The 52,687-nt window shown below is 61.6% G+C and carries 44 protein-coding genes and 1 pseudogene; 24 read left to right on the top strand and 21 right to left on the bottom strand.

Annotation, left to right across the window (positions count from 1 at the left end):
* Positions 1-183 (top strand): hypothetical protein (locus CWO89_RS46810; protein WP_207234397.1); only part of this gene is annotated, 183 nt, incomplete at its 5' end.
* Between the two features lie 260 nt (positions 184-443).
* On the opposite strand, the gene CWO89_RS05150 is transcribed toward CWO89_RS46810, so the two are convergent.
* The 4 genes from CWO89_RS05150 to glsA all read right to left on the bottom strand — a co-directional run bounded on the left by CWO89_RS05150 (position 444) and on the right by glsA (position 5,262).
* Complete coding sequence (locus CWO89_RS05150; protein WP_130577564.1) at positions 444-1,754, bottom strand: metal-dependent hydrolase family protein; 1,311 nt, start codon at positions 1,752-1,754, stop codon at positions 444-446.
* A 185-nt stretch (positions 1,755-1,939) separates the two neighbouring features.
* Entirely contained in the window at positions 1,940-2,503 is a 564-nt protein-coding gene (locus tag CWO89_RS05155) for an HdeD family acid-resistance protein (RefSeq protein ID WP_130577565.1), read from the bottom strand.
* Between the two features lie 42 nt (positions 2,504-2,545).
* Entirely contained in the window at positions 2,546-4,195 is a 1,650-nt protein-coding gene (locus CWO89_RS05160; RefSeq protein ID WP_245475728.1) for an MFS transporter, read from the bottom strand.
* Positions 4,196-4,269: 74 nt separating this feature from the next.
* Complete coding sequence (glsA, locus tag CWO89_RS05165; protein ID WP_130577566.1) at positions 4,270-5,262, bottom strand: glutaminase A; 993 nt, start codon at positions 5,260-5,262, stop codon at positions 4,270-4,272.
* A 419-nt stretch (positions 5,263-5,681) separates the two neighbouring features.
* On the opposite strand from glsA, the gene CWO89_RS05170 reads away from it, so the two are divergent.
* From CWO89_RS05170 to CWO89_RS05180, 3 genes are all read left to right on the top strand, one after another.
* On the top strand, positions 5,682-5,891 hold the full coding sequence (locus CWO89_RS05170; RefSeq protein ID WP_130577567.1) for a hypothetical protein: 210 nt from the start codon (positions 5,682-5,684) through the stop codon (positions 5,889-5,891).
* 897 nt (positions 5,892-6,788) lie between these two features.
* Positions 6,789-8,180: an HlyD family secretion protein gene (locus tag CWO89_RS05175; protein WP_207234398.1), complete on the top strand. Its 1,392-nt coding sequence runs from the start codon at positions 6,789-6,791 to the stop codon at positions 8,178-8,180.
* Positions 8,177-9,784: a DHA2 family efflux MFS transporter permease subunit gene (locus CWO89_RS05180; RefSeq protein ID WP_130577569.1), complete on the top strand. Its 1,608-nt coding sequence runs from the start codon at positions 8,177-8,179 to the stop codon at positions 9,782-9,784. Before CWO89_RS05175 ends, CWO89_RS05180 begins: the two co-directional genes overlap by 4 nt.
* 288 nt (positions 9,785-10,072) lie before the next feature.
* Here the strand turns inward: CWO89_RS05180 and CWO89_RS05190 are convergent, their stop codons facing one another.
* Both CWO89_RS05190 and CWO89_RS05195 read right to left on the bottom strand, forming a co-directional pair.
* Positions 10,073-10,534, bottom strand: coding sequence for an ion channel (locus CWO89_RS05190; RefSeq protein WP_130577570.1), 462 nt, complete (start codon positions 10,532-10,534; stop codon positions 10,073-10,075).
* A gap of 447 nt (positions 10,535-10,981) precedes the next feature.
* Positions 10,982-11,347 (bottom strand): nuclear transport factor 2 family protein, encoded by a 366-nt coding sequence (locus CWO89_RS05195; RefSeq protein ID WP_130577571.1) that lies wholly within the window; start codon positions 11,345-11,347, stop codon positions 10,982-10,984.
* Positions 11,348-12,054: 707 nt separating this feature from the next.
* Here CWO89_RS05195 and CWO89_RS46815 point away from each other — a divergent pair.
* A complete protein-coding gene (locus CWO89_RS46815; RefSeq protein WP_207234399.1) occupies positions 12,055-12,267 on the top strand; it encodes an alpha/beta hydrolase in 213 nt (70 codons plus the stop codon).
* Between the two features lie 541 nt (positions 12,268-12,808).
* On the opposite strand, the gene CWO89_RS47595 is transcribed toward CWO89_RS46815, so the two are convergent.
* Both CWO89_RS47595 and CWO89_RS05210 read right to left on the bottom strand, forming a co-directional pair.
* On the bottom strand, positions 12,809-13,186 hold the full coding sequence (locus tag CWO89_RS47595; protein ID WP_245475729.1) for a hypothetical protein: 378 nt from the start codon (positions 13,184-13,186) through the stop codon (positions 12,809-12,811).
* Between the two features lie 151 nt (positions 13,187-13,337).
* On the bottom strand, positions 13,338-14,648 hold the full coding sequence (locus CWO89_RS05210) for a threonine/serine exporter family protein (RefSeq protein ID WP_245475731.1): 1,311 nt from the start codon (positions 14,646-14,648) through the stop codon (positions 13,338-13,340).
* Between the two features lie 346 nt (positions 14,649-14,994).
* Between CWO89_RS05210 and CWO89_RS05215 the strand changes: the two genes are divergently transcribed.
* Positions 14,995-15,429, top strand: coding sequence for a cupin domain-containing protein (locus CWO89_RS05215; protein WP_283813502.1), 435 nt, complete (start codon positions 14,995-14,997; stop codon positions 15,427-15,429).
* A gap of 72 nt (positions 15,430-15,501) precedes the next feature.
* On the opposite strand, the gene CWO89_RS05220 is transcribed toward CWO89_RS05215, so the two are convergent.
* Positions 15,502-15,939 (bottom strand): acyl-CoA thioesterase, encoded by a 438-nt coding sequence (locus CWO89_RS05220; RefSeq protein WP_130577572.1) that lies wholly within the window; start codon positions 15,937-15,939, stop codon positions 15,502-15,504.
* Positions 15,940-16,170: 231 nt separating this feature from the next.
* Between CWO89_RS05220 and CWO89_RS05225 the strand changes: the two genes are divergently transcribed.
* Both CWO89_RS05225 and CWO89_RS05230 read left to right on the top strand, forming a co-directional pair.
* Positions 16,171-16,566: a BlaI/MecI/CopY family transcriptional regulator gene (locus CWO89_RS05225; protein WP_245475732.1), complete on the top strand. Its 396-nt coding sequence runs from the start codon at positions 16,171-16,173 to the stop codon at positions 16,564-16,566.
* The gene (locus CWO89_RS05230) at positions 16,566-18,194 is read left to right on the top strand and encodes a M56 family metallopeptidase (protein WP_130577573.1); all 1,629 of its coding nucleotides are present in this window, start codon (positions 16,566-16,568) and stop codon (positions 18,192-18,194) included. Before CWO89_RS05225 ends, CWO89_RS05230 begins: the two co-directional genes overlap by 1 nt.
* A 90-nt stretch (positions 18,195-18,284) precedes the next feature.
* Here the strand turns inward: CWO89_RS05230 and CWO89_RS05235 are convergent, their stop codons facing one another.
* Positions 18,285-19,376 carry a class I adenylate-forming enzyme family protein gene (locus tag CWO89_RS05235; protein WP_283813503.1) on the bottom strand — a complete coding sequence of 364 codons (1,092 nt, stop codon included), beginning with the start codon at positions 19,374-19,376 and terminating at the stop codon, positions 18,285-18,287.
* Positions 19,377-19,541: 165 nt separating this feature from the next.
* Between CWO89_RS05235 and CWO89_RS05240 the strand changes: the two genes are divergently transcribed.
* Complete coding sequence (locus CWO89_RS05240; RefSeq protein ID WP_130577597.1) at positions 19,542-21,020, top strand: AMP nucleosidase; 1,479 nt, start codon at positions 19,542-19,544, stop codon at positions 21,018-21,020.
* Between the two features lie 39 nt (positions 21,021-21,059).
* Here the strand turns inward: CWO89_RS05240 and CWO89_RS05245 are convergent, their stop codons facing one another.
* Positions 21,060-22,064: an alpha/beta fold hydrolase gene (locus CWO89_RS05245; protein WP_245475734.1), complete on the bottom strand. Its 1,005-nt coding sequence runs from the start codon at positions 22,062-22,064 to the stop codon at positions 21,060-21,062.
* 57 nt (positions 22,065-22,121) lie between these two features.
* Here CWO89_RS05245 and CWO89_RS05250 point away from each other — a divergent pair, with 57 nt between their 5' ends.
* Together CWO89_RS05250 and CWO89_RS49070 are read left to right on the top strand one after the other, a co-directional pair.
* Positions 22,122-23,024: a LysR family transcriptional regulator gene (locus tag CWO89_RS05250; protein ID WP_130577575.1), complete on the top strand. Its 903-nt coding sequence runs from the start codon at positions 22,122-22,124 to the stop codon at positions 23,022-23,024.
* Between the two features lie 218 nt (positions 23,025-23,242).
* Complete coding sequence (locus tag CWO89_RS49070; protein WP_349644862.1) at positions 23,243-24,562, top strand: phosphoribosyltransferase family protein; 1,320 nt, start codon at positions 23,243-23,245, stop codon at positions 24,560-24,562.
* 43 nt (positions 24,563-24,605) lie between these two features.
* Here the strand turns inward: CWO89_RS49070 and CWO89_RS05265 are convergent, their stop codons facing one another.
* From CWO89_RS05265 to CWO89_RS46825, 8 genes and pseudogenes are all read right to left on the bottom strand, one after another.
* Positions 24,606-24,890, bottom strand: coding sequence for a BMC domain-containing protein (locus tag CWO89_RS05265; protein WP_130577576.1), 285 nt, complete (start codon positions 24,888-24,890; stop codon positions 24,606-24,608).
* Positions 24,891-24,893: 3 nt separating this feature from the next.
* Positions 24,894-27,389, bottom strand: coding sequence for a pyruvate, phosphate dikinase (locus CWO89_RS05270; protein WP_165421011.1), 2,496 nt, complete (start codon positions 27,387-27,389; stop codon positions 24,894-24,896).
* Positions 27,389-27,961: a hypothetical protein gene (locus tag CWO89_RS05275; RefSeq protein WP_130577578.1), complete on the bottom strand. Its 573-nt coding sequence runs from the start codon at positions 27,959-27,961 to the stop codon at positions 27,389-27,391. The genes CWO89_RS05270 and CWO89_RS05275 overlap by 1 nt, the downstream gene beginning before the upstream one ends.
* 69 nt (positions 27,962-28,030) lie before the next feature.
* Positions 28,031-29,440 (bottom strand): hypothetical protein, encoded by a 1,410-nt coding sequence (locus tag CWO89_RS05280; protein WP_130577579.1) that lies wholly within the window; start codon positions 29,438-29,440, stop codon positions 28,031-28,033.
* A 37-nt stretch (positions 29,441-29,477) separates the two neighbouring features.
* Entirely contained in the window at positions 29,478-29,894 is a 417-nt protein-coding gene (locus CWO89_RS05285) for a PEP-utilizing enzyme (protein ID WP_130577580.1), read from the bottom strand.
* Positions 29,895-29,931: 37 nt separating this feature from the next.
* Positions 29,932-30,909 carry an HAD family hydrolase gene (locus CWO89_RS05290; protein WP_207234400.1) on the bottom strand — a complete coding sequence of 326 codons (978 nt, stop codon included), beginning with the start codon at positions 30,907-30,909 and terminating at the stop codon, positions 29,932-29,934.
* Positions 30,906-31,400: pseudogene (locus CWO89_RS46820) on the bottom strand (DUF7064 domain-containing protein); the annotation flags it as partial. The pseudogene CWO89_RS46820 and the gene CWO89_RS05290, both read right to left, overlap by 4 nt.
* Positions 31,328-31,927: a hypothetical protein gene (locus CWO89_RS46825; RefSeq protein ID WP_207234402.1), complete on the bottom strand. Its 600-nt coding sequence runs from the start codon at positions 31,925-31,927 to the stop codon at positions 31,328-31,330. The pseudogene CWO89_RS46820 and the gene CWO89_RS46825, both read right to left, overlap by 73 nt.
* Positions 31,928-32,138: 211 nt before the next feature.
* Between CWO89_RS46825 and CWO89_RS05300 the strand changes: the two genes are divergently transcribed.
* The 9 genes from CWO89_RS05300 (at position 32,139) to CWO89_RS05340 (ending at position 43,588) form a co-directional block, all read left to right on the top strand.
* On the top strand, positions 32,139-32,450 hold the full coding sequence (locus tag CWO89_RS05300; RefSeq protein ID WP_130577582.1) for a EutN/CcmL family microcompartment protein: 312 nt from the start codon (positions 32,139-32,141) through the stop codon (positions 32,448-32,450).
* A 58-nt stretch (positions 32,451-32,508) separates the two neighbouring features.
* Positions 32,509-32,808 carry a BMC domain-containing protein gene (locus CWO89_RS05305; protein ID WP_130577583.1) on the top strand — a complete coding sequence of 100 codons (300 nt, stop codon included), beginning with the start codon at positions 32,509-32,511 and terminating at the stop codon, positions 32,806-32,808.
* A 35-nt stretch (positions 32,809-32,843) separates the two neighbouring features.
* On the top strand, positions 32,844-34,253 hold the full coding sequence (locus CWO89_RS05310; RefSeq protein WP_207234403.1) for an aldehyde dehydrogenase family protein: 1,410 nt from the start codon (positions 32,844-32,846) through the stop codon (positions 34,251-34,253).
* A gap of 2 nt (positions 34,254-34,255) precedes the next feature.
* Entirely contained in the window at positions 34,256-35,089 is an 834-nt protein-coding gene (gene eutJ, locus CWO89_RS05315; RefSeq protein ID WP_130577584.1) for an ethanolamine utilization protein EutJ, read from the top strand.
* 3 nt (positions 35,090-35,092) lie between these two features.
* The gene (locus CWO89_RS05320) at positions 35,093-35,710 is read left to right on the top strand and encodes a hypothetical protein (RefSeq protein WP_130577585.1); all 618 of its coding nucleotides are present in this window, start codon (positions 35,093-35,095) and stop codon (positions 35,708-35,710) included.
* A complete protein-coding gene (locus CWO89_RS05325) occupies positions 35,707-36,966 on the top strand; it encodes a malate dehydrogenase (RefSeq protein ID WP_130577586.1) in 1,260 nt (419 codons plus the stop codon). Before CWO89_RS05320 ends, CWO89_RS05325 begins: the two co-directional genes overlap by 4 nt.
* Before the next feature lies 1 nt (position 36,967).
* Positions 36,968-38,011 carry an alcohol dehydrogenase catalytic domain-containing protein gene (locus CWO89_RS05330; RefSeq protein ID WP_130577587.1) on the top strand — a complete coding sequence of 348 codons (1,044 nt, stop codon included), beginning with the start codon at positions 36,968-36,970 and terminating at the stop codon, positions 38,009-38,011.
* 148 nt (positions 38,012-38,159) lie between these two features.
* Entirely contained in the window at positions 38,160-40,376 is a 2,217-nt protein-coding gene (locus tag CWO89_RS05335) for a helix-turn-helix domain-containing protein (RefSeq protein WP_130577588.1), read from the top strand.
* 467 nt (positions 40,377-40,843) lie between these two features.
* Positions 40,844-43,588 carry an ATP-binding protein gene (locus CWO89_RS05340; protein WP_245475735.1) on the top strand — a complete coding sequence of 915 codons (2,745 nt, stop codon included), beginning with the start codon at positions 40,844-40,846 and terminating at the stop codon, positions 43,586-43,588.
* A gap of 515 nt (positions 43,589-44,103) precedes the next feature.
* Here the strand turns inward: CWO89_RS05340 and CWO89_RS05345 are convergent.
* On the bottom strand, positions 44,104-44,775 hold the full coding sequence (locus CWO89_RS05345; RefSeq protein WP_245475737.1) for a GntR family transcriptional regulator: 672 nt from the start codon (positions 44,773-44,775) through the stop codon (positions 44,104-44,106).
* A gap of 165 nt (positions 44,776-44,940) precedes the next feature.
* On the opposite strand from CWO89_RS05345, the gene CWO89_RS05350 reads away from it, so the two are divergent.
* The 3 genes from CWO89_RS05350 (at position 44,941) to lhpI (ending at position 51,026) form a co-directional block, all read left to right on the top strand.
* Entirely contained in the window at positions 44,941-48,345 is a 3,405-nt protein-coding gene (locus tag CWO89_RS05350) for a molybdopterin-dependent oxidoreductase (RefSeq protein ID WP_130577589.1), read from the top strand.
* Positions 48,346-48,394: 49 nt separating this feature from the next.
* Positions 48,395-49,849 (top strand): short-chain fatty acid transporter, encoded by a 1,455-nt coding sequence (locus tag CWO89_RS05355; RefSeq protein WP_130577590.1) that lies wholly within the window; start codon positions 48,395-48,397, stop codon positions 49,847-49,849.
* A 166-nt stretch (positions 49,850-50,015) separates the two neighbouring features.
* Positions 50,016-51,026 carry a bifunctional Delta(1)-pyrroline-2-carboxylate/Delta(1)-piperideine-2-carboxylate reductase gene (lhpI, locus tag CWO89_RS05360; protein WP_130577591.1) on the top strand — a complete coding sequence of 337 codons (1,011 nt, stop codon included), beginning with the start codon at positions 50,016-50,018 and terminating at the stop codon, positions 51,024-51,026.
* Positions 51,027-51,157: 131 nt separating this feature from the next.
* On the opposite strand, the gene CWO89_RS05365 is transcribed toward lhpI, so the two are convergent.
* Positions 51,158-52,324 carry an acyltransferase family protein gene (locus CWO89_RS05365; RefSeq protein ID WP_283813504.1) on the bottom strand — a complete coding sequence of 389 codons (1,167 nt, stop codon included), beginning with the start codon at positions 52,322-52,324 and terminating at the stop codon, positions 51,158-51,160.
* 57 nt (positions 52,325-52,381) lie between these two features.
* On the opposite strand from CWO89_RS05365, the gene CWO89_RS46830 reads away from it, so the two are divergent.
* Positions 52,382-52,687: hypothetical protein (locus CWO89_RS46830; RefSeq protein WP_207234404.1), on the top strand; the 306-nt coding region annotated here is incomplete at its 3' end.

Here is a 52,687-nt window from a genome sequence, read left to right on the forward strand (position 1 = left end):
GCCGCCTCGGCATGTGGCGCCGGAGCGGCCGGCTGGGCCGCAGCAACAGGCGCGGGCGCGGCGGCGGGCGCCTTCGGCTTCACCACCCGCTGCGGTGCCGCCGGGGGAGGATTTTGCGCGAAAGCGGGTTCGGCCCCGCCCAATCCGCCGGCCAGTCCGATGATCGCCAAAGCCACGAGGTGACGGCCGACACGATCGCGACGGTATCGCGGTGTTGGGCGTTCAAACGCAGGACGATAGGCAATCATAGTGACCTCAGGGTTCGATCTTCTGGTTCAGAATCCGGTCGCCGTAATCCTGCAACAGGTTCTGGATCTCGACGCGACGGAAACCGAGTAGCGGTTCGTTAGCCACTACTCACCAAATGTCACATTTTCATAACAGTCCATCAGTTGGCGACCGATCTTGGCCGGTTACTGGTATCTCTGTACGCGCATGGCGGATCAGCGCCGAGAAGGCTCTTGGGCGAGAAGGTTCTTGTAGACCTTTCCGCCTTTCATGATGACCAGGAAATTCTTCGCCGGATCTTCCACGAGTTTGATGTTGTCGATTGGATTGCCATCGACCAGCAGGAGGTCGGCCAGCGCGCCCTCCTCCACCACGCCCAGCTTGCCGGGATATGGATTTCGGGGTCCGGACAGGCTCAGCAATTCGGCATTCGTCGATGTCGCCATGGCCAGCGCTTCAGCCGGCGTGTACCAGCGCGTGAGGTCGGCCAGCATGGCGCCTTGCCGCTCAGCCAGCGCCTGCGAGAACAGGATGTCGGTGCCGAAGGCGGTCTTGATTCCGTATTTCTTTGCCAGCGCATAGACCCTGTCCGTGCCGGCAACCACTTGCCGCATCTTCGCCTGCTCCGAAGGTCCCAGGGCACTTGCGCCCGCCAGATCGAGGAAAGGTTGCGTGCTCAACCAGATTCCCTTCTCGGCCATGAGGCGCGCCGTGGCCTCGTCCATCAGATGGCCGTGCTCGACGCACTTTGCTCCCGCCGCAATCGAGCGCTGGATCGAAGCCGGCGTATAGGCGTGCACGGCCACATAGGTGCCCCAGTTCTCGGCAGCTTCGACGGCGGCACGCAGCTCGGGCTCGGTGAACGTGGACACATCGAGCGGGCTGAACGGCGAAGCGACGCCGCCGCCCGCGGTGAGCTTGACCTGCGATGCCCCCTGCATGAGCTGCTCGCGGGCGCGCACACGAACCTCATCCGGACTGTCCGCCACCATGCTGCCACCAATTCTTTCCATGCGGCTGAGCATGCCGCCGATCGTTCTTGGCAGATCGGTAAGCTGCCGGAAATCGCCATGGCCACCAGTGATGGTGATCACGGCGCCGGACGGATAGATGCGAGGGCCGGCGACGAGACCGTCGTCGATCGCGCGCTTGAGCCCAAAGCTCGGCCCGCCCATGTCGCGGACCGTGGTGAAGCCCCGCATGAGCGTGGCGGTGGCTTCCGCTGCCGCAAGAAGATTGTTGTAGCCGACGTCGTCAGCCAGGGTGGCCGCCGGCGTCGGGCGCACCAACATCGCATGCCAATGCGCGTCGATCAGCCCGGGCATCAGCACGCGTTCGCCGCCGGCGATCACCTGAGCGTCAGCCTGGATCGGCGACACCGAGATCTTCTCGATCTTGTTGTTGCGGATCAGGACATTGGACGGCGCGGAGAGCGCGGCATTCTTTCCGTCAAAGATGCGAACGTTCTGGAACAGCACAGCGGAAGCTTGTTGAGCCTGCGCCGTCGGCGAGGCCGCGAGGTTCATTCCGATTGAAGCCAGTAGCGCAGCAATGAAAGTTCGACCCGGCTTTCTCAAACCTGACATATCTGATCTCCGCCAATGGTGCGTGGCGCAAGGCTCGCATTGATCTTGCTGTGCGGGAGGGAACGCCCGACGTGATCGCGGGCGGTCAGCGAGTGTATTGCCAGTCCCCTGTCAATCGACGGCCGCTACCCAGTTCTTACGGCCGGCAGCCAGGCAAGGGTCAGCCAGCCGATGCCGTGAGACAAGAGGTCGATGCCCAGCAGCAATCCGAGCACCCACGTCCCGGTGGCCGGAAATCCCGTCAGGATGATGAGACCCGCCAGGACGCCGAACAGCCCGGACAGCAGTATGATCCAGCCGAACTGCTGCCAATGGCTGATGCCGACCAGGACACGGACGAACCCGGAGATCAGAAGCAGCAGACCGAGGACAAGGGTCAGGATCAGCGCACTGGTCAGCGGCTGGGTCACCAGCACGATGCCGAATGCAAGATAGAGCGCGCCGAGCAGCAGTTGCCACACGAACCCTCCCCAACCCTTGGTCCAGAAGGCGTGAATGATCTCGAATCCACCGGCGATGATGGCCATCCAGCCGATGAAGATGGTGCTGATCACGGTGAACAGCGCAAGATCTCCGAGGACCAGCAGGCCCGCGACGATCATCACGATTCCGAGCAGGATGCATATCCATAAAGGCGGAGTCGGCAGCCCGGTGAGACGCATCGCCGGACCGTTGTCATAGGTAGTCATGTCATTCTCCTCGATTCCAGAAGCCGTCGAACACGTTACGCATCAACTCGATTGTCCGCGTTCGCCCGCCGTCTCATCGCTCGGAATCTCTCCCGGTCGATAGTTCGGCAGCCGCCCGGCCGGAATGATCGCAAGCAGCGCAAGGCCTGCCATGATCAACAGCCCGATCTTCAGCGCACGCAGCCGCGCCTCGGTGTTCACCCGCACCGCCTCCTCGACCTGCTGCGGCGTGGCGCTCGTGCCTTCCAGCGCGGTCCGCAGCCGGTCGTTGCTGACGAAATTGATGTTGTCGAGATCGACCTGCGCCTGCAGTTCGGGTGTGAGCTTGGGGCTCGCGGCGATGCTGCTCAGCGCGATCGCACTCAGGAGACCGACAAGGAGTGCGCCAGCCACTGCCGTTCCGACGGCGGCGGCGAGGTTGTTAGTCGTGCCGCGCAGCGATCCGACGTCCCCTGCGAGCTCCTTGGGCGAAGCCGTGACCAGCACGTTGAACAGCAGCGTGACAAGCGCGCCTTGCCCGATACCAAAGACAACGAGCCCGAGCAGCACCGGCACCTCGCTCCAGTCGTTGCGCACGACGAATGCGAGCCACAACAGCGCGACGGTGCAAAGGAAGAAGCCTGCTCGCCCGATCTGCCGCGGCGTCAGCTTGTCATAGACGTGCACGATCAGCATCGCGGCAAAGAATACAGTAAGGTTGAACGGCATCATCGCCACCGCAGTGGCGATCGGGCTGCGCCCCTGCACGATCTGAATGTAGAGCGGGACGGAGAAGTTGAGCGCGGCCTCCAGCGCGACGACTGTGAACATCGCGTAGACGGCCGCTCGTTCCTCAGGTGAATCGATCACCTGAAGCGCGAGGAGAGGAGTCTTACCTGCCTCCTCGCGTTTGTGTGTCCACATCAGGAATGCCTGGCCACAGACGATGCCCGCCACGATCAGGATCGGCGCGGGAGACAGGCCGAGAAGGCTGAACGGCGCGTTTGGGCTCGCCAACACGAGCCCCCATCTGTTGAGATTATTGAAGCCGAAGCTGATGCAAATGATCGCGGCTGCTGCGAGTATGACACCAACGATATCGACCTCCACGTCCGGCCGGCCATGGTCGCGCCTGAGGCGGAAGCTCAGCAGGAAAACAATGGCGGCAACGGCGATGAGAATTCCGAACACCGGCCGCCAGCCGATATAGGTGCCCAGTACGCCGCCGATGACGAATGCAAGCACGCCGGCCGCCGCGCGTGCAGAACCGAGCGCGCCCACTGCGGTTGCCTGCTGGCGTCCGGTGTAGTTCTCGGCAATCAGGGCGACCAGCGAGGGCACGATCACTGCGCCGGCGGCGCCGCAGAGCGCCTGCGCCGTGATCATCACGACGGCCGTGGGGCTGAACGTCATCATGACCTGGGATATGAAGAACAGCACGACGGCCGCGCGGAACACCTGTAGCGCGCCGTATCGCTGCGCGAGCTTTGCGCCCAGCATGACGAAGCCGGCGACCAGCATGGAATAGGCCACGATGCCGGTTGCGACCGTGGTCGGAGGAACGCCAAAGCTCTTGACCATTCCCCCCATCGCCACCGGCAACGAAGCGACATTGAACGACATGATCATCTGGCCGAGCGCGATCGCGATCATGGGAATCCATGATGCGCGTTCCTCCTGGTGGATGCCGCCGATCGAGATTGTCTGTGTCACTATGACGTCCTCCGATTTGCTCGGGCTTTTCAGCATCGACCGGGTGGACGAGACGCCGATCCGGTCAACATTTGTCAGTCTTCCGGTTGCGAGACGAACAGATCCATGCCCAATCGCTGCGACAGGAATTTCGCGGCGAGTTGTCCTCTCACGCTGTTGCCGGCCGCATCCAGCGGCGGAGCGAAAGTGCCGAAGCCGCCTTTTCCGGGCGAGACCGCGACAATGCCGCCGCCGATCCCGCTCTTTCCGGGCAGGCCGATGTCGTAAAGCCAATCGCCTGACGTCTCATACAAGCCGGCCGTGATCATCACGGCCAAGGCGTAATGGCAAACCGCAGCATCGACCACGCGTTGCTTCGTGATAGGGTTCACCCCACCGTCCGCCAGCGTCGCACCCATCACGGCGAGGTCTTTGGCGGTCACGTTCAGCGAACACTGCCTCGTGTAGAGATCGGTCGCCTGCTTGGCGTCGCAATAGATCCGGTCGTAGCTCTCCAACAGCCGCGCGATGCTGCGATTGCGGAAATTTGTCTGCGACGCAGAGGCGTAGACCTCTTCGTTGAGCGGAAGTTTGCGGCCTGCGAAGCGCGACAGCCCATCGTGGATAAACTCCCACTGCGCCTCGGCGGACACTCCCGGCGCGAGGCTCGTCGTCGCGATCGCGCCAGCATTCACCATCGGATTGGTACGCCCGCTTCCATTCTCGATCGCCGCAAGCGAGTTGAACGGAAGTCCGGTGGCGTTGGCGCCGAGCTTCGTGCGCGCCTCTTCCGGGCCAAGGGTCTCGCAGATCAGCGCGAACACGAATGGCTTCGACACGCTCATGATGGAGAATTCGTAGCCTATGTCTCCCGCGCCGTAGACGTGCCCATCGGTTCCAACGACACAAACGCCGAACAGCTCGCTCGGGACTCGGGCGAGCGCCGGGTAGACCTGTGAATTATTGCCGTCAGCGTTCGATTTAAGGCGCCGGTGCGCGTCTTCCACCAGCGACTGCACCATCTCGGGATTAGGTAGATGACCGGTCGAAACGTAAGGCCGTTCATCGATCGCCGATCGTGACGCCATCGCACCACTCCGCCCGACGGGGGCTATGTTGTTGATCTAACGCCTACGTTTAAAACGAGTCAATCTGCAACCCGTGCAACAATTTGCTGACAGACCAGCAAATGTGCCGACTGCCATCGAGTTCTCTTCTTACGACGCGCAAGGTTCCAACGCTCGTTAGGTAAGGCAGGCTGTCGCAATCGCCGCACGCAATTGAATCAAAGAGCAGCCATTGACTGCAGAATCCGAACGCCGGGAAATTTGCAACGTGGCCGGTCGAGTGTACGATTGTGTTTGCTCACGCGAGCCTGCCGCTTAGAGCATGATCCGGAAAAGTGGAAACCGGTTTTCCGAAAAGATCATGCTCAATCTAGCTGAGAAAAAACGGACGCGACGAGAATTGGAGAAGGCGGGACATCATCTGAACAGCGAGGCTGATCATGGTGGCAAGTACGAGTGACGGACACTTCCTGCTGGTGAAGAAGCTTGGTGGGTTGGTCGCGATTATCATCGGATGCCTGCTGACGGCGGTTGGCGTGACGTTCGAATCCACCAGCACAACGACTGTCGGCGTTCTGTTTCTTGTGCTTGGCGCCGTCCTGCTCACGCTCAAGATCATCAGACGGAATCAAGGAAGCCCGCTCGGATAGCTGGCTTGCGGTTGGCGTTGAGAATGAGGATGTGCCAGCTGCGATAGCGGTTCACTTCGTTCGCCACTTCAGACAATGGGCGGTTGTTGACGATCAGCAGTCCGCGTTACCAGGCGCTTGCCTCCGCACATGTGCCCTAAAGGTAAAAGCGAGTCGATTTAAGCCAATAGCGAGTCCATCAAGTCTAGGACCCTCCCGGCTACCCACCCTCGACTTGCTAACCTTGAAGTCCGCTTTGCCCCAAGGGCAGACGCAGGATGTAAGTCGCATTTTGACCCTCAACAGACATTCGGTCCCATGCCTTCCAGGAAAGGTTGGTTCTGGCATTACCCGGTCTGTCCCGACGTGCAGAACGGATACGGTTCCCATGTGATGTTCTGATCTGAGTAAAAGTTGGGCGTGCCAATTCCGACATGTTGGTGGTAAGCTGGGTAAATGGAGCGCACCGGCCGCCGGTCAACGCCGGGCTTTTGGCCCCGAGCCAACGACCTGCTTTTCCCGGGCCCGCCGCGACACGACGGGACAAGGTAGTGGCTCGCAAGAGCTAACGACGTCTACCCACAACAAGCAGTTCCCCGAGCTTTGAGCCAGTGTCATGGCGCTGGAAGTCCCGCCGAGCATCCATTTGCAAAGATAGAGCTGGGTCGATCGACCACGACAACGAGAAGCATAAGTGTCGGCGATCAACGCGACCCGATTGCGTTGAGAGACAATCGTTAGGAGGGATATCCAATGCCTCCCGAGATAACCGAGCATGGCAACGAGTCAGTTGCGGTCGACACGCCCGCAACAGCTAAAGCGGGCGCTACGGTCGATCGTGACGGGAAATTACGGCAGGCAGATCCTGTTTCGACGCCCGCCCCACCAGCGAAGCAACGGTTCACACGGCGGCGAAAGTTGCTGATCGGTGTGCTCGGCGCTGTGGTCATTGCGGCCGCGGTGTATGGCATTCCCTGGATCCGGTTCGTGCTCAGCACGGTTTCGACCGATGATGCGTTCGTGAACGGTCACGTGACGTTCGTCGCTCCCCGTGTCCATGGCCAGGTTGCCCGGGTTTTGGTGGATGACAACAACCGTGTGCACAAGGGAGATCTTCTCGTTGAACTGGACAAGGAGCCGTTCCGGGACGCAGTCGCAGTGAAGAAGGCGGCCGTCGATACCGCAGAGGCGGATCTCCAGGCGACCAAGGCCGCGGTGCGCGGCATCGAAGCACAGGCCAGGAGCCGGCGCTGGCAGTTGCAACAGGCGATAGAGAATGTCGAAAACCAGATAGCGCTCCTGCATGCTCGCGTCGCCGCGCTCAGGAAGGCGAAGGCCACACTGACACTGGCGCAGCAGGAGTTCGACCGGACGTCGAAGCTGGTCGAAACTGATACGGCAAGCCGCGAGCTTTATGATCAGCGTCAGGCATCGTTGTCGATTGCCCAAGCCGGAGTCGTCCAGGCATTGGCGGATGTGAATCAGATCCGTGTCTCTTTGGGCCTGCAGGAGAAGCCCGAAGACAGCGCCGATCTCGACCAGGTACCGCCCAATCTCGATCAGACGTTTTCTTCGGTCCTGCAGGCGCAGGCAGCGCTGATTCAGATAGCGGCTGAGCTCGGCGTTCTCCACTCCTACAACCAGTCTCCGAAGCAGATGGTCGACGAGTTCGAAAACGCCGACCCCCAAGGCGACATCAACCGCACCTTCGATCGACTGGCGGCGGAAGCGCCGGCCGTCAAGCAAGCCGAGGCCAAGCTCGAGGCTACCAAACGCGACCTCGCTCTGGCTGAACTCGACCTTCGCTATTGCGACGTTGTCGCTGATATCGACGGCGTCGTCACGCGCCGGAATGTCAATCCCGGCAATGATGTCCAGGTCGGGCAGAACTTGATGGCGATCCGCTCGCTCGGCGAGATCTGGGTCGATGCCAACTTCAAGGAGACGCAGTTGCGCGACTTGCGGATCGGTCAGGCTGCCGATCTCTATGTCGACATGTACGGCGGCAAACAGGTCTTCAAGGGCCGTATCGCGGGCTTCACCATGGGGACCGGATCGACGCTCGCATTGCTCCCGGCGCAGAATGCCACGGGCAACTTCGTCAAGATCGTCCAGCGACTCCCGGTTCGGATCGAGCTTGAAGGATACGACCCGGACAAGACCCCTCTGTTCATCGGCACATCGGTCGTTCCATACGTCAATATCAACAAGCCACCCACCGGACCCGATGCCGGGAAGTTCCTTCAAAGCAACATGCAACCATCGCCGGCCGGCGCTCCGGCTGCGAGCCCACCGGGTGTCGACAAATGACCGAGTTGGCACTTTCACCCTCCAGATCCCCGACAGAGGTGAACCCGTGGCTTGTAGCCGCCGTCGTCATAATACCGACCTTCATGGAGGTGCTCGACACCACCATCGCTGTGGTCGCACTGCGATATATCGCCGGCGGCCTGTCGGCGACCGTCAACGACGGCGAATGGGTCATCACCAGCTACCTCGCCGCCAACGCCATCATCCTGCCGATTACCGGCTGGCTGTCGGCGCATCTCGGTCGCCGCAACTACTTCCTGCTGTCGATCGCCGTCTTCACCCTCGCCTCCGGCTTGTGTGGAATGGCAACCAGCCTCAGTCAGCTGATTGTGTTTCGTGTCATGCAGGGCCTGGCGGGCGGCGGTCTTCAGCCTTCCAGCCAAAGCGTGCTGCTGGACGCCTTTCCGCAGGAGAAGCAAGGCATTGCGATGACGCTCTTTGGCTTGGCTGCCCTTTTGGCGCCGGTCGTCGGTCCGACCCTTGGCGGTTGGATCACGGACAGTTATTCGTGGCGCTGGGTGTTCTTCATCAACGTTCCGGTCGGTCTGCTGGCGCTTGCTGCCTGCTATGCGCTACTCCGGGATCCGGACTATCTCACGAGGCAGCGTTTGGAATTGAGAAGGCAGCCGTTGCGTTTTGATGTACTCGGCCTGTCACTCCTGGTGATCGTCATGGTCTCCTGGGAGGTGATGCTCAGCAAGGGACAGGAGTGGGACTGGCTGAGCGATCCGTTCTGGCGTGTGCAGACACTGGCAATTCTTGTCGTTGTGGGTCTGACCGCGCTGATCTTCTGGGAGTTACGCCACCCCAGCCCAGTGGTCAATTTCCGCCCCCTGCGGGAGCGAAATTTCGCTGCATGCTGCTTCATCATCTTTTGCGCTTTCGCAGTCCTCTACGCCGCCAGCACATCGTTGCCAGCCCTGCTTCAATCTCTGTTCGGCTATGATGCTCTCAGCGCGGGGTTGGTCATGTCGCCGGCTGGGTTCGCCGCGCTTTTGGCAATGCCGTTTGTCGGCCTGGCACTTGGCCGAGGGACCGATGCCCGGTGGTTGATCGCCGCCGGCCTGCTGGTCATGGCGGTCGGAAACTACTGGATGTCGCAAATGAACCTCGACATCAGCCCGGGCCAGGTCGTCTGGCCTCGGGTGATGCTGGTCTTCGGACTCTCGATGTGCTTTGCGCCTGCGAATGTAGCGGCCTATCTCTATACGCCACCGTTGTTACGTGGAGCGGCGGTCGGTCTGCTCAGTCTGCTTCGCAACGAGGGAGGCAGTGTGGGGACATCGCTGGCGCAGGCAATTCAGGAGCGCCGCGACCAGTTTCACACCCTGCGGCTTGGCGAGTCCCTTGATTCCTTCAACGCTAATGTGGCTTCCTTCCTCCATCAGGCCCAGGCAGTGTTCCTGCAGCAGACCGGCGACCCGTCCGCAGCGCAGCAACTGGCCTGGCAGGCGCTCGAGAACTTGCGGCAGCAGCAGGCATCGTCACTTGCTTATTTCGATGTCTTTTGGCTGTTGGCCGTGGTGATGCTGGCGCCGATACTTGCGGTGCTGCTGATGAAGCGTTCGGTGGCTGAGAAAGGCGCACATATCGGTGCCGAATAAGGTGTCCTTGCCGGATGCCGCGCGCCGACGAGGTGACAGAACGATGTCGCGTATTGGCACGGAGCCGCCGATCCGGCACATCCACAACTCGGCCGCTAATCGACCGTAAGGTCACTGTTGGGAGAGCTTGTCATGGAAACCAGGATCGATGAGATCGGTGCAGGCATATATCGCCTCTCTGTCTTTGCGCCCGATGCCGCTCCGCCCACCGGATTTACATTCAATCATCTTGGCGATCCACCTTTCGTTCGCCAGGCACGTCAAGATAGCAACGATTCTGACAAATACTCAGTGCCTAAGATCCTCAAACCTAGCCAGAACCAAGCGTTGTATAACAGCAAAGACCATTGCGGCCGAAACACCGAACATGAGCGCTCCGTTCGTTGCCTCCAGCGGTCCCAGCAACCGCCACGACGGGGTCAGAAGCACATCCCCGTAGCCCAGAGTCGAGTAGTTGACCGCCGAGCAGTAGTAGGCGATTCCGAATTCTTTAAATTCTCCACAGAGGACGAGCAACGCTGCCCATAAAGCGATCTCAATCAGGTGCGCTACGAACGCGAAAGATATAGCCAGCGCCAGGATTGAAAGATCGATCAAGGCGCCGCTGCCTGCGCGCCCGCGTTTCCTCTCATAGCGAAAGAGGTTTACCGTCGCGACCATCGCGAGCGCATGGACGAAGATCGTACATACGACTGCGCCTACGCCAACCATCAACGGAAAGAGAATCGCGAATTGATGATTTTGCGTCATCTTTTACACCGCCACATCCCGGCCAATGTTCTGGGTTGGGACGAATAACGTTCGGACCGCCATCACCCGGGCCGCCCTATGGACGGTTCAAACGGTGGTACACCATACGCCAACCGGTTTGTGCTGACGTCAAATTGTGATCGGCAGGAAGGAACTCTAGCTCGCTCCGAAACGGCTGCTGAGCCGCCCGCCAGCATGCGACCCATCTCGGCCCTTCAGGACTACTTGTCTCCTCCCGAAAGCGGACGATCAGGATGGCGCGGAAGCAGGGCGACGGTCTCGGCGGCCGACTCTCGCAGGTGGCGGCGATTGTGCGGCGGTGATGCTCACGAGAGACCAGCGGCCAGACTTCGCGTGCGCGCAGGGCAGGTGGCAATGAGGCCAACGCGGAAACATAACGACCCGGCGCGGCCCCCCACACGACGATGTTGACACATCAAGCGTGTGTCAACCGCGCTGTGCCGGGTCATAGAAGAATGTTTCTGTGGCAATCTTCTCACCTCGCCAGGTTTGCCATGCGACCTCTTCCTGTTGCAGTTTGCCTCCATCCTTGAAGACGAAGGTGAAGCGCCAGCGAATCGCAACCTGGTCGCCTTCAATCATCGGACCGCCAAGTAGTTCGGTTCTAACCGATTGGCTGCGCTCCATCATCGCGGCCTCACGCTTCATCAGCGCCTCCCGGCCCCCTTGGAGGGGCGGCGCTTGGTTTTCCTGCGTCCACGCGTCATCGTGATACCAGTCGCGGATTGCGCCGACGTGGTCGCCGGAAATCACATGGGCAATGAAGGCTTCGACGGTGGTTCTGGCAGGCATGATCGCTACTCCCAATTAAGAATTGATTCCTTGGGCTTTTTGAACTGGCGATTTGCAGACGCACTATGCCGTCGTCGGCGGATGCGCCATGTCTCATATCGTCTTGGTAAAGCGCGCAGCAAGGGGTCGCCGCCTCGAAGTAGACGGCTGAACGCGAGGCCCACGCTCAAGTGGAACAATGTTCTAGCTCGCTGCGAAACAGCATCGAAACAATTGTCTATTTGGTACGTATCGGGCCGCCACAAAATACGAGCTTGTGATCAACCTCAAAACTGAAGGTGCTTGGCCTCGACGCGCCCACGCGTCTCTCCCCCTCGTCGACGAGGTAATGGAATAAGCGGCCACTCTGCTGCATCGCATGAGTCCGGAATTGGCCCTTCTCAGACTCGTGGGTCCGACCGAATGTCCGCTTTGCACAAGAAGCAGCCCTTTCGACGAGGTCACATTTTGCCCCACAGCGGTCATTCACGTTGGGCGAAGAACGCGACACAGTTCTGTCATCTTTGATCTAATGGTTCCATTTTGCCGAATTTGGGGCTGCTTTTATGCTCAGAATGTATTGGGCTTCCGTCGCCGTACTTTGTTGTTTGGCCTCGTCTGCGCGGGCGGCGGGCATCCAACTTCTCGATACCGATCCCAGTCTAGCAGGCGCCGTTTGGTATCCATGCGCAGCAGGGCCGCAACGTGTGCCGCTCGGCAAACTTGCGATGAATTTTATCGAATCCCTGCAGGGCGTGAAGGACTGTCCTGTCACCGGCACCAAGCTGCCACTGATCATTGTCGCTCACGGCCGAGGCGGTTGGTTCGGCGGTCACGATGACGTTGGACAGGCACTCGCCGACGCAGGATTTGTCGTAGCTGCCATCAATTATCCCGGCGACAACGGTGCCAACCGATCGCAGAGCGAAAGCCTATCGTGACTTCAACGCGAGCATCATCAGATTCTTCCGCGAGCATCTCGTTGGCGACGGCAGCACTCGCTGATCCGGACGAAAGGGACTGCTACTGGCTCTTCTCAGACTTGTGCGTCCGGCCGAATGTCCGGTTACTACCAAGCCCGGCCCCACTGACGGTCCGACGGGACTCGGAATTCGACAACGTCGGACGATGGGGGAGTCGGAGTTTACCTAAACCAGACTCCAGATCCGTTTAATCAACGAACTTGAAAGTATTGACGTTCTCATCCGACCAGACCCGTAATTCGCTTTAGAGCACAGCACAAGCAGCGCGCGAGAGCAGCGTCAACAGCATGTTCGTCCGTCGGTGGTAACGAGTCGCGACACTGGAGGTCCGGCGGATCAGTCATCGCCACATCCGCGAGACGCTGACCAGGACGATCAGAGAAAGCAGCAATGATCGATAGCGACCGATAGTCGTCCCCCGCGGACCCAGGACGCCCTCGATCGAGCCTGAGCGGCAGGTCAGCAACCCGCGCCGCTCAGGCGCCTTCTGCTTAAACGTCTAATGCCGTCCCAAAGGGGCCGAGTAGACAAGCGGCGGCGGGCGGTACGGCCGGGCCGAAATGCCGAAATTCTGCCCGTACTGCTGCTGAACCGCCGGTATGTTGATAACGCCGACACGGATGTCCGGCGATCGCGCGTCGATCGGCGCCTGATTCGTGACCGGAGGATTGACCTTGTTGACCTCGCCCATCAAGCGTTTGTTGAGATCGTCATAGCCGCCTTTGGCATTGCCGGCGTTGCCGGCATTGCCGCGGACGACGCTGTTGTTTCCTGATCCCTGCTGCGGCCCGAGGTCGAGAGCCGGCGGCAAATTATTCCGCTGCGGATCGACGCTTACGGGCGGAAGGGACATCGGCGGCTCGTCGGTCTGAGCCACGGCGACTCCCGCCACGGCAACGGCCGTCAAATTGATAAGCAATAATAGGCGCATCCCAATCACCTGCTCGACAGTTACGATAGCGGCACCCCATCAATATAGTGCACAGATTGCAAAAGCGTATGTCTTGCGCAGGGATGCGATTCAAATTCTACGCGCTTCGGCCGCTCCCAGTAAACCGTTTGTCGAAACGATACCCAATCAACATCTTCGGCAAGATCAACCCCAGGGTGATCGCAAGCGTGATCAGGAAGGCATTGATTCCATCTGCAAGCGTTGCCTGCAGCAAACTCGGGGAAACGTCACCCCCGCTCGCGACGAGTTCGAGGAGCCCATCCGCCATCCGGAACAGGAACGCGCCCGGGATCAGCGAAACCACCGATGCAAAGGCAAGCCCCGCATAGGGCAACCTGAGACGTTCTGCCACAGGCGTGGTGATCGCTCCGACAATGAGGCAGGCGATAAAGGCGCCGCCCGCCAGGCCAACGCCGGCCTTGGCCAAGAGCGCCCAATGCACGCCATGGGCGAACATCCCGATCAGGATCGGGACCGACAGCATCCGCCATGGCATGGAGAAAAAGGTACCATAGGCGGCCACCGCCGCACCCGCAGCGATCACGTCATAGATCAAAGGGACCGGCGGCGACGGCGCCGATGCCGGCAGGTTGGTCCCGCCGAACGACAATCCGGCGAGCAGGCCGATGCAGATCGCGAAGATGATCAGGCTCGCATAGACCACCCGGCAGATCCCGAGCGCCAGGCGTCCACGCGCAAGGTCGATCGTGCCGTTGAGGACGTGCGGGCCCGGCACCAGCACCATGCAGGGACAGACCGCGACCAGCCGCTGCAGGCTGGAGGAGAACTGGAGATCGACGACCAGCGCGCCGATCGCGCCGGCGAGCAGCGCAGCGGCGAGCGGCTGGGCGAACGGGTTATGGCTCCATCCAGCAATCCAGCGGCGCAGGCAGGCGCCGAGGCCGGCGCTGACAGCGATGACGATCAGGCTGGCCAGGTGGGCGGCGCCGAAGATGATGCCGAGCGCAGCGGCGCCGATGGCGGCGAAGGATGCGAAGCGAATGAGCGAGACGGGCGGGTGGGCCTGCACCTGCGCTAGCGCGGACCGCAGCGGTTCTGGCGCGGAGGGGTGATCGCAGAAATCGTCAATCAACGCGGTTGCGGCAGCGACCTTTCCCATCTCGATGCCGACCGGCCTCGCTTCGACGGTCGTGCTCGCCGCTCCGCCGCCATTCTCGATCGCGACGGTCACTTCGTCCCAGCGCAGAAGGACCCGCGCAGAAAAGCCGAGCGCTGTCGCCAGCCGCTCGACACATTCGGTCGTGCGCTCGGTCGTCTGGCCGTTCGCGAACAGCAATGTCGCAACCGTCACCAGCAGATCGAGCGCGCGCGCCGGATCGAGGTCCGGGCTTCGAGCGGCGGCAGCCATGTCAGCCGGCTGGCTCATTGCATCAACGAAATCCGGATCTTCGATCGAACGCGCATCTGAAGAGCGATACCGCCCGCCTCGCACCTGATCTTTCCGATTTCCATAGCCGTTTTCCGAATGGCCCGATGATGACCGCGAGGCCGCTCGGCGAAGCATAGATCATGATCCGATTAGACAGAATCGGATCATGATCTCAGCTCTCTGTTTGAGCATGATCTCCGCGCAAACGCTTCGCGTTTGTCGCGAAAACCGGTTCCACTTTTCCGGATCATGCTCTAGCGCCGCTCAAATGATCCGCCACGATTGTGGCATTTCGGCAAAAGGCGTGCGTCGCGGAAATATTTCCCCGCATCCTCGGCATAGCTTGGCACGCTCGCCGCGAAGCGAGTGCATTTCGCACCTCATCGTTCATCACGTCAGGGAGAAATTCATATCCGACAGCCATCTAAGGCAGCCTATCCGCGGCGCCAAAGGCGCAACCGATCCGGGTCCCCGCAACGCCCTGCTCGACAACCAGAACCCCGATATCCTCACGCCGCCGGAAACCGACAACGGCTCGCTCCCGAATCTCAAATTCTCCTTCGGCATGGCCCACAATCGCCTCGAGGACGGCGGCTGGGCACGCGAGGTGACAGTGCGCGAACTGCCGGTCGCCAAATCGATGGCCGGCGTCAACATGCGCCTCGATTCGGGCGTGGTGCGCGAACTGCATTGGCACAAGGAAGCGGAGTGGGCCTACATTCTGCAGGGCAATGTCCGGCTGACCGTCGTCGACGAGGACCGCAATGTCGCGGTCTGATCCGCGATCAGCTTGCACCTGCAACCAGGCGCAACATTGGCCGGCTGGCGCGCGCCCGCCGACGCCCGCCGATCACGCCTGAGCGAGAGCCTTCTCGCGGCTTGCAATCAGCGCCCGCAACGGCTCTGCTACGGCGACCGAGCCATGGGTCCGCTGGTCCGTGCATACCCACACGATTTCGCCGGCGGAGCGGAGATCGTCGCTGCCCTTGGCGAAAATTGCGAGCGCAAGCGTGATCGAGGATCGGCCGATCCTGGCGACCCGCACGCACACATCGACCTCCTCGTCGAACCGGATCGGCGCCTTGTATTCGACGACCGACCTCACAAGGTGGAAATCGACGCCGGTCCTTGCGACCTCGCCGAGATAGTCATAGCCGAGTGCGCGAAAATACTCGGTGATCGCCGTGTCGAAATAAGTCAGGTAGTGCGCGTTGAACACCACAGCCTGCGCATCGACCTCGGAATAGCGCACCCGAAACGGATGATGGAACCAGAAATCCTGGCGCATGCTTCCTCCTTCCACGAAGTATCGTCCATCCTCTGATATCACGATCGCGACGGATGTGAGCTGCCCGTGGACAATCTGCCCGTGATGGCTCTGGCGTGGCCGTCCCTTGAGTCCTGGAAGCAGCATGCACTCGCACCCCGCGGCAGAGACATGGCGTCTCCGCGCCGCGGGACGGTGCGGGCATGATCATTGACTGTTCGGTCGCTATATGCTACACGCTGTAACGTTATCATGGGTCGCAATACGATGGAAGATGATCTGCCGGAGCTCGGCGAGCTCGAACGAGAGGTGATGCAGCTCGTCTGGGCTCATGCGCCTATCACCGCGGAAGCGGTGCGCGAGCGGCTGGATAGGCCGTTAAAGGAATCCACCGTCCGCACGGTGCTGCGCAGGCTGGAGGAGAAGGGCTTCATCACGCACGACGTCGAGGGGCGAACATTTCTGTTTCGTCCCGTTCAGGATCGCCGGAAGGTGGCGGCGAAGGCGGTCCGGCGCATCGCCGACTGGTTCTGCAACGGCTCGATCGAAGATGTGCTCGTTGGCATCGTCGACGCCAAGATGCTGAACAAGAAACAACTCGAGCAGCTATCGAAGAAGATTGGACAGGCAAAGAACGAGAGGAAGTAATGTTGGCAATCCTTGAAGCCGCGATCCGCTCGTCCGTCCTGATCGTGGCGATCTGGATCGGATTGAAGGCGCTGCGCATCTTTAATCCGCATATCCTGATGTCGACATGGCGGCTGGTGCTGATCGCCTCTCTTGCATCCCCTCTTATGGTCGGCCGGCCGATGTTCACTGTCGGGACTGACGTCCCACCAGCTCTCCTCATCCTGACGGGAGATATGTCGATCTCCTCCCTCGCTTCCGATCTTGCTCCCGCTTCCGTCGGGCCGCATGGCACGATATCGCAGCACTTCGATTGGCGTTTGCTTGCCACCTCGATCTATCTCTTGGTTGCCGGCTGGCTCCTGCTGCGACTGGCGGTTGGCACCGCGCTCGGTTGGCGGCTGCAAATATCGGCCGATCCGGTTTACGAGGATTGGACTGCAGGCAAGGACGTGCGCTCGAGCCCTGCGATCAAGGCACCCGGGACATTCGGCTCGACCATCCTCCTGCCCAAGCACTACGGCACCTGGGATGTCCTGGACCGGCGCGCAATCATGGTCCACGAGGAATCGCATGTGCGTCGAGGCGATTTCTATTTTGTGCTGCTGGCGACAATCAACAGAGCTGTGTTTTGGTTCAATCCGCTAGCGTGGTGGCTCAACAGCCGGATCATCTACCTGGCGGAGGTCAGAAGCGACGCTGCGGCGATCGAGGACATCGAAGATCGCATACGCTATGCTGAGCTTCTCGTCCGGCTGGGACGTGGACCAAGCGGTTCGACCAACCTGGCGATGGCGAGAGCGGAGACCGTCGCGCGGCGGGTTGAACAGCTCCTGGCGGAAACGCGGTTGCCGAGAAAGATCGACTGGAAGGCGCGCGCGGCGATCATCGCCTGTGTCCTGCCGCTGGTGGCAGTCTCGTCCGGCGTAGTGGCCCAGGCCCCGTCCCCTCCAACCGCGGATAATAGTGCGATGACGCCCGATCCCGACACGATCGCCAAGCGCAAGGCCGAGCAGGAACAGCCGCGCACCGAGGTTCCGATCGATGCAAAGTTGCTCAACAACTACGTAGGCTATTATCAGCTAGCGAGGCTGATCTTCACGGTCACGCGGCAAGGCGATCAACTCTTCACGCAAATCACTGGCCAGCAGCCGGTGCAAGTCTATCCCGAAAGCGCCAGCAAATTCTTCGCCAAGGTCGTGCATGCCCAGATTTCCTTTGTGACCGACCCGCAGGGACAGGTAACTGCGCTCGTGCTGCATCAGAACGGTCACGAGCAAGTGGCAAAACGGATCGACAAGGCTGAAGCCGATAAAATGGTGGAGCAGCTCACGAAGCGAATAAAGGACGGCACTGCCCAACCGGGCAGCGAGGCGGCGCTGCGTCGCACGATCGAAGCCATTCGGGCCGCGCAGCCGAACTACGACGCAATGACGCCGGAATTGGCAGCCGCGACCCGTCAGCAACTGACTGGGCTCCAGCGCGGCCTGGAACAATTGGGACAATTGCAATCGATCTCCTTCAGGGGAGTGGGTAACAGCGGCTGGGATGTGTACGAGGCCAAATATGCCAATGGCCTATCGATCTGGAGGATTACGCTGGCGCCGAACGGAAAGATCGCAGGACTCTTGGTCCAGGGCGGACCGTAGCGACGTAGTCCACCACACAAATGGCGTCGGCGGGCTAGCCTTCGCTAATCCGCCAACGACCTTCTCATTATTCCGGAATGCGCGAACGGCCTAGCTCGCGCGCCGCGATGGTTGTTCGTCTGCCCGAGAACGGGACACCTTGTCGCCCTCGATCGCCATCGCCTGCAACGTGTTCCGGTCGACCTTGCTCAGCGCATTGCGCGGCAAGGCGTCGAGCACGATGAGATGCTCAGGCACTTTGTAGGCGGCAAGCCTGGTCGCCACGTCGCTGAGGATGCCCGGAACGACTTTCTCGCTCTTTCCCTTTGCGAGCGAGATGAAACCGATCACGCGCTGTCCGAGCACGGCGTCCGGCACACCGACCACGGCCGCTTCCTTGACGGAAGGAAGGGCGGCGACCGCCTGCTCGATTTCGATAGGCGAGATGTTGGTGCCGCCGCGAATGATGATGTCCTTCTTGCGCGCGACGAACAGGAGTTCGCGCTGCCCCTCTCGCCGCACCAGGTCGCCGGTGCGATACCAGCCGTCCTTCAGGCTGTCCGCCGTCGCCCTCAAATCGTTCCAGTAGCCGACGAACAGATTCGGACCGCGGACCAGGAGCTCGCCGGGCTCGCCATCGACGACATCGTTGCCATCGTCGTCGACCACCCGGACTTCCGCCGGCCTCGTGATCCTCATTACGGGACCGGGCCGCAGAGCGTAGCCGAGATTGCCGACGGCTTCCGTCGCCGCCCAGACGTTATAGAGCGGAGCACCGAAAGCGGCCGTGACCTGTTGCTGCAGCTCCACCGGACAGGAATCGCCTCCGGTCAGGCAATAGCGCAGCGACTTCAGGTTGCGCGGCCGGGCGCGCTGGCGCTCAAGCAGCGCGGCATATTGAGCGGGAAAACCGATTTGCAAGGTACAACGGTACTTCTCGATCGCATCGAGCACGGTGTCGGCGTCGAAGCTCTCGATCAGCACGAACGGAGTGCCGCTATAGATACACACCGAGAAAACGGCAGTCCCGCTCATATGCGCCAGGGGCAAGGGCATGGCGATGCCGTCCTGTCCCGCAAGTTCCCAATTGTTCCTCATGAGGTCCACCGATTCCGCCAGGCTGGACGCGGTGTGAATGACGAACTTGGGTTCGCCGGTCGTGCCTGACGTGGTGATGAGCACCGCAGGTCGATTGTAAGCAATTGGCGGAACAGGCCGGCAGGACGCTCAATTGCGCGTGACCTTTGCGATCGCAGCGCAAGCCGTGCCGCCAAGCGGCGGAGGCGCTTTGCGCAACTCGCGCCAGCGATCCCCCTTTCTTGCTCCCGAGAATCTGCCATAGTAACGACAATGTGCTCCGCCCTCACCATGCTGACCCCGCCGCGGATTACAACCGAAGCGTTCACGGACGCCGCTGCAGCGGTTGCCCGCCTGGAAGAGATTTACGAACGTAATACCGGCTTCCTGCGGGAACACTTCGAGGCCTACGCCAATGGCGGGCCGCTCGCGGCGCGCGTGCGCGCCAACTATCCGTTCGTGCGCATTGCGACCTCGACCTATGTGCGGGTCGATTCGCGCCTCGCTTACGGCTTCGTCGCAAGGCCGGGGGTGTATGAAACCACGGTGACGAGACCGGACCTGTTCCGCACCTACCTCACCGAGCAGATCGCACGATTGATCGACAATCATGGCGTACCGGTGGAAGTCGGCGAGTCGAACGAGCCGATCCCGATTCATTTCGCCTATCGTCGCGACATCAACATCGAAGCCGCACTCACTCCCGGCGACAAATCGAACGTGATGCGATCGCTGCGCGATCTCTTCGATGTGCCTGACCTGGCCGCCATCGACGACGCGATCGCCAATGACACGCTCGAGCTTGCGCCCGGCGCTCCCGAGCCGCTGGCGTTGTTCCGCGCGGCGCGCATCGATTATTCGTTGCGCCGGCTTTATCACTACACCGGCACGGATCCGGAGCACTTCCAGAACTTCGTGATCTTCACCAACTACCAGTTCTACATCGATGCGTTCGCCGAGTTGAGCCAGAAGCGTCTGGCTTCAGGCCAGATCGGCCCAGACGCCTTCGTCGGCCCGGGGAACGTGATCACGCGCAATACGCGCCTTGGCGGCGGTACGACCGGGATCGCTCCGGAGCGCATGCCGCAGATGCCGGCCTTTCATTCGGTCGAGGCCGGCTATCGGGGCATCACCCTGATCAACATCGGGACCGGTCCGTCCAATGCACGGAACATCACCGACCATGTCGCGGTGCTGCGGCCGCACGCCTGGTTGATGCTGGGACACTGCGCCGGTCTCAGGAATACGCAGCGGCTCGGAGACTACGTGCTCGCGCATGGCTATGTGCGCGAGGATCACGTGCTCGACCATGAGCTGCCGCTTTGGGTGCCGATACCGGCGCTGGCCGAGATGCAGGTCGCGCTCGAGGAAGCGGTGGGTGAAGTGACCGGGCTCGAAGGCTTCGAACTGAAACGGTTGATGCGCACGGGAACGGTCGCAAGCGTGGACAATCGCAACTGGGAGATCGGCGATCGCTCGGTCATTCGGCGTCTGTCGCAATCGCGCGCGATCGCCCTCGACATGGAATCGGCGGCGATCGCCGCCAACGGCTTTCGTTTCCGCGTTCCCTACGGCACGCTGCTGTGCGTGTCGGACAAGCCTCTCCATGGCGAGATCAAACTCGCGGGCATGGCAAGCGAGTTCTATCGGCAGCGCGTCGGCCAGCATCTTGAGATCGGCCTGAAGGCGCTCGAGAGATTGCGGGAGCAACAATTGGAGCGCCTGCATTCGCGCAAGCTCCGGAGTTTCGCCGAGGTCGCGTTTCAGTAACGCGTTAGATTTCGCGCCGCTTGTCCACGTCATCAAGCTTCAACCCACCAGGAATGTCTCCAGCTTCTCGCAGAAGAAATCCGGAACCTCCTCGGCAACGAAATGACCGCTATCCTCCGCGACGACACTCGTGAGATCGGCAGCCTGACCGCGCAAGGATTCGGCGAGCTTGTCGCCGACGCCATAACGCCCGGTGATGGTCATCACAGGTGGCGTCAGCTTGCGTCCGCGCAACGCCTCGGCGAACCGCGCATCCTGGCGCAGCGCTCGATAGTAGTTGAACCCGGCTGTCATTCCGCCGGGGCGGGCGTAATGATAGGCGAACTCTGATTTGGCATCCTCGGAAATGGCCATCTTGTTGTGCGACCAGGCCCGAATCTGCGCGCGGATGTAGTCGCGCTCTCGACCCATGGTCAGCATCTCCGGAAACTCCGACGCCATGTGAAATCCATAGTGCCAGGCTCCACCGCGCAGGGCGTCCAAATTCTCGGTTCCCGGAAGCAGGCAGTCGACGAGTACCAGCCTGGAAACGGCTTGCGGGTAAAGGTGGGCGAGGACATAGGCCGCCTTGCCGCCCATATCGTGACCGACCACGTGGGCTGGAGCGGGTCCCAAGTGAGCGATCAATGCGCGTATGTCCTCGGCAATCGTCTGCTTGTCGTATCCAGCGTCGGTGCGTTCCGATAATCCGGACCCACGCAGGTCAGCCGCAACCACGGTGAACTTCCTGGCCAGTCGCGGCATGATGCCGCGCCAAGCAAACCAAGTCTCGGGCCACCCGTGCAGCAAAACGAGGACAGGGCCGGATCCCATGGCAACGTAGTGCATGCGGATGCCATTCACATCGACGAAACGACTAGACATCCCGGCCGGTATCTTAGTGGGCTCCGCGCTATCGAGCTTCTCTTGAGCAGAGACGGACCGCAGTCCCGTCGCGGCCGCGCCCGCGAGCAGTATCTGTGATCCTCCGAACAACAGCGATCGCCGGTCGAGCTCCATCGTGCACCTCATCTTGGCCGAGTTCTTGCGCGGAATGTTCATCATGGACCGCACCGCGTCTATCCGCTATGAGCGAATGATCTGCATAACCAGGTGTTATGAATGGATCTGACCGCCGCCCTTCGTGCTTTCGTGCGCACTGTCGAGCGCGGCTCCATCACCGCCGCTGCCCGTGACCTGGGCGTCTCACAGCCCGCGGTGAGCAAGCTGTTGCGTAACCTTGAGCAGCACGCCGGTGCGCGCCTGCTCGAGCGGACCGCGCGCGCGGTGCGCCCAACCCCGCAAGGCCTGATGCTCTATGAAGCAGGCGGAACCTCTCTGGCAGCCATCGATGCGGCGGTGGAGATGGTACGCCGTGATATGGGCGAAGTCGGTGGCAAGCTGCGCATTCACGGCCCTGTCTGCCTTGGTGAAAGCCATCTGCACCGCATCGTCATGGACTTCCAAAAGCAGCACCCGACCGTATCGATCGACCTCACGCTGGAAAACAGGGCGGCCGACCTCGTGCATGAAGACATTGACCTGGCGGTTCGCATCGGACGCCCGATGGACCAAAGTACCGTCCTGCGCAAGGTGGGCCTCATCAAGCGCATCCTGGTTGCGACACCTGAGTACATAGCAGAGCATGGACCGGTCCGGCGCTGCCAGGCACTGACGGACCATGCGCTCGTTGTCACTGACGCGGTGCTATCTCGTCGAGGAACACTGACGCTCTCCAACGGCGCCAGAACCATCGAAGTGCCAGTCCAGCCCGTGCTGAAGACCAACAACGCACGGGTCCTTATTGCGGCCTTGCTGGCGGGCCGCGGCCTGGGTCCGGTACAGCTTCCATTGGTGACGGAAGAACTGCGTGCGCGACGTCTGGTGCAGGTGCTGCCGCAGTACGAGATTCGAGCGAGCGAACTCTACGTCGCTTATCCGACGTCGCGCTTCCTAAGACCTGCAGTGCGCGCCTTCATCGACTTCGTGGTACCCGCGCTGCGCGCTGTCGAGGGTATCACGTGAGCGCGCTCTTCCCATGAAGGCGGCTGAAAAGGGGAGCGAGGGAGGTTTTCCGCGGAATGTCGGCCGATCCTTCTTGGTGCTTCCCTCGCTGCGCCGAGTGGCGGTGAGAGATTCTCACCGACAGCGGCACATGGGATGCGGAGGAACATCCACCTCCGGCCTGAGTTACAGTCGCAGAGGGAACGCAGCGTGGCCCTTTCTCCTGCCGAGGACTGATCATGACGGGCGGACGAGCGCAGATCAGCGACGTCAACATCGGTCCGCATCATCTCGCCGGCATACTGGACGCGCCCGAGGGCGCGACTGCCATCGTGATCTTCGCGCATGGCAGCGGCAGCGGCCGCAACAGCCCGCGCAACAATCAGGTGGCCGCGGGCTTGCGCGAGGCTGGTTTTGCCACCCTGCTGCTCGATCTCCTCAGCGAGCAGGAAGACCGCAACCGCGGCAACGTTTTCGATATCGGTCTGCTGGCGTCACGCCTCGCCGAGGCCTCGGACTGGGTTCGTGCCAGGCCCGAATTCGCAACCCTTCCCGTCGGCTATTTCGGCGCAAGCACGGGGGCCGCGGCCGCACTTGTCGCCGCCGCCGAACGACAGAATGTCGGCGCAGTGGTCTCGCGCGGCGGACGGCCCGATCTCGCCGGCGAGGCGCTGCGCGCCGTCACCGCGCCGACGCTGTTGATCGTGGGCGGCGCCGACCTGCCGGTCATTCCGCTCAACCGAGCGGCCTTCGCCGCGCTTTCCTGCGAGAAGGATTTGGTCGTCGTGCCGCGAGCCAGTCATTTGTTTGAAGAGCCCGGCGCGCTCGAGGAGGTCATCGAGCATGCCAAACGCTGGTTCCGCCGTTTCCTGTCATCGCCGCTGACGGGAACCTGCGACGAGCGCATTTTCGCCGACCGGCGCGAGGCCGGACGCCGGCTCGTGCCGACGCTCATGAAGTTCAAGAACGACAACCCGGTGGTGCTGGCACTGCCGCGCGGCGGCGTGCCGGTCGCATTCGAGGTCGCGCAGGCGCTGAACGCGCCGCTCGATGTCGTGCTGGTACGCAAGATCGGTGCGCCCGGTCATCAAGAGCTCGGACTCGGCGCGGTGGTCGACGGTCCCAAGCCGCAGGTGGTGATGAACGACGAGATCGTTCGCGCCATCGAGCCTGGCGCGGGCTATCTCAAGGCGGAGACATCCCGCCAGCTCGCCGAGATCGAGCGGCGGCGGCGCCTCTATCGCGACAGCGAGCCACCCGTCGACATTGCCGGCCGCACCGTGATCGTGATCGACGACGGCATCGCGACCGGTGGAACGATGAGGGCCGTGCTCAAGGCGCTCTCCAGGGCAGGTGCGCGCCGGCTCGTGCTCGCGGTGCCGGTCGCTCCGACCGAAACGCTTGTGAGCCTGAAGGCGGAGGCGGACGACATCATTTGCCTGATGACTCCTGAGTCGTTCTTCGCAGTCGGCATGCACTACCGGGATTTCAACCAGATCTCGGATCGGGAAGTGGTGGAGCTGCTGCGCCGCGCCAAGGGAAATGGCGGCCGTGCGTGAGCGTCCGTATCGGGCGTGCCGTCAAGTTCAGGAAAGGTGCGCCCTATCGAACCGGTGGTCTCTCCAGGATATCCTCCATCCCGTCGTGTGGACGCGGGATGACATGTGTGGAAACGACCTTTCCGATCTGGCTCGCAGCCGCCGCGCCGGCATCGACGGCGGCCTTCACCGCTCCAACGTCACCCTGCACGATGATCGATATGAGCCCGCCGCCAGGCTGCTGCCGGGTGACGAGCTTGACATTGGCCGCCTTGACCATGGCGTCGGCGGCCTGGATGGCGGCCACCAATCCTCGCGTCTCGACCAAACCAAGAGCCTGCAACGCCATGGCTTACTCCTTCTGCAAGCGTCCGAGCGAAAAGCGGACTTCGTCGCGCCGTCCTACCGGGACCGAGAAGCGGCGGAATCCGATGCGATGAAGCTCGACCAGCAGTTCAGGCGGCACTGTGCTGCCCTCAATCCCTAAGGAAGCGCCCCGCTCTGCAGCCATGGCGGCTGCCGACAGCAGGTTCGCCACATAGGGCGGAAGGCGCCGGAAAGGATTCGCTCGAATGAGCTTTTCGTTCGCGTACTGGTCCAGCACATCCAACGATTGCTGCACTTCAATCGGGAGACCACACACCGTGCGGACGATATCCCCGGCGTCGACCCAGATCGGCGCGCCGGTCTCCGTGATCTGAACGATGTCGTCAAGCGCCATCACGTTCTGGATCATGGCGCCCGCACGCAGCCCCGCCTGTTCGGCTTCGCGCTGGAAAGTCGCAAATTCCGAGCAAGCTGAGATGCCGCCGATCAGCACGGCAGCGCCTTCGTGCCTGGCCCTTTCTGCCGCGGCCGATATTCCCAGCAGAATCGCGCGCAGATAGGTCATGGAGCCGAGAGGCAGGAAGAAGCCCGGCGGCAGCTCCTGCCAATTCTCGATCAAGCGCCGCGCGCGGTCCGAGCTCACGCGGGGCAGCCGAAACTGCAGCACGCGTCCCGAAGCTCCCGCAAGCGCCGGGGCACAGGCCTCGCACACGATCGCACGGATCTCCTCCGCTATGCCGCGCGGCGGATTAGGCGGACCGGCGGCAACCGTCAATTCGACAAATCGGCCGATGCGGCCATTCGCAATGATGAGGTCGGTCACGCTGACGACGCTGCCGCTCGGGACACCCGCCTCAGTCGATTCGATCAGTTCGTCGCTCGATTTGGGCGAGATCCAGACCGACGCTTCGGACCTCTCATCCGCCCATTCAAGAATGCGCCTGAGGGCGGGCAGGCCCGCGCCGGCAGCCTTCAGCTTGACCGCACCCGCAAACACCTTTCCGGTGCTTCCATCCATCGAGACTTGATCGCCCTCATGGTAGGTCCGGCCGGCGATCGAGAACGTCTTGCGCTTGAGGTCGATATCGATGGCGTCGCAACCGACAATGCAGGGCCGGTCGAGCGCGCGGGAAACCACGGCGGCATGACTGAGCGCCCCGCCTCGCGCAGTGATGATCCCGCCCGCGGCAAGCATTCCCCTGATGTCCTGCGGGCTCGTCGTCGGACGCAGGAGAATGACGGCCTCACCGGCCAAGGCCCTGTCGGCCGCGCGATCGGCGTCAAGGATAACGGCCCCGTGGGCGTGTCCTGGCGACGACCCGAGTCCCTGCGTCAGCAAGGCGGCCTTTGCGAGATCCGCCTCGTCGAAAGACGGTCGCGACACCTTTCTGACCTGCTCAGACGTAATCCGCGCCAGCGCCGCCTGTCTCTCAATGACTCCTTCCGCAACCAGATCCTCCGCTATCCTGATAGCGGCGGCCGCGGTTCGCTTCGCTGGTCTCACCTGCAGGAAATATAGCTGTCCGGATTCGACCGTGAATTCGATGTCCACGGCATCCGCATAGAGCCGTTCGAGTGTCTCACTGTGCCGCTCGAAGGCTTGCCGCAGGCCGGCGTCAAGCGCGCTCGCTTCGGACAGATCGATCGGCGTATGCGTTCCAGATACCAGGTCTTCTCCCTGCCGGCCGATGAGATACTCGCCATAAAGGGCTTTGTTGCCATCGTTCGGATTGCGGGTGAACGCCACGCCAGACCCGGAGTTTTCATCCGCATTTCCGAAGACCATGGCCTGAACCGTCACCGCGGTGCCGAGATCATCGGAGATTCCATGGTGCTTCCGGTAAGCCTTCGCCCGCGCGCTATCCCAGGACCGGAAGACGGCTTCCACGGCTTGCTCGAGTTGCCGGCACGGATCGGCGCTCGCCGTCTCACCTGCCGATTCAATCTGATCGAGAATGCAGCGTTCCAGGTTCTCGAAGGAGGCAAGCGTGAGATCGTTCCGCGCCATAGACTCCGCGTCTTTCACGGACTGCATCAGCTCGGATGGATCGATCCCCAACACGATGTCGGCGAACATCCGCCAGAACCGCAGCCAGGTGTCGAGCGCAAAGCCGCTTCCTCCGGGACCGCCCGCGAGCGCGAACGCCGACGCGGATGTCAGCCCGAGATTGAGAACGGTATCCATCATTCCGGGCATGCTGACCGGCGCCCCAGAGCGGACCGAGACGAGCAAGGGATGAACTCTGCCGGCAAATGAACGGCCAGACTGGTTTTCCAGAGCGCGGATCGCATCGTGGATCTCGGATAGGAGGCGTTGGTCGATCTTTCCGCCATTGGTCCGAAACTGATGGAAGCCATCGACGCCAATGACGAACGCGGGAGGAATGGGTATTCCCGCACGCGCCATCTTTGCCAGCCCGCTTGCCTTGCCTCCGAACCGCAGCGCGTCCTCGACGTCCCTGTCCGTCACTTCCCGAACGAAGCTGTCATCCATCACATTCGCCATCACACGCAATTGCATCATGTATCCCGTGGGCGCCCAATGACCGAGAGGATATCCTCGTGGAATTCGAACCAGATATTGTGAACGGAGTCGATCGTCGGCTTGCAGACGAAATCCTTCTCGCCGTGGTCGACCCTGGCGACGCTGTTGCCGAACCGGCTGACGTAGTTCTCATATCTGGGAATCAGCGGAATGAGCTCCTGCAGGTTCTTGGTCAGGCGCTCCACCGTCCTGATCAGACGCGATTGAATGCGTTCGTCGCCGTCGGCTGATTGCCACTCGCTCACCTGCTTGATGAACTGTTCGTTGACGGTCTCGAAGCGCTCGTACCATGCAAGAACGACCTGGTTGGAACGCATCGCCTCATAGGCTGTCCGGTAATAGTCGTGGACCGCACTCGTCCCCTCCGGCAAGAGCAGGTGCCTTCCGTCGGCGATCATTAAGAAGTCGGTGCCGGCTGCCGCGCCAAGCACCGATTCGACTGTCGAAACGTCGAGCCCGACCGCATCTGCGATTTCCTCGGCGGTTGCCATCTTCTTCAGATGGACGCCATTGAGCACGATAAAGTCTTGTTCGTTGAGATCTTTCATTACCTGTCCGGTCGACTGCGAAGGACGAACGAGGCAAAGCGCGCCTCGCCCGTCCCTGTGCTTTGAGCGCTATTTCCAGAAATACTTCGATCTGGTCAGGCTCACATTATCAGGGAAGGGAAGATATCCCTCGCCCGAGAAGATCTTCTGCGGCACCGTCGCCTGCGCAAAGCCACGTTTCACGATGTCATAGTAGTAGTTCGATATGCGCTGGTCGATCTCCCAGAACTCGTAGTCCTTGCAGGCTTTGTCGTAGGTCCCGGCCAGGCGAAGATGCGGCAGGATCATGTCGATATAGTACACGTACAGCCCGTTGGTGATCAGCGTGCGCCGCGACATGCGGGCGAACTTCGTATAGAGCTTGAATGTCGCCTGCTGGATTCCCTCAAGCCGCTTCTCCAGCTCGGAGATCTTGACGGGATATACCTCACCCATCGGCGTGTCCCATTTCTCGCGAACAAAGACCGCGCCGCCGATGATGTGCTCGATGTAGTTCTTCGGACGCGTGAACGTGGTGGAGATGTCGTTCACCCGGATCTCCGAGAGACCCATCTTGTCCGGATCGATCACGAGGCACAGCGAGTAGCAGTGCGGCACGTTCTCGTGGTCGCAGACGTCGCTCCAGTCATAGACCTCCTCGTTGGTGAAGAGGTCGCGGATGATCATGATCTTGCCGTCCGGAAGCTCGTAGGGACCGGTATCGCCCAGTCCCAGGCGGCAATCATAGTGATCCAGGAACGAAAGCAGTTCCGCGGCCGCATTGAACCGCACCAGCGCATCATGCGTGTCGCTGCCCGGGTCGAAATACTCGATCTGCCCGGTCAGTTGGTCCAGGATATCCTTCTCATGGATTCGGCAGCGATAGCGATCCTGGGAGTTCAGGATATAGCCGTCCTGGCGCTTGCCCCAGAGAATGCGCTGCATGAACTTGAGGATGATGTTGCTTTCGCGGACGTAATCCTGCGGCTGAATGGCCTCCAGCGCGAGCAGGCCGCAGCGCCCCATTCCGAAACCGACCGCGCCGATGCACCAGTCGTGGACGCAGTTCACCTTGGTGCCGATCTCTCGTCTCGCCGTCGCCCCGATATTCATGACGCCTTGCGCGCCGATCTCGTTGGTCGTCATCTCCAGGATTTCCGGCCAGCGATAGAATTCGTGCATGAAGGCCAAGATCTCGTATTCCTGACGAGGTATCATGCCCGAGACACCTTCGGTGGCGCGCATCACCAGCACGTCCCAGATGTTCCAGGCGAGATAGTTGTTCAAATCATTCAGCTCGTCGACCGTGAACTGGTCCCTGAGCACGTCTTCCTTGCTTACCTTCTCCAGCACCTTGCTCTTGGCGCGCTGTCGCAGGATCTTATCGCCCAGGATGCCGTCGGGCACGGGGTCCATACCCCTAAAATTGCCCTGATACACCAGATCCTGAAATCGCAGACCGTCGTCGGCCGACTTGTAGCGGTCCTTGTAGGTAGACATCCGTTTCCTCCTCGACTGAGATTTGTTTATTGGGCAGTCAGGCGATGACAGCGACGCGCCCCGTTTCCCTGTCTTCGCAATGCAACTGCACCTTCTTGCCTTCGAGTGCCTTGATGATCGCTGCGAAGTGGGCATCGTTGTTGCCGCCGGTGACGTAGCGGGACTCGCTGCCGGTGAGGTAGGCCGTCATGACGCAAGGCATCTGGAATTCGCGGGACAGGATTCCGAGATGAGATTCCGGCGCACCGGACATCGTGATCACGCCGATGGAGCCCAAGCTCAGCGCCGGCGCAAGGAAGGTCGTCGTTCCACCCTGGACCAGCAGGATGTGCTCTTTCAGCTTTCCGCTCTGGATCAGCGCAATGACGGACTTCGGGTCTGGAAGATACTTCACGATTCCGGACGGCGTTTTCTTGGTCTCGAAGCTGTTGTACCCTTCCGCGATATAGCTCATTAAACTCCTCCCTCTGTTGCTATCGTTGGAAACCCGGTCATCGCAGCGCTGGTCGGCCACCGCCCTGCAGACGGCGTAAACTGGCCAGAAGAATCTTGTCGACGGCGCCGCTGCCCACCGGAGCGCCGACATTCTCTTCCTCGCGAGGTCTGTCGATGCCGCAGCTCACGCGTTGATCGAGCATGGCGGTTGCCGCCATCCTCCGCCGCCTGCGCTCAGCCGCGGCATCGGCCACATCGTTGTCCTGGCAACCGCAGCTACAGCCGGAGCAAGGGGTAATCGAACCTGCCTCAGCGGCGGGCGCAATCGAGCAGCTACTCGAGGCAAAGCCCCCGGGCAGAAGGTGCGCAACGAGCTCCTGCGGCCACACCGCAACGAACTCCGCTCCGGCCGCGAGCAACTGCTGTTCGGCATGCATCCCCCAGGCGACGCCGATGGCCCTTATCCCGCATTCGACCGCATGCCTGATATCGCCGACAGTATCGGTGATCAGGGCGATCTGGTCGGCGCTCGGCGCTTCCGGCTCGTGGCCTTCGCGATAGGCCGGCGAGCAATTCCTGTTGACCATGTACGACCGGTCGGACAGGAAACGTCTCACGCATGCACGCTTGTCCTGTTCGACGTCGCCGCCGAAGACGTGCGAGAAGCAGTGCGTGAGGTTTTCCCGATCCAGGATGCGCCGGATCGTCGCCACGGAATTCGACGAGATGACCGCAAGGGAGCAGCTTCCGGCGAACGCGCGTATGACGTCGGCCATCCCCGGCACGAGGTCGGGATTGTATTCACGCTGCAGCAGTTCGAGAAAATGTTGGGCGGCTTCGTTGGCCCGTCTGTCGTCGCCGCAATGCTTCTGCAAGCCATGAAACATGTTGTCTTCGAGCAGACGAAAGAACTCGGCCTGCGTGTTGATGCCGAGCGCAAGCGCCGCGTTCGTCTTCGCAAACACACGCCATGAGGCTTCCCTGGTCTGGACCAGCGTTCCGTCGAGATCGAAAAGGACGGCCCGCACGCTCATGGCAATGCCGCCACGCCAGCACGAACCCGCGTCGCGGGTTCGGAATTCAACGCGGTGAGCTGCGGCATCTCGAAGAAGTCCTGGATTTCCCCGTAGCCGGTGAGGCTGTCGCAGGTCCATTGCGCCAGCGCATTGAACGACACCATGTTGGGCCAGCATTGCCAGGGAAAGCTGGTCAATCCCTTGCCGCGCAACCTCCATTCCCGATCGCTGCTATCGACAAGGACGAGATCGACCTCGTCCGCGTAGCGGTCGCGCGATCTCTTCGTCGTGCCGTGCGCGGCCTTCAGTCCGAAGACCCTGCCCTTCTCTACGACGTAGCCATGGGCGAGCGACAATTCGCGCCCGTTGGTCTTTGGGTCGAAGCTGAAGATGGCGTGAAAGGCCAGATCCCGCGAGAAGTGCGCGTGCAGCCAGCTCATGTTGGGTGCGCCGCGCTCGGGACGAGGGCCCCAGCTATGATCCATCGTTGAGATACAATCGATCGGGAACGATTTGCCGCGGACCGCGACTTTGCCCTTGAAATGTCCGGTCTGGTCGAAATGACCGTTGTAGGCCGTACCCCACGCAAATTTGCGCCCTGTTCAGCCTCCTTCAGCGCCTTCGCCTTCATCGGGTCCATGACGGGATCATGGATATCAAAGGGAAGCATGATCGACCGATACTCGACATCGATCGTCGTTCCCTCGCCATCGTCGTATCCAATGTGCCAGTCCATGTTCGGGCGGAGGCACTTGATGCGCAGCGAGTTCTCGAGCGAGAAATCGCTGAGGTCACGCGGTTCGGGGATTGGGATCGAGGCCCGCAGATCGCAGAAGTCCGCCTCCCAGGGCGTGTTGGCAAATCCCGAATTCATGCAGATCGTGGAGCTGACGATCCCAAGATTTGGACGAAACAGGGCATAGACGCCCACATTTAGCGTGGCCTCAGCATTGAAGAAGCCGAAGAAGTTGGTCTCCGCCCAGTTCGGGACGCCAGCGTCCGCTTTGTGGAAATGGACGTCTTCGTCTTGGATCATTTTTGTTTCTCCCTAGCAGGCGCTCTTGGCGGCGCCTTCTGCGAGCACCGTCATCTTCTTCATTTAGTGAAGGCGTTGCCATGGTCCCGCAAGATAAATCGCCCGGCGTCTTTTTATCCGCCCGGGAGAATGACGCTCAGGACGATGCGCTCCTACAATCCGGAAAACGACGGCGATTGAACGCTGGCGATATCGATCTAGGGAGTGTGGTATGGAAATCGGGCGTGTGGTCGGGACGGTGGTTTCGACAATCAAGTCGTCCGGCCTGAACTCCTACAAGTTGCTTATCGTAACGCCTCTCGCTTTTGGCGAGGAGCCGGCGGCTGCCCAAGGAGCTGCCCAAGCCGCCAAGAATTACGTCGCGATTGATCTGGTAGGCGCCGGCGAGGGCGAGGTCGTGCTCGTCACGACCGGAAGCGCCGCGCGCGTCCTGGACGCCACTGAGGTTCCGACCGACGCCGCCATCATCGCGGTCATCGATACCGTCCAGATCGGCAGCCGCAATGCCTATTCGAAAGCCTGACCGGCAAAGGCGCCTGTCGAGACACCGCACTCAACCCAAGCAACGAGGAGAAACACAGATGAACAACACGCCGACAACGGGTCAGCCGAGAGGCGCTCTGGGCCTGATCGAGACCAAGGGCCTTGTGGGCGCCATCGAGGCGGCCGACGCGATGGTCAAGGCAGCCAATGTGAGGCTGATCGGGCGCGAGCAGATCGGCGGCGGGCTCGTGACCGTCATGGTCAGAGGCGACGTCGGCGCCGTGAAGGCCGCCACCGATGCAGGCGCGGCAGCCGCGGGCAAGGTCGGCGAAGTGGTTTCCGTTCACGTCATTCCGCGGCCGCATGAGGACGTGGAGGGAATCCTCGGCAAGGGGTGAGCGCATCGTCAGTTTGAACCTCGAAATTCGAAGGCATGAGCGAGCCGATGGGCGTGGCAGTGGATCTTGATTCCGATTTGGCGGGTTTGGCGGACGCGCGCAGCAAAGCGCGTCAGGCGCGATCGGCGTTCCGAGCATTTGCCGGAGTAGACCAGGAGAAAATCGACAACATCGTTCGGGCAATGGCGGAGGCCGGCACCGCGGCCGCCCAGGAACTCGCGCGACTGGCGGTCGATGAGACCGGGTTTGGCGTCTACGAGGACAAGATCCTCAAGAACCTCTACAATACCAAGTTCGTCGCCGCTTCCATGCTCTCGATGCGGACCATTGGAGTCTTGTGGGTAGACGAAGTCAACCGCATGACGGCCATCGGGTCGCCGATGGGCGTGATCGCGGCCATCATCCCAGTCACCAATCCGACCTCGACCGTGCTCTTCAAATGCCTGGCGGCCGTAAAGTCAGGCAATGCGATCGTGTGCGCGCCCCATCCCCGTGCTATCCGTAGCTGCGTGCGCGCGGCGGAAGTCATGGCGGAGGCGGCGGTCAAGGCCGGCGCGCCGAAGGGCCTGATTTCCTGTCTCTCGCTCCCGACCATCCAGTCGACGGGTGAGCTCATGCGACACCCCGACGTCTCGGTCGTGCTGGCGACCGGCGGTCCGGGAATGGTGCGCGCGGCCTATTCCAGCGGCAAGCCGACATTTGCGGTCGGCGCCGGCAATGTGCCGGTTTATATCCATCGGTCGGTCAAGGACGTGAAAGAAGCCGCGCTGATGGCGATCACGTCGAAATCCTTCGACAATGGCACCGCGTGCGTCGCCGAGCAATCCATCGTGCTCGACGAACCGATTGCGGATGCCGCAATCGCCGCTTTCGCAGCGCAGGGAACGTTCTTCCTCAGCGCACCTGATCAGCGACGGCTTGCGGACGTCATCTTCACCGAGAAGGGCGAACTCAGGCCGGAGGCCGTGGGCCTTTCCGCCCAGGAACTGGCGCGAAGGATCGGTCTCAACGTTCCCGGCGACTGCAGGGTGCTCGGTGCCCAACTGACCGAGGTGGGACCGCAGACACCTCTCTCGCGCGAGATCCTCGGCCCTGTTTTGTCGTTCTACCGGACGGCAGACGTTGCTGCGGCCTTTGAACGGTGCCGGCAAATTCTCGCTTTTGGTGGCGAAGGCCACACGCTTGGTCTTCACTGCGAGGACGATCAGGTGATCGCCACCCTGTCCGCGCTCCCAGCGGGCCGCATCGTCATCAATACGCCGACGCTGTTCGGCGGCATGGGCTATAGCTGCGCAACCGATCCGTCTTTCATGCTGGGCACGGGCACCTGGAGCGGCTCGATCGTCTCCGACAATGTGACCCCGCTCCATCTCATCAACATCAAGCGCATCGCTCACGAAGTGCGCCCGTGGCGCTCGCTGTATCAGGCGAACATGGGGCTTTGAGCATGCTCGCGCGCACGACATCATCGCAAGTGACTGCCAGCGTGGAGGCAACCGCGTTTCTTGAAGCGGCTGCGACGACCTTTCGCAGTCCGGCTTGCGATTCGGATGCAACGCTGTCTTTCGGAATAGACCTCGGGACCGCGACGATCGTCCTGACGGCCGTCGACCGGCAAGGGCGACCGGCCTATTGGGACAGCCTGCCCTGCCAGGCCGTGCGCGACGGTGTCGTTGTCAATTTCGGCGACGCGGTTGCTGCCGTGAAGCAACTCAAGGCCACCGCAACGGCCGCGCTGGATCGGGAGATTGCCGCGGCGGCGACGGCGTTTCCACCGGGCGTGCCACCGGCCGAGGCGAGGGCCTGCCGCTACGTCCTTGAGAACGCCGGCATCACCTGCCGACAATTGGTCGACGAGGTTACCGCGGCGCAGGCCCTGCTCCAGTTGACAGAGGGCGCGATCGTGGATGTGGGCGGCGGTTCGACTGGCGTCGGCGTCGTGATGAACGGCACGATCATCGCGCTCGATGATGAGCCCGGCGGGGGATATCATCTGGACCTGATCTTGGCCGGTGCCCTCGGCATATCGATAGAAGAAGCCGAAGAACGAAAGCGCCGCGGCGATCACGATTACTCACACATCCTGCGACCGGGCATCGAGCGGATCGCGAGTTCGATCGTTCGCCAGATCGGCGAGCATCCCGTTCAATCGATCCACCTTGCAGGCGGAGCCGTCCGGGTGCCTCACGCGGCATCGATCGTTACCGCTTTCAGCGGAATCAAGGCCTGGGCCTACCCGCACTCGGAACTCGTAACCCCCTTCGGAATCGCAATGAGCTGACTGATGGATTTTCAACTGCGCACTTACGCCTTCATCGACAGCATGCAGCCACAGGCTGCCGCTCACGTCGCCTCCACATGTCAGGGAGACGTGCCGGTCGCGGGCATGTCCGAGCTCTTCATCGAAGTGGCGCCGGGCAATGAGATCTTCCGCTGCGCGGACGTTGCGCTGAAGGCAGCGGATGTCCGCCCTGCCCTCCAGATCATCGAACGCGAATTTGGCCTGCTGGAAATTCATTCCAGCACGCAATCGGAAGTGCTGGCGGCTGGCCAAGCGGTCCTCGACTATCTTGGCCTCAAGGAGGAAGACCGTGTGCGGCCTACGATCGCCTCGTCGCAATTCGTCACCAATGTGAACCCCTACCAGGCGCAGCTCATCAACAAATGGCGGAAGGGCAATCTGCTGCTGCCAAGGTCCAGTCTCTTCGTCCTTGAAGCGACGCCGGCCGCCTATGTGACGCTCGCCGGGAACGAAGCCGAGAAAGCCGCCAACATCAGCCTGATTGAAGTCCGCGCGGTCGGGCGTTTTGGCCGACTGTTCATTTCCGGCACCGAGAGCGAGGTCGAAATCGCAGCCAAGGCAGCGGTTGGCTCGCTCGAGGAGTTGGGAGCCAAGACATGAGCGTCATTTCGGTTTCTGACGTGGAGAAGGCCAATGGCGTTCTCGTCATTGCCGCGAGAGACGTTCTCACGCCGCTGGCAGCCGATCGCGCCAAGGAGCTGAACGTTCGGATCGAGCGGGCTGGTGTCGCAAAGGAGGCTGCAGCACAGGCTCCGCTGCCTTTGCGCCCAATCGTTCAAGGATCGGTAAAGCCGACGCCTGCAACCAAATCGCCAGTTGGCGGGAACTCAATTCAACCAGGCGCCCTATCGGGCGCGCTGTATCGTCGCGGCGCGCCGGTACCAACAAAGATGCGGGTTCGGGACAACCTTGAAGACGCTGCTCAGGAAAACCGACCCCGCGCTGCGGTGATCGGCGCAGGTCACGTCGGCGCCATGACGGCGCTGCGGCTCGCGGAGACCTCGCTTTTCTCGCGCGTCGTGCTTGTCGATATCATCCCGGGGCTCGCCGCCGGACTTGCGCTCGACATGTGGCACAGCGCTGGCTTGCGCGGATTTACCACCCGGATCGAAGGCAGCACCGAGCTGTCCGCACTCGAGGGCGTCAGCTACGTCGTCATGACCGCCGGCCGTCCCCGTCAGCCGGGCATGAGCCGAACCGATCTGACCGGCGTGAACGCGGAAATCGTCGGTGGTGTCGCAGATGGCATCCGGCGCCATGCGCCCAATTCGGTGGTGGTCGTCGTGACCAACCCGTTGGAGGAGATGACCCACCTGATGGCGAAGCGGACGGGGTTTCCCTCCAACCGAGTCATCGGGATGGCAGGGGTGCTCGACAGTGCGCGCTTCTGTTCCCTGATCGCGCTGGAGCGCGTTGCCAAGCCGCAGGATGTCAACGCCATCGCACTCGGCAGCCATGGCGCCGAAATGGTCATTCCCTTGAGCCTTGCGACCGCGAACGGGCGTCCGCTCGAGGAACTGATCGCCAAGGATCGTCTCGCCGCCATCGTCGAGCGCGCGCGGGACTCCGGCGCCGAGGTCGTCAAGCTGCTTCAGAAGGGAAGCGCCTATTTTTCGCCAGCGGAGTCGGCGGCCTCGATGGTGGCGGCCATGGTGCGAGGCGGCAGCTCCTTGATCGCCGCGTGCGTGCAATCAGGAGGCGCATATGGCGTGGCGGATACGCGGATCGGTCTTCCGGTCCGCCTCGACGCCAATGGCGTGAAGGAGATCGTGAAGCTGCCGCTCAGGCCCGATGAACAGGCGGCCCTCGCGGAGGCCGCGCGAAGCATTGCCAAACGCATTTCCGAACTGGGCTGACATGCGCGCCGTTGTCTATCAGGGACCGGGAACCATCGCCGTCCGGGACGTGCCGCCTCCGCGGCTGGAAGCTCCTGACGATGCGCTGGTCCGGGTCGATCTGGCCGGCATCTGCGGCACCGATCTGCACGTCATCGCCGGCGATTTTGCGGGCATTCAACCCGGCGCGATCATCGGCCATGAATTCGTCGGCGAAGTCATTGCCGTCGGCAGCGCCGTCACACGGTTCAAAATCGGTGACCGCGTCACGTCGTCCGACTTCACCGCCTGCGGCCACTGCCATTGGTGCAACCGGGGCGACCATTGGGAATGTCGGGAAAGGGCGTTCTTCGGCACGGGAACTTCCTTTGGGCCTCCCCTCGCCGGTGCGCAGGCGGAAATCGTTCGCGTGCCGCATGCCGAGACCACACTTGGACTCTTATCCAAAGGCTGCTCCGACGAGGCGGCGATCCTGCTCGGCGACAACCTGGCGACGGGTTGGGCGGCGGTCGAGCGCAGCGGCCTCCTGCCGGGTGAGACCGTCGCCATCATCGGCGGCGGGACGGTTGGTCAGCTTGCGGCCCTGTCGGCGCAAGCCGCGGGAGCCGGCGCCGTCATCGTGATCGAGCCGAGCAAGGTACGACGCGCATTCGCCCGCGCCAATGGCAGCCTCGCCGCCACTCCGGAACAGGCCTCCGCACTGGTCGCCCGCTTGACCGATGGAGAAGGTGTCGACGTGGTCGTCGAGGCCGTAGGCAACACCGCCGCCTTGTCTGTCGGATTCGACCTGGTGCGGAAGCGCGGTCGCATCATCTCGGTCGGCGCGCATGCAGCCGAAGGCTGGTCATTTCCCCTCGCAAAGAGCTTTGCCAATGAGCTGACGCTGAGCTTCGCCATAGGCGATTCCATCCGTCTCCGTTCGCGCCTGCTGTCGCTGATCACGACGGGCGTTCTCGATCCCACGGTGGTGGTGGATCGCAGGATTGGATTTGCCGGCGCGGCCCAGGCCTATGCCGATCTCAAGGCGCAGGGGATCATGAAAGCCGTGATCGATCCCCGGATCTGATTGAGATCAGCCCTGCCCCGGTTGCCAAATTGGGCCAACCAGAGCAAGCTTCCAGAAGCGGCAGCTATACTGCATCGCACAAGACAAGGTTCGCGACAACGACGAACAGTTGCAGTGTCGGATTCTGGGCCGCGCGGGAGGAGTGTCCATGAGCAGGACCGCGCATTTCGCGCAAAGGGAAGCGCTTGCGGATCATCCGGACCTTGCGCTCGAGCCGTTGCGACAGGCGATCGTCACGCTCGCCAACGCAGCCGATCGCGGCCCTCAGGCACTCTTTGCCGAGGCGCGCATCCTGTTTCGCAACCTCCTCGCCGCCCGCGATGTCCGGCTTCTCGTCCGCTCGGCCGGTGCCTGGCGCGAGTGGGAGAAGCTCAATGATGGCGCCGACGAAGCCCTGATCGAGAGCTTGCCGGATGCGTTGGCGGATATCGTCCATTTCGACGATTCCGTTTTCGTCCCGGTCCAGGTCGGCAGCGTCGCCCTTCTGGTCGAGGGCATCAACAATCCGGCTGCGCTGCACGGCAGCGCCGCGACTTTATCCCGCGTCCTCAGGCTCGCGATCGCATCGAGCGAGAGCCAGCACGGCAACCCCGACAAGCTAGAAGCGATCCGCGTCTTTCAGCGCGTGGCAAACAAGATCCTGAAGAGCAGAAACCTCCAGGAGATCTTTCTGCAGATCACCCACGAGGCGAAGGCCCGCCTCTCCGCGGATATCTGCGGCATCATGCTGCTGGAGGACGATGCGCTGGTGATGAAGCGCTGCACCGGCAATCTGGCAGCAGAGACCGCGTCGCTGAGCATGAAAGCCGGACAAGGTGTCGGCGGCCGCGTCCTCGAGACCCGCCAGCCCTGCTCGATCGAGGACTACGTTCAAAGCGAAATCATCAGCCGCGACTTCATGAGCCTTGCGCGCGCCGAACGTGTCCGTTCCGCGCTTGCAGTCCCCCTTATGTCCCAGGATCAGGTGATCGGCGTTCTCGAAGTCTGGCGGCGCAAGCCGTCGACATTTACGCCGCAGCATACGGCGGAGCTCGCTACGCTCGCCAATCTCGCTTCGCTGGCGATCGAGAACGCGGCCCTGCTAGAAGCGCGCGAGCTGGCGGCTCAGAAACTGAAGGAAGCCCACGCGGAACTGCAGCAGCGGTACGACGTGATCCGCAATTCCGCCGACCTGCAGGAAAGCCTTATCTTCACGCTCCTCAATGGCGGCGGTCTGTCCGAAATTGCGCAACGCGCGCACGAACACCTCCGCACTCCCGTGCTTCTGCTCGACAAGCACCTCGATGTGCGGGCCTGCCATCCCGAATTGTCCGCCGGAGAAGGCGTGCTCCACGCCATCCGCATCGGAATCTCGCAGAACAGGGGCTCGGAAACCAGATACAGAACGCTCTCCGCAGGGCCGCTGCGCTTCGCCTTTCAGAGCATAACCGCCGGATCGGAACAGTTGGGTTGGGCCGTTCTGATCGATCCGCAGATCGAAGACGAAAGCGCGCAACTCGCCATCACCGAGCTGTGCGTGACTGCCGCGCTCCATCAAACCAAGGAAAGAGCCGCCGCCCGCGCGCTGAGCGACAAGCTTGCCACGCTGACCTGGGATCTGCTGGAGGGAGCGGACCATCTGCGGCAGTTGGCCCTGCAGCGGGCGAAGGAGTTGAACGCCGAGATTCCGGCGGAATATTGCGTCGCCGTTTGTCGCATCGACGGGCTCGACAAGCCTGACCAATCCGGCGTCCTGACCGGCGGAGAAATCGAGGGCCGCCGCCGTTCCGTTGCCGAGGCGCCGAACAATCTGCCTGTGCGCCACATTGCAAAGCTATCGGGACTGCGTGGAAACGAGCTTGCGATCGTCATTTCCACCTGCGAAGCCGTACGGGCCCGCGATTTTGCCCAGAGCCTCATTGCCGAGATCATGCGCCGCGTCCCCGGATCGATCGCGCGCATCGGCCTGAGCCGGAGCTGTTCCGACCCGATGTCGATGCCAGCCGCCTGGAAGGACGCGCGCATTGCACTCGACGTCGCCTGTCAGAGCCGCAAGGCCACGGTCATCGATTACGACGACGTCGGAGTTGCCGGACTGTTGATGAGCATCCGCGACGGAACCGATTTCCAGGGATTCGTCAGCGAGACCCTGGGAGAATTGCTGAAGGAGAAGAGCCCGCAACGCGAGACCCTGTTGCAGACCTTGCGCGTGTTCTTTGCATGCAATTGTTCTCAGCAGGCGGCAGCGAAGGAACTGCGAACTCACCAGAAAACCGTTGCCTATCGGCTCGACAAGATCGAGCGCGTGACAGGTCTGAAGCTCGCTGCACATGAGCAGCGGGTCCTTCTCTATCTCGCGCTGCGGATGAACGACCTGACCGCCTGATCTAGCCGGCCGCAAATGATGGCATCGACGCCCCCTTCACGGCCGCCTGCAGCGGCTCCTTCGGGTAGCCTTATCCGAGGGCGCCACATGGGGAGACGACGCGGTAAATGAGCTTTGGCATCGAATTGCCCTTTCCAAAAAAGCGCAGGCCGCCGCCGGCCTACCCGCCAATGTTGCGAGGACAAATGCTCGGGACGCCGGGCAAAAACAAATATTGCTTCAATATGCAGCCATCGGCGGCGGATATGGCTGGTCCCGGCCGAGCCCCTCCGCTCGCCGCAAGCCCTGCTTGCGGAGTTCGATTTCAATAAATTCGTCAATGGCTTGCGGCAGCGCAGACCATCATCGTTACGGCTGTAACTGCTCAGTCCGATCGCGTCATGATCCAGTAGCAGAGCTCGCCAACATTTGAAGACGGCACAGGCCGCGTCTGGCGGTGCCCTCGCTCACGCGTGCGAGGACGTCGAATGAACATCGTCTCGCGCAACGGAGACCGAAGGATTTGTCTGAAGCGTCATTTACACAACGGCATGATTAGCGTCGCGATCAAGATGATTGTCCTGAGCATCGCAGATCGCATTTCGTCAGCGATCGACGTCAGAGCGCTACTCGCTCGACGGGCGTTGCAGGATCGCGGGCAGAAGGTAAGCAAACAAGTGACTCTTTTATCACGCCTATTCCTGCTGGTGGCTATCGCATTGATCCCAGCTATCGCGATTCAAGCCTACAATGAATTCCAGTTCCGTTGCGCCCGCCAAGTCGAAGTGCAAAACCAGGCACTCAACCTGGCGGAGCTCGCCGCGGCCGAACAGCGCCAGATCGTCCAGGGAATGCATCAAGCCCTGATCGCGCTGTCGGAGCTTCCGGCGATAAAGGCGAAGAACCCAGAAGGATGCAATGCCTATCTCGCCAGGATCAAGCGACGATACCCGGGGTTCATCAGCTTTATCGTGGTCGACACCAACGGTGATGCCTTCTGTGACACCAACAACGATCAAAAGCGATCGACCGCGGCTGGAAGGCCCTACTTCGCCGACGTACTGAAAACCGGCAAATTCACGGTCGGAGAGTTCGCAATCGGTCGGCAGACCGGTCGCAAGGTCCTTCATTTTGCGCTGTCCTTCTATGGCGACGATGCCCGGCTTGGCGGCGTCGTTATAGCCGCCCTCAGCCTGGATTGGCTTGCCGGCTCCATCGCTCAGCAGGATGTGCCGCCGGGGGCTGCACTTGCGATCATGGACCGGAACGGCACGTACCTGGCCCGTTATCCCGATAACGACCGCTTTGTCAGCCGGAGGATACCCGGGGATAACGATCGAAAGCCCGACCATCGGAGCACTGCCGACATCGTCGATCTCGATGGTGTGGAGCGGATCGTCGGCTATTCGGTTTTGCAAGACGGAGGGCTCGTTATCGCCTTTGGCCTCGACAAAGCCCGGGCGTTCACGGAGATCCAGCACGGCACACAGCGTGGCGTCTTCCTGATCGTACTGAGCACCGCACTGGTGTTGAGCCTGACATCGCTGGGAGCTCGGCGGTTCATCCATCGCCCGCTTGAGCAACTGGTCGACGCCGCCAACCAATGGCGGCTGGGCGACCTTGCACGACGCGTCGACATCCAAGGAACATCCGAAATCATCCAGGTCGCCGAAGCGTTCAACACCATGGCCGACGCGCTCCAACGCCGCGAGCACGAATTGTCCGAAGCAAAGGAGAGAGCCGAGGAAGCTGCCGCTCGGTTCACCATGATCTTTGAGAACACCACCGACAGCGTGCTTATCGTCGATCGGGATTGGCGGGTCAGCTATCTCAATGGACCGGCCTCGGCGAGTGTCGCCCACGGCCGGGACATCGTCGGCATGGCCCTTTCAGAAGCCTTTCCGGTCGCCGCCGAGCTGGAAGCCTTGAAGAAAATTCGGGAGGCAACGTCAGAGCGACGGCCGACCTATCTCGAAATGTTTTGCCCGCGCATGGAGGCCTGGTACGCAATCAATGCCTTTCCCTCGAGCCACGGCCTCGCGATCTTCCTCCGCGACATCACCGATCACAAGCAGGCGTTGGAGGAGCGTCGTCTGATGGAGGAGCAGCTCCATCAGAGCCAGAAGATGGAGGCCGTCGGCCAGCTCACCGGCGGCGTCGCACACGACTTCAACAACCTGCTTACGGTGATCTCTGCGAACCTCGAACTCATCGAGGATGCCCCAGATATCGGCAAGATCCGGCAATACGCAGCAGCGGCACGACGTTCCGTCCATCGCGGAACGAAGCTTACGACGCAACTTCTCGCCTTTTCCCGTGGGCACGCATTGAAGCCGGAATTGGTCAACGCCAATCGACTCCTTTCCGAATTCCAGGGCCTCATCCGCCAAGCCGTCGGGAACGGATGCGAAGTCGAACTACGGCTCGACGAAGCATTATGGATGTGTCGCGTTGATCCGTCGCTGCTGGAGACCGCTCTTCTCAACCTGGCCTTGAATGCGCGCGATGCCATGCCCGATGGAGGTGTGCTGCGGATCGAAACCCGGAACATGGTCCAGGACAAGAGCTCAATGTCCGGCTGTCCGCCCGGATCGTATGTGAGGCTGTCCGTCGCAGATACCGGCTGCGGAATGTCCCCGGAAGTGCGGGATCGCGTGTTTGAGCCATTCTTCACGACCAAGGATGTCGGGAAGGGTACGGGACTCGGACTCAGCATGGTCTATGGCTTTGTTCGACAGTCTGGCGGTCATATTGCCATCAACAGCGCACCCGGAGCCGGAACGACGATCGATCTATACCTCCCCAGCGCTGCGCAAGCGCGCGAGGCTGATCCGGAGCGCACTCAACCCCAGGCCATACCGACCGGCACGGAGCGAATTCTACTCGTTGAAGACAACGAGGATCTGCTGGAGGCCACGTCAGCCATGCTGACCACGTGCGGCTATCAGGTTTCCTGCGCCCGGAACGGCATGGACGCGCTTCGGATACTCCAGAGCGGTCAGGATTTTGAGCTCTTGCTGAGTGACATCGTAATGCCCAACGGAATGAGCGGAGTTGAGCTTGCTCGCGAAGCGAGGAAGCTCGGCAAAGATATCAGAATCCTGCTCGCCTCCGGCTATGCGGCGGATGTATTGGAGCGACACAATGCGGTCGGAGAGTTTCCAATTGTCGAAAAGCCCTTCCGCCTGGCAGACCTTGCCCGGCGTCTGCACGCGATGCTGAACGAAGCATGAGCGCTGACCCGTTTACTCTCGATATTGCCGGTCGCGTAGGCCACGAAACCTATCACGGTTTTGGCCCTGACGTCCGACGACGAAGGTTGCCGCAAGGCTGATCGGAACGTCAGACCCACCGCACGAGATCATGATCCGATTAGACGGAATCGGATCATGATCTCATCTCTTTGTTTGAGCATGATCTCCGCGCAAACGCTTCGCGTTTGTCGCGAGGGAAAACCGGTTTCCACTTTTCCGGATCATGCTCTAAGGCTGCAGAAAAGCGATCTCGAAGTGCATGCCGTCCTGGCGCCCGCTGAAGTAGCCACCCCATTGAAGCCGTGCTGGTTGGCGATCGGGACCAGCTTGCGTACACTCCCTCGGCTGCCGACCAGGGCCGGCGTGTTGCCGAACTTGTTAAAGTGTTCATTGATATCGAACGCCGTGCAAAAGGTATGATTGCTTAAGGCCTCAGGACCGCCATCCGCCTGCCCCCAGTCTTATCGCCGAAATCTCCGTCGGCACCTCCCGCGTTAGCGCCCCCGACCGCGATTGGCGGCAATCGGTTCCCGCGGGATCGTCACCTGTGACAACGCTTCGACAAAGATGGGCTCCCAGGCCCTGATATGATGCCTGAGCAGATTTGTGAGAGCCTCCTCCTTGCCGGCAATCGCAAACTCAATGATCTGATAGTGCTCCGCGGTTGACTCATTCTGGCGGGCAAGACCTGCACGCGACTTGATACCGTAAAGTCGCATTTGGTCACGCAATCCCATCACCAACTCGGTGAGGCGTGCATTGTCCGCCGTAGCCGTCAGCATCTGATGAAAGCTTCGATCGGATTCGAGATAGAGCCTCAGGTCTTCCGTTCTCACCGCGCGCGCGATGTCATCGGCAAAGCGATAAAGCCCTTCGAGATCCCTCTTTGGCTTGCGTGCGACGATCGCCGCCGCATGGAGCTCCAGGACTTCGCGGAGATCAAACAGGTTGCGGAGTTCGGTCAAGGTCGGTTCCACTACCTTGAAGCCCCGATTGCGCATGGGTTCGATCAGCCCGCTGCGCGTCAACTCCAGCAGCGCTTCCCGCACGGGAGTCGTCGAGATGCCGAGGCTCGTGGCCAGCGTCGGCACGGAATACATGGTTCCCGGCATGCTCTGGCCGGAAATGATCTCGGCCCGCACCTGCTGCACCACCTGCTCCCGCAAATTCTGCTCCATCCCCCCTCCCGCTCCGTCGGTTCCAGAGCCCTCCGGTTTAGCAAGTGCAGCACAATAAATGCGCTTGACGGAGGATATGCCCACAGATCATGCTGTGTAAAGCGTTACAGTAACGCGCTACACTGACTTCTATGTGACACGGTTTCATTCACGATGGCTGAGCGCATCCCGGGCTATTGCACGCTCTGCCGATCACGGTGCGGCTCGACCATGGTGGTCGAGAATGGCCGGCTGATCAGCGTCGAGAGCCTGCAACGGCATCCGACCGGCGGAGCGCTATGTGCAAAGGGCCGCGCCGCACCGGAGATGGTCCATAGTCCGCGGCGGCTGACCAAGCCGCTTCGTCGAACTGCACCGCGAGAAGCAGCCGATCCGGGCTGGACCGAAATTTCCTGGGACGAGGCTCTGGACGACATCGTCCAGGAGCTCCGCGGCATTCGCAAAACATCCGGCGCTGAAGCCGTGGCCTTCGCCGTCACCACGCCCAGCGGCACGCCGATGGTCGACAGCTTCGAGTGGGTCGAGCGCTTCATCAGGTGCTTCGGCAGTCCAAATCTGATCTACGCGGTCGAAATCTGCGGCTGGCACAAGGACTATGCCCATGCCCTGACTTTCGGCCGCGGTATCGGCTTTCCCGATTATGAGCACGCCGACGCCATCGTGTTGTGGGGACACAATCCTGCCCGCACATGGCTCGCCCAGGCGACCCGTATTGCCAATGCGCGACGACGCGGAGCGCGGGTTGCAGTGGTCGATCCCAAGCCGAACGGATCCGGACAGGACGCTGACGTCTGGCTACGCATCCGCCCCGGCTCGGACGGAGCCCTGGCCATGGGCGCAATCCGGCATCTCATCGCGACAGGATCCTTCGATGCGAGCTTCGTCACGCGCTGGACCAACGGGCCTTTCCTGGTCGACACCAATACAGGCCGCTTCGTTCGTGCCAACGAACTCTGGGACAATCAATCGTCGGAAGCTTTCGTCGTGCTGGATCAGTCCGGAACGGCGCGGGCCTACGACACCCGCGCTGCGGCTCTCGATCCTGCGCACTGCAGGCTGGATGGCCGGACGACGCTCGCCGCGCGCGATGGTCGCGTGATCGCTGCGGCGACCGCTTTTCGTCTGCTGGCTACGGAGGCTGCCCCCTACACCATCGCTCGCGTCGCCGAAGTGAGCTGGCTCGAGGAGCGCGACATCGCGGCGTTCTACGGCCTGTTCAAGAACAGCGCAAGGCTCGCCTACCACTCGTGGACCGGCGTCGGCCAGCATACCAATGCGACGATGACCGAGCGGGCGATTGCGACGCTCTACGCGCTGACCGGCGCCTGCGACCGGCCGGGCGGCAATGTCTGGCCGGTGCCGCCACCGACACGGACCGTCAACGACTATGCCTTGTTGCCGCCGGAACAGAAGGCCAAAGCGCTCGGCATCGACGAATTGCCGCTCGGGCCGCCAAGCCGGGGATGGATCACGGCGCGCGATTTCAGTCGCGCCGTGCTCACGGGCGAGCCCTATCGCGTCCGGGCGCTGATGAGCTTCGGTACGAACTTCATGGTTTCGCAGGGCCACTCCTCGCGTAATCGGGAGGCACTGCGCGCGCTCGACTTCCACGTTCACGTCGACATGTTCATGAATCCGACGGCCGAGAATGCGGACATCATTCTGCCGGCCAATATGCCGTGGGAGCGGGACGCCCTCAAAATCGGATTCGAGATTACGCAGGATGCCGTCGAGACGATACAATTCCGTCCGCAGATGCTTCCGCGTCTCGGCGAGTGCAAAGCAGACTATGAAATCGCAGCCGAGCTCGCCGTCAGGCTGGGCCTGGCAAACGAATTCTTCGGTGGCGACATCCGCGCCGGCTGGAACCATCAGCTCGCGCCGCTCGGCGTAACGGTCGACGAACTGCGTCAGCATCCAGAGGGCCTGCGCTTTCCCCAGCCGTTTCGGCACGAAAAATACGCACTGCAGCGGGATGACGGCACGATTGCGGGCTTTGCCACGCCCACCCGCCGCGTCGAAATCTATTCGGAATTGATGCTCGATCATGGCTACGCACCGCTGCCGAGCCATATCGAGCCTGCCGAAAGCCCGTTTGCGGACACCGCCGACAGCCGTTTCCCACTGGTGCTCACCACAGCCAAGAGCGGTTGGTTCGTGCACAGCTCGCACCGTCATATCGCCTCGCTTCGAAAGAAAACGCCAGATCCCGCGATCGAGATCAGCGGCACGCTCGCGGCGCGGCGCGGTCTTGAGGATGGCGACTGGGCGATTGTCGAGACGTCAACGGGAGAGGTACGGCTGCGCGTGCGGCTGAACGAATCTCTCGACGATCGCATCGCCATCGCCGAGTTCGGTTGGTGGGAGGATTGTCCGCCACTGGGCCGGGACGCGACCACCCCCGCCGGATTTCCGACATCGAACATGAACGACGGCTTGAGCGACGCGACGCGTGATCCGGTCAGCGGCTCGGTGCCGCTGCGGGCGATACGTTGCGACATTCGCAAGGACGAGACCGCGAGCCGTGGCCGCTGGGTCGGCCAGCGCGCTTTCTCGGTCACCGCCATCCGCAACGAGTCCAACGATGTCGTCGCGCTCGATCTCATCCCGCGCGACGGCGGCGCGCTTCCCGCGTTCCGGCCGGGACAGCACGTCATGCTGGGCCTGCCGGGAATCGATGTGACCCGCGCCTATTCGCTGACCGGTCATGACGGCCAGGATGTCCTGTCGGTCGCAATAAAGAAACGGCGTTCCGACGATTTGGCCCTCACCCGCGACACCGGTCATCTTTCCGCTCATATCCATCGTCTGACCGTCGGTGATGAAGTCCGGATCGAGGCGCCGAGAGGAATTTTCACCCCACCGCTGGCGGGACCCCGGCCTCTCATTTTTCTCGCGGCCGGCATCGGCATTACACCCTTTATGAGTCATCTCGAAGCGCTAGCGGAACGCGAGCCGACGGAGCGCGTCGCCAAGGTGCTTCTGCTCTACGGCTGTCGCAACGGCGGTGAGCATCCTTTTACCCGCCGGCTGCGGGAGCTTGCAGACCTCTTGCCAGGGCTCGATCTCGTCACGGCGTTTTCAGCGCCGCGCGCGCAGGATCGCTGTCCGCAGGACTACGATTATGCGGGCCGGCTCGACCTGTCGGCGATCGATCCGCTGCTGCCGCAAAGGCCTCTTGTCTATCTTTGCGGCTCGCCGGACTTCGCGACATCAATGACTGCGCGGCTGGTCGAACGGGGCATGCCGCGCTTCGACGTATTTGCGGAGGCGTTCGCATCGCCGCCGATCGTGCCGCAGACGTTGAAGCCACAGACGGTTCACGTCGTCGGTACCGACAAGAGCTTTATCTGGTCGCCCGAACTCGGAACCCTTCTGGATGCCGCCCAGGCGGCAGGCCTGTCTCTGCCCAGCGGTTGCCGTGTCGGCCAATGCGAGAGCTGCGCCATGCGCATCGTCAAGGGCGACGTCGCACAACTCGGCGGCGATGACGGCGCGACGGATCAGTGCCTGACCTGCCAGACGGTTCCTCTCTCCGAACTCACGCTCGCGCTTTGACCGGCAATGACGCGACGAAACCAACACAGACATAATAATGGGGGCTGCAATGACCGACGCTACGCATAGAAATTCCTTTCCGGACAAAATGCCGATGCAGGCCAACCCGCTTGCAAGGCTCTCGCAGCATATGGTCGCCTTCGCTGAGCGTTGGTTTCCGGATGCCTATGTGTTCGTTCTGATTGCCGTGGTCGTGATCGCGCTCGGCACCATCGCGCATGGGGGCTCACCGCTTGCGGTCAGCCGCGCCTTCGGCGACGGCTTCTGGAATCTCATTCCGTTCACGATGCAAATGGCGCTGGTCGCGATCGGAGGCTATGTGGTCGCGATGTCGCCACCTGTCGCGGCGGTGCTGCGGCGGCTGGCGGCCGTACCCTCCACCGCGCGCGGCGCTGTGGTCTTCGTCGGTGTGCTCAGTATTGTCCTGTCGCTGCTGAACTGGGGTCTCAGCCTGATCTTTTCCGGCCTGCTGGTGCGCGAAATCGCGCGGCGCAAGGACATCAGGCTGGACTATCGCGCGGCCGGCGCGGCTGGCTATCTCGGCCTGGGCTGCGGTTTCACGCTCGGCATTACGTCGTCAGCCGCCCAGCTTCAGGCCAATGCGGCCAGCATCCCGAGCTCGCTGTTGCCGATCACCGGCGTCATCGGTTTCTCCGAGACGATTCTGACATGGCAGAATCTGGTCACGACAGTGATCGTGACCGCGCTGTCCGCGGTGATCTGCTACCTGACGGCGCCAAATCCGACGCAGGTCAAGACCGCTGAGGAGCTTGGCGTATCTCTGGACGACGACCGGATTGAGCCGAAGAAGCCGGCACGGCCCGGCGACTTTCTCGAGTTCAGTCCCATTTTGACAATCTTGATCGTCGTGCTGGCGCTGGGCTGGCTCTGGCAAACCTTTCAGTCCGGCAATCCGCTGATCACCCTGTCGGGCCTGAACACTTACAATTTCGTCTTTCTGGTGCTTGGCATCCTCCTGCATTGGCGTCCGCGCAGCCTGCTCGAGGCTTTTTCCAAGGCCATGCCAAGCGTCTCGGGCGTGCTGTTGCAGTTTCCTTTCTACGCCGGCATCGCCCAGATGCTGACCAAGGTGCCAAATAGCAGCGGAGTGACGCTGTCGGACACCATCGCGCACTGGTTTGTGGACGCATCAGCCAATTCGACCGTTTTCTCGTTTTTGGTCGGGCTCTATTCCGCGGTGCTGGGCTTCTTCATCCCGTCGGCCGGCGGCAAGTGGATCATCGAGGCCCCGTACATCATGAAGGCGGCCAATGAGATCGGGGCTCATTTGGGCTGGACCGTGATGATCTATAACATCGCGGAGACGCTGCCGAACTTCATCAATCCATTCTGGATGCTTCCGCTGCTCGGCATACTCGGGTTGAAGTCAAAAGACCTGATCGGCTACACCTCGGTGCAGTTCTTTGTGCATTTCCCGATCGTCATGATCGTTGCGGCACTCCTGATGACGACGTTCACCTATCACCCGCCAATTCTTCCCTGATTGACCGCTGAGCCGCGCGAACTGACACGCCGGGACGACCGCATTGACGTCCCGGCGTGTCCTCGTCCGGCATGCCGGAGCACAACGTCGATTTGGTTCGGCAATCGCGAAAGCATGCGGACGCCGCGCGAGAGCCGCGACGCAAATTCTTGCAATGAGAAAAGCCATGACCGAGAAACAATCGCTGCAGACCATTGATGCAAAGGAGGCAACGCGCCTTCTCCCGATGGACGAGCTGATCCGGCATCTGCGCACCTTCTTTGTCGGGGGGTGCACGGTTCCACCGCGACATCATCATACGATTCCAGTTCCCGGCGAGCCGGACGCAACGCTGTTGCTGATGCCTTCATGGCAGCAGAAATCGGAAGGCGATGACCTGCTTGGAATCAAGCTGGTCGCCGTATTCCCTGGCAATGCCGCGCGCAAGATGCCGGCGCTCACATCGGTCTATCTGCTGTTCGATAGCGGCACCGGCGCGCAACTCGCGACGGTCGCAGGTGACGTCCTCACCGCTAGGCGAACCGCTGCGACGTCAGCGCTCGCAGCGTCCTATCTGGCGCGCGAAGACGCGACCAACCTGCTCATTCTCGGCTCCGGTCGGATCGCAAGCCTTTTGCCGGAAGCCTATCGGGCCGTCCGCGACATTCGCCGGATCAGCGTGTGGAACGTCAACGCCGACAGCGCCGTTCGGATGGTGGATCGTCTCCGTAACGCCGGACTGGATGCTGTGTTCGTCTCCGACCTTGAACGTGCCGTCCGGACGGCTGATATCGTCACGTCGGCCACTCTGGCAACGTCGCCGCTGATCAAGGGCGAATGGCTGCAGGCCGGCGTCCATGTCGATCTCATCGGCGCCTTCACGCCGGCGATGCGGGAATCGGATGACGACGTCGTCAAGCGTTCCGCCATATTCGTGGATACCTATGAGGCGGCCCATGAGGCCGGTGATCTCGTCCACCCGATCGAGGCGGGAATTCTCTCACGTCAGGACTTGAAGGCGTCGCTGGCCGAACTCTGCAGCGGAGCCGCTCACGGGCGACGATCTCGCGACGACATCACCATGTTCAAGGCAGTAGGAACCGCTCTGGCGGATCTTGCCGCCGCAGGTCTTGCATACAAGACCCGCATCCAGCGCGTCGCCCACATCGCGCAACAACGCGACCGCTACGGAAATTGAGGGCCGCGCCCCCTGCTGCCTCGCCGAGCGCATCGGCACATGCCAAATCCCGTCTCGACAGACAGAGTTCAAAGCGGCCGTGGGGCTTGCCCTTCTGTGGCTGGCCTCCGACGCATTTTGAGCTCGGCGCGTCATGCATCGAAAGCCGGTTGTGCGCTGCGTACTGGGCCGACCTTCCGCCGATCCAGCAAGCGCCTGACCCAGTCACGCCCGGGCTCTTCGACAAACCGATACGTCGCGACCGATAGCAGGACGGTCAACAACAGCATCGCAATTTGCAGGAGATCACCAAGCCAGAGCGATCCATTCAGAGAGACAACTTTCGTCGGTTCATGGCCCGAGCTCAACGCGTAAGAGATAAACAATTCCGTATGCGTAAGGCGTTCGACGACCATAAGGATGGCCCGCACCACCGCCCTGACGAGCGGATGCAGCATGTAGATCGAATAGGTCAGCGTCCCGATCATGAGCATGGACGGAACCGTCAGCCAACGGCTGACCGCGCCACCTTCACGGGCGAACACCAGAACGACCAGCGTAAACACCAGCGGCGAGGCCACCTGCAGAGTGACGCTGCTTCCAGCGACCGAAACATAGCCCACAACGAGCATGAAACTCGCCGCCTCGAGCAATGTCTCAGCGGACGGCACCAGGCGTGCGCGCAACACTGGGAAGCGCTCTCGTAAATCGAAAGCGAGAACGCCAAGCGCGAAACCATAAAGGCAGCGCACCAACCCATAGTCATAAGTCGCATTCATCCCGTCTGGGCTGATGGTGGCGAGCACAACCGGCCCCGCAATGATCGGAAGCAGCCAAGGCCAGACTGCCGGCCCAATCCTGCTCACGACGGCGGCGAAGATCACATAGGCGGCGAACTCAGTGCTGATGCTCCAACTCGCGAAGTTCAACCAGTTCTGCGGATTAACGCCGAGTCCCTGCAGGAGCAGAATGTTGGTGACGATGGCCTGCAAGAGGTTTGGGCCAATACCGTCCTTCGCAGCGTCGATGGGAATGAACAGCAGCAAGGTCACGAGATGCAGCGGATAGATCCGCCCAAGCCGCGGGACCAGGAACCGGCCCGTGCCGAAACCCTCAGCGAGACGCGAACGATAATTCGAGGCGATGACAAAGCCGCTCAGCACGAAGAAGAAATCGACGAACAGGTAGGCATTTCTGGTGAGCGGCAGGAACGACAGATGGCTGATAACGTCGAAGTGAAACAGCGCGACCATGCAAGCGCAAATGCCACGCCAACTGTCGAGAGCATGATACCGGGTGATATTTTTGGCCGAGTCCATTGAAAACGGGTAGGCAAGACCTGCCACCGGCACAAGCAGCGGTTGACTCTATGCTTAATGTGGCATCATCACCGTCACGGGATGTATCTTGCGCCATGGCAAGGACGACGACAACACCGGCAACGACTCGCCGGCCGTCCGGGCACGCGAAGCGGCACCAGCGGCAACATCAGCGACCCGTTCGACCTCGGCCGCGATCTGGAATTACCGGCGCATGGCCATCGCTGGTATCGTCGAGCTCGCATCGTGGCGCGGGGGCTCGCTCGGACGGCGGTCGGCACGTGCTGCGCGGCGCTGCGCGCTGCAGCCTGCACGGCCTGCATCGCCTCGATCGCGCGCGTCGCCCGCTCGAGAGAGTTGCGG

Source organism: Bradyrhizobium sp. Leo170 (genome assembly GCF_004296405.1).
GTDB lineage: Bacteria > Pseudomonadota > Alphaproteobacteria > Rhizobiales > Xanthobacteraceae > Bradyrhizobium.

What these genes read in the sequence shown, in the direction of transcription:
- CWO89_RS49070 (WP_349644862.1), top strand. Translation starts at nt 23,243, where the DNA reads ATGACGGGCGGACGAGCGCAGATCAGCGACGTCAACATCGGTCCGCAT.
- CWO89_RS05220 (WP_130577572.1), bottom strand. Translation starts at nt 15,939, where the DNA reads ATGCGCCAGGATTTCTGGTTCCATCATCCGTTTCGGGTGCGCTATTCC.
- CWO89_RS05325 (WP_130577586.1), top strand. Translation starts at nt 35,707, where the DNA reads ATGAGCGTCATTTCGGTTTCTGACGTGGAGAAGGCCAATGGCGTTCTC.
- CWO89_RS05155 (WP_130577565.1), bottom strand. Translation starts at nt 2,503, where the DNA reads ATGACTACCTATGACAACGGTCCGGCGATGCGTCTCACCGGGCTGCCG.
- CWO89_RS05190 (WP_130577570.1), bottom strand. Translation starts at nt 10,534, where the DNA reads ATGACGCAAAATCATCAATTCGCGATTCTCTTTCCGTTGATGGTTGGC.
- CWO89_RS05150 (WP_130577564.1), bottom strand. Translation starts at nt 1,754, where the DNA reads ATGAACCTCGCGGCCTCGCCGACGGCGCAGGCTCAACAAGCTTCCGCT.
- glsA (WP_130577566.1), bottom strand. Translation starts at nt 5,262, where the DNA reads ATGGCGTCACGATCGGCGATCGATGAACGGCCTTACGTTTCGACCGGT.
- CWO89_RS05195 (WP_130577571.1), bottom strand. Translation starts at nt 11,347, where the DNA reads ATGCCTGCCAGAACCACCGTCGAAGCCTTCATTGCCCATGTGATTTCC.
- CWO89_RS05275 (WP_130577578.1), bottom strand. Translation starts at nt 27,961, where the DNA reads ATGAAAGATCTCAACGAACAAGACTTTATCGTGCTCAATGGCGTCCAT.
- CWO89_RS05340 (WP_245475735.1), top strand. Translation starts at nt 40,844, where the DNA reads ATGAACATCGTCTCGCGCAACGGAGACCGAAGGATTTGTCTGAAGCGT.
- CWO89_RS05210 (WP_245475731.1), bottom strand. Translation starts at nt 14,648, where the DNA reads ATGAGCCAGCCGGCTGACATGGCTGCCGCCGCTCGAAGCCCGGACCTC.
- CWO89_RS05265 (WP_130577576.1), bottom strand. Translation starts at nt 24,890, where the DNA reads ATGGCGTTGCAGGCTCTTGGTTTGGTCGAGACGCGAGGATTGGTGGCC.
- CWO89_RS05305 (WP_130577583.1), top strand. Translation starts at nt 32,509, where the DNA reads ATGAACAACACGCCGACAACGGGTCAGCCGAGAGGCGCTCTGGGCCTG.
- CWO89_RS05335 (WP_130577588.1), top strand. Translation starts at nt 38,160, where the DNA reads ATGAGCAGGACCGCGCATTTCGCGCAAAGGGAAGCGCTTGCGGATCAT.
- CWO89_RS05280 (WP_130577579.1), bottom strand. Translation starts at nt 29,440, where the DNA reads ATGTCTACCTACAAGGACCGCTACAAGTCGGCCGACGACGGTCTGCGA.
- CWO89_RS05330 (WP_130577587.1), top strand. Translation starts at nt 36,968, where the DNA reads ATGCGCGCCGTTGTCTATCAGGGACCGGGAACCATCGCCGTCCGGGAC.
- CWO89_RS05240 (WP_130577597.1), top strand. Translation starts at nt 19,542, where the DNA reads ATGCTGACCCCGCCGCGGATTACAACCGAAGCGTTCACGGACGCCGCT.
- CWO89_RS05310 (WP_207234403.1), top strand. Translation starts at nt 32,844, where the DNA reads ATGAGCGAGCCGATGGGCGTGGCAGTGGATCTTGATTCCGATTTGGCG.
- CWO89_RS46825 (WP_207234402.1), bottom strand. Translation starts at nt 31,927, where the DNA reads ATGATCCAAGACGAAGACGTCCATTTCCACAAAGCGGACGCTGGCGTC.
- CWO89_RS05350 (WP_130577589.1), top strand. Translation starts at nt 44,941, where the DNA reads ATGGCTGAGCGCATCCCGGGCTATTGCACGCTCTGCCGATCACGGTGC.
- CWO89_RS05290 (WP_207234400.1), bottom strand. Translation starts at nt 30,909, where the DNA reads ATGAGCGTGCGGGCCGTCCTTTTCGATCTCGACGGAACGCTGGTCCAG.
- CWO89_RS05285 (WP_130577580.1), bottom strand. Translation starts at nt 29,894, where the DNA reads ATGAGCTATATCGCGGAAGGGTACAACAGCTTCGAGACCAAGAAAACG.
- CWO89_RS05270 (WP_165421011.1), bottom strand. Translation starts at nt 27,389, where the DNA reads ATGCAATTGCGTGTGATGGCGAATGTGATGGATGACAGCTTCGTTCGG.
- CWO89_RS05365 (WP_283813504.1), bottom strand. Translation starts at nt 52,324, where the DNA reads ATGGACTCGGCCAAAAATATCACCCGGTATCATGCTCTCGACAGTTGG.
- CWO89_RS46815 (WP_207234399.1), top strand. Translation starts at nt 12,055, where the DNA reads ATGAATTTTATCGAATCCCTGCAGGGCGTGAAGGACTGTCCTGTCACC.
- CWO89_RS05320 (WP_130577585.1), top strand. Translation starts at nt 35,093, where the DNA reads ATGGATTTTCAACTGCGCACTTACGCCTTCATCGACAGCATGCAGCCA.
- CWO89_RS05245 (WP_245475734.1), bottom strand. Translation starts at nt 22,064, where the DNA reads ATGATGAACATTCCGCGCAAGAACTCGGCCAAGATGAGGTGCACGATG.
- CWO89_RS05225 (WP_245475732.1), top strand. Translation starts at nt 16,171, where the DNA reads ATGGGTCGCAATACGATGGAAGATGATCTGCCGGAGCTCGGCGAGCTC.
- CWO89_RS05250 (WP_130577575.1), top strand. Translation starts at nt 22,122, where the DNA reads ATGGATCTGACCGCCGCCCTTCGTGCTTTCGTGCGCACTGTCGAGCGC.
- CWO89_RS05180 (WP_130577569.1), top strand. Translation starts at nt 8,177, where the DNA reads ATGACCGAGTTGGCACTTTCACCCTCCAGATCCCCGACAGAGGTGAAC.
- CWO89_RS05170 (WP_130577567.1), top strand. Translation starts at nt 5,682, where the DNA reads ATGGTGGCAAGTACGAGTGACGGACACTTCCTGCTGGTGAAGAAGCTT.
- lhpI (WP_130577591.1), top strand. Translation starts at nt 50,016, where the DNA reads ATGACCGAGAAACAATCGCTGCAGACCATTGATGCAAAGGAGGCAACG.
- eutJ (WP_130577584.1), top strand. Translation starts at nt 34,256, where the DNA reads ATGCTCGCGCGCACGACATCATCGCAAGTGACTGCCAGCGTGGAGGCA.
- CWO89_RS05355 (WP_130577590.1), top strand. Translation starts at nt 48,395, where the DNA reads ATGACCGACGCTACGCATAGAAATTCCTTTCCGGACAAAATGCCGATG.
- CWO89_RS05230 (WP_130577573.1), top strand. Translation starts at nt 16,566, where the DNA reads ATGTTGGCAATCCTTGAAGCCGCGATCCGCTCGTCCGTCCTGATCGTG.
- CWO89_RS05300 (WP_130577582.1), top strand. Translation starts at nt 32,139, where the DNA reads ATGGAAATCGGGCGTGTGGTCGGGACGGTGGTTTCGACAATCAAGTCG.